Annotated in this window: 59 protein-coding genes and 1 pseudogene (2 of these 60 running past the window's edge); 6 read left to right on the plus strand and 54 right to left on the minus strand. The window is 61.8% G+C overall.

Annotated features, from left to right (window positions below):
- From LF599_RS13355 to LF599_RS13560, 42 genes and pseudogenes are all read right to left on the minus strand, one after another.
- On the minus strand, positions 1–1,069 hold the 5' portion of the coding sequence (locus LF599_RS13355) for an efflux RND transporter periplasmic adaptor subunit (RefSeq protein WP_011367008.1). The gene continues 149 nt to the left of window position 1, outside the view; the window shows 1,069 of its 1,218 coding nt (coding positions 1–1,069); its start codon is at positions 1,067–1,069; its stop codon lies beyond the left edge, outside the window.
- Entirely contained in the window at positions 1,066–2,541 is a 1,476-nt protein-coding gene (locus LF599_RS13360; RefSeq protein WP_011367007.1) for a TolC family protein, read from the minus strand. Before LF599_RS13360 ends, LF599_RS13355 begins: the two co-directional genes overlap by 4 nt.
- Positions 2,538–3,158 (minus strand): TetR/AcrR family transcriptional regulator, encoded by a 621-nt coding sequence (locus LF599_RS13365; RefSeq protein WP_269941981.1) that lies wholly within the window; start codon positions 3,156–3,158, stop codon positions 2,538–2,540. The genes LF599_RS13360 and LF599_RS13365 overlap by 4 nt, the downstream gene beginning before the upstream one ends.
- Positions 3,159–3,306: 148 nt before the next feature.
- On the minus strand, positions 3,307–3,831 hold the full coding sequence (locus LF599_RS13370; RefSeq protein WP_011367005.1) for a gamma-glutamylcyclotransferase family protein: 525 nt from the start codon (positions 3,829–3,831) through the stop codon (positions 3,307–3,309).
- Positions 3,828–4,625 carry a glucosamine 6-phosphate synthetase gene (locus tag LF599_RS13375; protein WP_011367004.1) on the minus strand — a complete coding sequence of 266 codons (798 nt, stop codon included), beginning with the start codon at positions 4,623–4,625 and terminating at the stop codon, positions 3,828–3,830. The genes LF599_RS13370 and LF599_RS13375 overlap by 4 nt, the downstream gene beginning before the upstream one ends.
- Entirely contained in the window at positions 4,610–5,131 is a 522-nt protein-coding gene (locus LF599_RS13380; RefSeq protein ID WP_011367003.1) for a DUF5049 domain-containing protein, read from the minus strand. The genes LF599_RS13375 and LF599_RS13380 overlap by 16 nt, the downstream gene beginning before the upstream one ends.
- A gap of 11 nt (positions 5,132–5,142) precedes the next feature.
- Complete coding sequence (locus tag LF599_RS13385) at positions 5,143–6,099, minus strand: amidoligase family protein (RefSeq protein ID WP_028588142.1); 957 nt, start codon at positions 6,097–6,099, stop codon at positions 5,143–5,145.
- Positions 6,100–6,344: 245 nt separating this feature from the next.
- Positions 6,345–6,602: a hypothetical protein gene (locus tag LF599_RS13390; RefSeq protein ID WP_028588143.1), complete on the minus strand. Its 258-nt coding sequence runs from the start codon at positions 6,600–6,602 to the stop codon at positions 6,345–6,347.
- 12 nt (positions 6,603–6,614) lie between these two features.
- Positions 6,615–10,163, minus strand: coding sequence for a DUF4815 domain-containing protein (locus tag LF599_RS13395; protein ID WP_144234510.1), 3,549 nt, complete (start codon positions 10,161–10,163; stop codon positions 6,615–6,617).
- A 15-nt stretch (positions 10,164–10,178) separates the two neighbouring features.
- On the minus strand, positions 10,179–10,712 hold the full coding sequence (locus LF599_RS13400) for a hypothetical protein (protein WP_054033040.1): 534 nt from the start codon (positions 10,710–10,712) through the stop codon (positions 10,179–10,181).
- 12 nt (positions 10,713–10,724) lie between these two features.
- Positions 10,725–11,186: a hypothetical protein gene (locus LF599_RS13405; protein ID WP_269943754.1), complete on the minus strand. Its 462-nt coding sequence runs from the start codon at positions 11,184–11,186 to the stop codon at positions 10,725–10,727.
- Entirely contained in the window at positions 11,173–11,304 is a 132-nt protein-coding gene (locus LF599_RS13410; protein ID WP_268750702.1) for a hypothetical protein, read from the minus strand. The genes LF599_RS13405 and LF599_RS13410 overlap by 14 nt, the downstream gene beginning before the upstream one ends.
- A gap of 4 nt (positions 11,305–11,308) precedes the next feature.
- Positions 11,309–12,298, minus strand: coding sequence for a hypothetical protein (locus LF599_RS13415; RefSeq protein ID WP_279521136.1), 990 nt, complete (start codon positions 12,296–12,298; stop codon positions 11,309–11,311).
- Between the two features lie 10 nt (positions 12,299–12,308).
- On the minus strand, positions 12,309–12,902 hold the full coding sequence (locus LF599_RS13420; RefSeq protein ID WP_279521137.1) for a hypothetical protein: 594 nt from the start codon (positions 12,900–12,902) through the stop codon (positions 12,309–12,311).
- 10 nt (positions 12,903–12,912) lie between these two features.
- The gene (locus LF599_RS13425; RefSeq protein ID WP_279521138.1) at positions 12,913–14,487 is read right to left on the minus strand and encodes a phage tail protein; all 1,575 of its coding nucleotides are present in this window, start codon (positions 14,485–14,487) and stop codon (positions 12,913–12,915) included.
- Positions 14,487–15,896 (minus strand): baseplate J/gp47 family protein, encoded by a 1,410-nt coding sequence (locus tag LF599_RS13430; RefSeq protein ID WP_279521139.1) that lies wholly within the window; start codon positions 15,894–15,896, stop codon positions 14,487–14,489. The genes LF599_RS13425 and LF599_RS13430 overlap by 1 nt, the downstream gene beginning before the upstream one ends.
- A gap of 99 nt (positions 15,897–15,995) precedes the next feature.
- A complete protein-coding gene (locus tag LF599_RS13435; protein ID WP_269943761.1) occupies positions 15,996–16,913 on the minus strand; it encodes a GPW/gp25 family protein in 918 nt (305 codons plus the stop codon).
- Positions 16,913–17,803, minus strand: coding sequence for a hypothetical protein (locus tag LF599_RS13440; RefSeq protein WP_279521140.1), 891 nt, complete (start codon positions 17,801–17,803; stop codon positions 16,913–16,915). The genes LF599_RS13435 and LF599_RS13440 overlap by 1 nt, the downstream gene beginning before the upstream one ends.
- A gap of 12 nt (positions 17,804–17,815) precedes the next feature.
- Positions 17,816–18,826 (minus strand): hypothetical protein, encoded by a 1,011-nt coding sequence (locus LF599_RS13445; RefSeq protein WP_279521141.1) that lies wholly within the window; start codon positions 18,824–18,826, stop codon positions 17,816–17,818.
- A complete protein-coding gene (locus LF599_RS13450) occupies positions 18,823–19,131 on the minus strand; it encodes a hypothetical protein (protein ID WP_269943764.1) in 309 nt (102 codons plus the stop codon). The genes LF599_RS13445 and LF599_RS13450 overlap by 4 nt, the downstream gene beginning before the upstream one ends.
- Positions 19,132–19,141: 10 nt before the next feature.
- Positions 19,142–19,405: a PAAR domain-containing protein gene (locus LF599_RS13455; RefSeq protein ID WP_011366988.1), complete on the minus strand. Its 264-nt coding sequence runs from the start codon at positions 19,403–19,405 to the stop codon at positions 19,142–19,144.
- Entirely contained in the window at positions 19,402–19,776 is a 375-nt protein-coding gene (locus LF599_RS13460; RefSeq protein ID WP_279521142.1) for a hypothetical protein, read from the minus strand. The genes LF599_RS13455 and LF599_RS13460 overlap by 4 nt, the downstream gene beginning before the upstream one ends.
- A 12-nt stretch (positions 19,777–19,788) precedes the next feature.
- Positions 19,789–20,838 (minus strand): phage baseplate assembly protein V, encoded by a 1,050-nt coding sequence (locus tag LF599_RS13465; RefSeq protein ID WP_279521143.1) that lies wholly within the window; start codon positions 20,836–20,838, stop codon positions 19,789–19,791.
- Entirely contained in the window at positions 20,831–21,250 is a 420-nt protein-coding gene (locus LF599_RS13470) for a DUF1353 domain-containing protein (protein WP_279521144.1), read from the minus strand. Before LF599_RS13470 ends, LF599_RS13465 begins: the two co-directional genes overlap by 8 nt.
- Complete coding sequence (locus tag LF599_RS13475) at positions 21,247–21,621, minus strand: YcbK family protein (protein ID WP_020886736.1); 375 nt, start codon at positions 21,619–21,621, stop codon at positions 21,247–21,249. Before LF599_RS13475 ends, LF599_RS13470 begins: the two co-directional genes overlap by 4 nt.
- Positions 21,614–22,897, minus strand: a complete 1,284-nt coding sequence (locus tag LF599_RS13480) for a phage late control D family protein (protein WP_279521145.1) — start codon at positions 22,895–22,897, stop codon at positions 21,614–21,616. Before LF599_RS13480 ends, LF599_RS13475 begins: the two co-directional genes overlap by 8 nt.
- 66 nt (positions 22,898–22,963) lie before the next feature.
- A complete protein-coding gene (locus LF599_RS13485) occupies positions 22,964–23,254 on the minus strand; it encodes a LysM peptidoglycan-binding domain-containing protein (protein ID WP_279521146.1) in 291 nt (96 codons plus the stop codon).
- The gene (locus tag LF599_RS13490; RefSeq protein WP_011366981.1) at positions 23,251–23,721 is read right to left on the minus strand and encodes a CIS tube protein; all 471 of its coding nucleotides are present in this window, start codon (positions 23,719–23,721) and stop codon (positions 23,251–23,253) included. Before LF599_RS13490 ends, LF599_RS13485 begins: the two co-directional genes overlap by 4 nt.
- 3 nt (positions 23,722–23,724) lie before the next feature.
- A complete protein-coding gene (locus LF599_RS13495; protein ID WP_269943770.1) occupies positions 23,725–24,036 on the minus strand; it encodes a DUF7768 domain-containing protein in 312 nt (103 codons plus the stop codon).
- A 2,444-nt stretch (positions 24,037–26,480) separates the two neighbouring features.
- Positions 26,481–27,680: pseudogene (locus LF599_RS18335) on the minus strand (phage tail tape measure protein); the annotation flags it as partial.
- A gap of 143 nt (positions 27,681–27,823) precedes the next feature.
- Positions 27,824–28,501, minus strand: coding sequence for a T4 family baseplate hub assembly chaperone (locus LF599_RS13505; RefSeq protein ID WP_279521148.1), 678 nt, complete (start codon positions 28,499–28,501; stop codon positions 27,824–27,826).
- Positions 28,502–28,516: 15 nt separating this feature from the next.
- Complete coding sequence (locus LF599_RS13510; RefSeq protein ID WP_227501130.1) at positions 28,517–28,963, minus strand: phage tail protein; 447 nt, start codon at positions 28,961–28,963, stop codon at positions 28,517–28,519.
- 30 nt (positions 28,964–28,993) lie between these two features.
- Positions 28,994–30,523, minus strand: a complete 1,530-nt coding sequence (locus LF599_RS13515) for a phage tail sheath C-terminal domain-containing protein (RefSeq protein ID WP_279521149.1) — start codon at positions 30,521–30,523, stop codon at positions 28,994–28,996.
- A gap of 2 nt (positions 30,524–30,525) precedes the next feature.
- Positions 30,526–30,783, minus strand: coding sequence for a hypothetical protein (locus LF599_RS13520; RefSeq protein WP_269943783.1), 258 nt, complete (start codon positions 30,781–30,783; stop codon positions 30,526–30,528).
- Positions 30,784–30,795: 12 nt separating this feature from the next.
- Positions 30,796–31,344, minus strand: coding sequence for a hypothetical protein (locus LF599_RS13525; protein WP_279521150.1), 549 nt, complete (start codon positions 31,342–31,344; stop codon positions 30,796–30,798).
- Positions 31,345–31,403: 59 nt separating this feature from the next.
- Positions 31,404–31,889 (minus strand): phage virion morphogenesis protein, encoded by a 486-nt coding sequence (locus tag LF599_RS13530; protein ID WP_028588327.1) that lies wholly within the window; start codon positions 31,887–31,889, stop codon positions 31,404–31,406.
- Complete coding sequence (locus LF599_RS13535) at positions 31,879–32,238, minus strand: hypothetical protein (RefSeq protein ID WP_028588332.1); 360 nt, start codon at positions 32,236–32,238, stop codon at positions 31,879–31,881. Before LF599_RS13535 ends, LF599_RS13530 begins: the two co-directional genes overlap by 11 nt.
- Positions 32,225–32,689, minus strand: a complete 465-nt coding sequence (locus tag LF599_RS13540; protein ID WP_054033023.1) for a hypothetical protein — start codon at positions 32,687–32,689, stop codon at positions 32,225–32,227. Before LF599_RS13540 ends, LF599_RS13535 begins: the two co-directional genes overlap by 14 nt.
- Positions 32,676–33,035 carry a hypothetical protein gene (locus LF599_RS13545; RefSeq protein WP_054033022.1) on the minus strand — a complete coding sequence of 120 codons (360 nt, stop codon included), beginning with the start codon at positions 33,033–33,035 and terminating at the stop codon, positions 32,676–32,678. Before LF599_RS13545 ends, LF599_RS13540 begins: the two co-directional genes overlap by 14 nt.
- A gap of 18 nt (positions 33,036–33,053) precedes the next feature.
- Positions 33,054–33,917: an HK97-fold major capsid protein gene (locus LF599_RS13550; protein WP_022992997.1), complete on the minus strand. Its 864-nt coding sequence runs from the start codon at positions 33,915–33,917 to the stop codon at positions 33,054–33,056.
- Between the two features lie 18 nt (positions 33,918–33,935).
- On the minus strand, positions 33,936–34,298 hold the full coding sequence (locus tag LF599_RS13555; protein WP_027182227.1) for a hypothetical protein: 363 nt from the start codon (positions 34,296–34,298) through the stop codon (positions 33,936–33,938).
- A gap of 12 nt (positions 34,299–34,310) precedes the next feature.
- Entirely contained in the window at positions 34,311–36,719 is a 2,409-nt protein-coding gene (locus tag LF599_RS13560) for a DNA adenine methylase (RefSeq protein WP_144234519.1), read from the minus strand.
- A gap of 131 nt (positions 36,720–36,850) precedes the next feature.
- On the opposite strand from LF599_RS13560, the gene LF599_RS13565 reads away from it, so the two are divergent.
- From LF599_RS13565 to LF599_RS13575, 3 genes are read left to right on the plus strand one after another with little or no spacing between them, the layout of a single operon-like run.
- Positions 36,851–37,159, plus strand: coding sequence for a helix-turn-helix domain-containing protein (locus LF599_RS13565; RefSeq protein ID WP_235896538.1), 309 nt, complete (start codon positions 36,851–36,853; stop codon positions 37,157–37,159).
- Positions 37,152–38,690 carry an Eco57I restriction-modification methylase domain-containing protein gene (locus tag LF599_RS13570; RefSeq protein WP_084458312.1) on the plus strand — a complete coding sequence of 513 codons (1,539 nt, stop codon included), beginning with the start codon at positions 37,152–37,154 and terminating at the stop codon, positions 38,688–38,690. Before LF599_RS13565 ends, LF599_RS13570 begins: the two co-directional genes overlap by 8 nt.
- Positions 38,687–39,643 carry a BsuBI/PstI family type II restriction endonuclease gene (locus LF599_RS13575; protein ID WP_084458314.1) on the plus strand — a complete coding sequence of 319 codons (957 nt, stop codon included), beginning with the start codon at positions 38,687–38,689 and terminating at the stop codon, positions 39,641–39,643. The genes LF599_RS13570 and LF599_RS13575 overlap by 4 nt, the downstream gene beginning before the upstream one ends.
- 57 nt (positions 39,644–39,700) lie before the next feature.
- On the opposite strand, the gene LF599_RS13580 is transcribed toward LF599_RS13575, so the two are convergent.
- The 5 genes from LF599_RS13580 to LF599_RS13600 form a co-directional block, all read right to left on the minus strand.
- A complete protein-coding gene (locus LF599_RS13580; RefSeq protein WP_235896539.1) occupies positions 39,701–41,260 on the minus strand; it encodes a minor capsid protein in 1,560 nt (519 codons plus the stop codon).
- Positions 41,260–42,768, minus strand: coding sequence for a phage portal protein family protein (locus LF599_RS13585; RefSeq protein WP_027189108.1), 1,509 nt, complete (start codon positions 42,766–42,768; stop codon positions 41,260–41,262). Before LF599_RS13585 ends, LF599_RS13580 begins: the two co-directional genes overlap by 1 nt.
- A gap of 114 nt (positions 42,769–42,882) precedes the next feature.
- Positions 42,883–44,406 carry a terminase large subunit domain-containing protein gene (locus LF599_RS13590; RefSeq protein ID WP_022661700.1) on the minus strand — a complete coding sequence of 508 codons (1,524 nt, stop codon included), beginning with the start codon at positions 44,404–44,406 and terminating at the stop codon, positions 42,883–42,885.
- Positions 44,406–44,684 (minus strand): hypothetical protein, encoded by a 279-nt coding sequence (locus tag LF599_RS13595; protein WP_011366961.1) that lies wholly within the window; start codon positions 44,682–44,684, stop codon positions 44,406–44,408. Before LF599_RS13595 ends, LF599_RS13590 begins: the two co-directional genes overlap by 1 nt.
- Positions 44,681–44,953, minus strand: a complete 273-nt coding sequence (locus LF599_RS13600; RefSeq protein WP_011366960.1) for a hypothetical protein — start codon at positions 44,951–44,953, stop codon at positions 44,681–44,683. The genes LF599_RS13595 and LF599_RS13600 overlap by 4 nt, the downstream gene beginning before the upstream one ends.
- A 139-nt stretch (positions 44,954–45,092) precedes the next feature.
- On the opposite strand from LF599_RS13600, the gene LF599_RS13605 reads away from it, so the two are divergent.
- From LF599_RS13605 to LF599_RS13615, 3 genes are read left to right on the plus strand one after another with little or no spacing between them, the layout of a single operon-like run.
- On the plus strand, positions 45,093–45,287 hold the full coding sequence (locus LF599_RS13605) for a hypothetical protein (RefSeq protein WP_011366959.1): 195 nt from the start codon (positions 45,093–45,095) through the stop codon (positions 45,285–45,287).
- A gap of 33 nt (positions 45,288–45,320) precedes the next feature.
- Positions 45,321–45,695: a hypothetical protein gene (locus LF599_RS13610; protein ID WP_011366958.1), complete on the plus strand. Its 375-nt coding sequence runs from the start codon at positions 45,321–45,323 to the stop codon at positions 45,693–45,695.
- A complete protein-coding gene (locus LF599_RS13615; RefSeq protein ID WP_011366957.1) occupies positions 45,676–46,590 on the plus strand; it encodes a tyrosine-type recombinase/integrase in 915 nt (304 codons plus the stop codon). Before LF599_RS13610 ends, LF599_RS13615 begins: the two co-directional genes overlap by 20 nt.
- A 600-nt stretch (positions 46,591–47,190) precedes the next feature.
- On the opposite strand, the gene LF599_RS13620 is transcribed toward LF599_RS13615, so the two are convergent.
- From LF599_RS13620 to recD2, 7 genes are all read right to left on the minus strand, one after another.
- Entirely contained in the window at positions 47,191–47,691 is a 501-nt protein-coding gene (locus LF599_RS13620; RefSeq protein WP_015721258.1) for a hypothetical protein, read from the minus strand.
- A 91-nt stretch (positions 47,692–47,782) separates the two neighbouring features.
- Complete coding sequence (locus LF599_RS13625; RefSeq protein ID WP_027182217.1) at positions 47,783–48,061, minus strand: hypothetical protein; 279 nt, start codon at positions 48,059–48,061, stop codon at positions 47,783–47,785.
- A 3-nt stretch (positions 48,062–48,064) separates the two neighbouring features.
- The gene (locus tag LF599_RS13630) at positions 48,065–48,835 is read right to left on the minus strand and encodes a hypothetical protein (RefSeq protein WP_144234520.1); all 771 of its coding nucleotides are present in this window, start codon (positions 48,833–48,835) and stop codon (positions 48,065–48,067) included.
- Between the two features lie 575 nt (positions 48,836–49,410).
- Positions 49,411–50,007: an RloB family protein gene (locus LF599_RS13635; protein WP_144234521.1), complete on the minus strand. Its 597-nt coding sequence runs from the start codon at positions 50,005–50,007 to the stop codon at positions 49,411–49,413.
- Positions 50,007–51,353 (minus strand): AAA family ATPase, encoded by a 1,347-nt coding sequence (locus tag LF599_RS13640; RefSeq protein WP_144234522.1) that lies wholly within the window; start codon positions 51,351–51,353, stop codon positions 50,007–50,009. Before LF599_RS13640 ends, LF599_RS13635 begins: the two co-directional genes overlap by 1 nt.
- A 93-nt stretch (positions 51,354–51,446) precedes the next feature.
- Entirely contained in the window at positions 51,447–54,758 is a 3,312-nt protein-coding gene (locus tag LF599_RS13645) for a CHC2 zinc finger domain-containing protein (protein WP_279521151.1), read from the minus strand.
- Positions 54,755–54,763: the 3' portion of an SF1B family DNA helicase RecD2 gene (recD2, locus tag LF599_RS13650; protein WP_279521152.1), read on the minus strand. The gene runs 2,220 nt beyond the window's last position; the window shows 9 of its 2,229 coding nt (coding positions 2,221–2,229); its start codon lies off the right edge, out of view; its stop codon occupies positions 54,755–54,757. The genes LF599_RS13645 and recD2 overlap by 4 nt, the downstream gene beginning before the upstream one ends.

The following is a 54,763-nucleotide window of genomic DNA, read 5'->3' on the forward strand; positions in this document are numbered from 1 at the left end:
CCAAGCCGCCCATCACTTCGGCAAATTGGTCATCCATGGCCCTAATTTCGACCGTTCGCTTATGGGCCTTATTTCCTTCCACCACAAAAACGTAATAGGTGCCGCTGCCGGGGAGGCGTTGCAAGGTTTCACGGGGAACGGCAAGGGACCTTCTTTTCTCTGCCGAAAGCTTCACCCTGGCATACATTCCGTCCACCAACTTCCCGGACGGATTCGGCACCTCGATTCTCATGCGGAAAGTACGCGTCTTTCGGTCCACCAATGGATTGATAACGGTTACTTTCCCTGAATACTCATGTCCCGGGAAGGCGTCTGTCGTGATCAGCGCAACAGTTCCAACGACAATCCGGCCAATGTCTGCTTCCGGCAAATCGACATCCAGGTTCAGAGATGTTTGGTCCACGATTAGCAGAAGTCGGCCGCCGGGAGCGACCGCCTGACCGATTTCCACATTTCTCTCCACGACAGCGCCGCCGATAGGCGATCGGATATCTGCATCCTTGAGATGTTCCAGCGCTGTCTCCAAGGCGGCCTTTGCCTGGTCCCTCTGTGCTCGGGCGTAGAACACCGCTTCCTTGGCGCTTTTAAAGGCCGCTTCTGATGCATCAAAGCGACTTTGCGGAATCACTTTTTCCTTCAGCAGTTCGATTGCGCGTCGGTATTCTTTCTCGGCCTGTTCAAAATGGGCTTCAGCCTGCGGAACTGCTGCTTCCGCAGCTGCTAGCGCCGCCCGGGCCTGCTTGACGCCGAGATCATAGTTTGTTCTGTCCAGTTTTATAACGACCTCACCGGCATTGACGCGCTCACCGATATCAACCAGAACCCGGCTCACCGTTCCTGCCACCTTGGGGCTTAGCGGACTCGTGTCTCGGGCTTTCAAGGTGCCGACGGCGCTGATTTCATCAGCGAATTCGTGCGGGACAACAGATGCGATTGTGACAGGCAACGCCTTGCCCGCCGCGTTCGGATCTTCATCTTTTTGCCATTGCTTCCTGGAAACTTGGACAGCCAAGAACGCAATAACAGCAGCCGCAATAGCAATGGATATATAGACTCCTCTTCGTCTCATTCGGCAGACTCCTTTTCCTTGATATCAGGCGGCTCTATCACCATTACGCCCACCGCTCGATGAAGGGCGGCAAGGGCAACGTTGTAATCAAAAAGAGCCTGTGTGTGATTCGCTTCAGCTCGACTTAAGGCCGTACGAACGTCCAGCACGTCGGTATTTGTGCCTTCTCCTGCCCGGTAGCTGGCTCTTGCCAGGCGGTAAGCCTCCCTGGCTGTCTTCAGTGCACTCTCAGCCGCATCGATATTCTTTTCTGCTTTTCCGAGGTCCAGGAAGGCTTGGCGCACTTCAAGACGAATGCGATCTGTCGTTTTATCTCGCTGGATTTTTACCTGAGCCCGTTGCGATCCCGCCTCTCTGACCTTGGCAGCGGTTTTCCCCCAATTCCAGAGGGGAAACTGCGCCCCTATTCCAACCGTCCAATGCTCTCCGCCTTCCAGATCCCGAAAATCGCCTTCCATATATTCGTAACGCCCTTCCAGGGCAATGGTAGGCAGGTATTCTCCCCTGGCCGCTTTAAGCGCCTGCTCCGCAGCTGCCATTTTGGAATCCATTGCAGACAGTTCGGGACGTTGCGAAAGGGCCAACTCGGTGAGAGACGAAAGATCCGCCCCCGGCCCGGGCGACCGCACCAAGGCTTCCGTCAAACGGACTGATTCTTCAAGGGGCATGCTCAGCAAGTTCTTAAGTGCAGAATATGCCAGGTCGACGGCGTTGTCAGCGCCATTCAGATCTTTGCGGGCATTGGCAAGTTCCGTTCGGGTGCGAAGCAGGTCAATTTCCGGATTCGCCCCTTTCTCCACCAGAATCGCCACGTCATGTTCATGCACATTGAGAAGATCGACGGCCTCCACGGCAACACCTTGAAACGCTTCGGCCAACTGTGCGGTCCGATAAGCGCGTGTAACCTGGAAAACGACTTCCTCTTCAACGGCCCTGTTCTCTTGAGCTTGAGCGTCTCGTGAATACTGGGATGCCTTGCGCGCCGCATTCAATCGCCCTCCCGTGAAAATGGGCTGCCGGATGACGAGCCCCGCCTTGTATTGATCACGATCCATGAAGGTCAATGATTGCGGTCCCATTGCAAAACTCAACTCCTCGTCCAGTCGTGTATAGGAAGCCTCCGCCCCCAAAAATGGGAGCATAGCCGATCTGGCCTGAGTTATCTTTGTATTGGCTTGAGTCAGGGCTTCCCGTGTAAGGCGGATATCGTAATTCTGTTGCAACGCTATTTTCAGGCAATCGCTTAACGAAAGGTGTATATTGCCATCCTTTTCGAGCTTGCGAAGCTCCTCAACGGGAGCAGAGGGACGATTGCCTTCTATTTCCGGCGATTTTTCGGCGATTGCATCGGAATGGCCGTGCAACGGCTCGGCGGCAGCGCTAATAGAAATACAACCCGCTGTCAGCAGCAATCCACCTCCCACCAGAAGCATAACCATGGTGCGAGCTGTTATCCTTAAGGCTTTTTTCATTCGGCCATCACCCCTTTGAGAAACATGTCACTGATCACCGGGGCATTCGCCTTGTATGAATGCCGTTCCGGATCTTCCAGCCAACAGAAGAGAAAAGCGTTGGTGATTCCCTCCAGGGCCACGGCCATATAGTAGGGGTTCAGATCGCGAAGCACGTTTTTGCGAATACCTTTTTCCAGTGTCGAAGCCAGTTGCTCTACCAGTTCGTCATAAAGCTTGCGAATGTCCTGATCGAGACCGGCCTTGATGTTGAAACTCGCACCCCGCGTTTCAGCAAAATAGAGCCGCAACGTGGCAACGTCATCGGCAAAGATCCCCGCTTTAGCGGAAATGTAGTCTTTGAGAATAGTCAGGACGTCACCTTCCCTCGAAAGGACTCCGCTCAGGGTATGATGATATTCCGCTGCCTTTTCCATCATGAGGGTCTTGTAGAGGTGCTCCTTGTTCTTGAAGAATTTGTAAAGCGTTCCGATGGCAAACTCTGCTCTTTCTGCAATCTCGTGCATGGATACGTTGTGGTATCCTTTCTTCGAGAAAAGCTCGAGTGCAGCGGCAAGCATCTGCCGACGATGTCTGCGTTTTTCTCTTTCCCGACGTGGGAGCTTCTCATCTTGCATTGCCTGACCTCCGTTTCCTTGGCAGCATAGAACATTTAAAAACGTGACGGCATGTTCATTTTATGACGTTATATTCTAACCAATACGCGCGTTGGCTCCTTGTGTCAAGCGGAAAACCAATAATCCGGATAAGGCCGCAAAGATCGGTTCACGGGCGTAACCACTGGCCACTGGCGACTCTTTCCGCGTAAGGCGGGCATGGAATCCAATAGGTCCAGGCTGGAATCGAGGTGCGACCGCATAGCACCGCCACCATCACCCGCTGGTACATGCTGTGCCCGCCGGGCCGGAAGCCTTCCAGCCGGTCGATGGGCGGCAGGTCGCGTTGCGGGTCGGTGAAGGTCACCAGCTCTCCGTGGATCAGATTCCAGTCGCCGGTCGGGCGTCCGAAGCACGGCGTGCCGATCTCCTGCTGTCTGCGGGCGTCGGCCAATGGATCAACACTGCCCCGGGCCAGGATCAGGCCTTCCGGCACCTCGATGGCCGGGAACCCGGCGTGGAGATGGTAGAGCCTGCCCCAGACCACGGCCTGTTCGATGCTGCGGGCCTGGGCGCAGAAGCGCTGATGGTTCCAATAGCCCCGTTTCAGGGTGCCGTAGACGAAGAGCCGGAGGATGGTCTCGGGACTGTCTTCCGGATTTGTGTTCAGCTTTGATGGTTCTCCAATGTTCATGCATTCACTCCTTCGGGCAGTGTCCCTTTGCGCTCCTGGGGTATGAAGCGGAATTCGCTGTTTTCGATGGCCCGCACATCCTTGTGGCGGATGGTGAGCATGGTCATGGGCGGCACCTCCAGCTCGCGCCAGCCCGGATCAAAGTCCACGGCAAAGTCGATGAAGGCTGGCTCCGAGGCGTAGAGCACCACCCGGTGCTGGCGGTGGATGCGCAGGCAGAGCGGTTTGTTGCCCTTGAGCACGGTGATGGTGCCGGGGTCGAGCCGCGAGGCCAGCACGGCGCTCATCTGGCCGCGACAGAGGGCGAGCGCCTTCTTCAGGCCCTCCTGGTCGATGGGGCCTTCGGGCGCGAAGCGGTCGGCCAGGCGGAAGATCAGCTCGCTGTCCACTTCGGCGAAGCGCGGCAGCCCGAGACGGCGGAACAGATAATCGGCGTTGTAGATGGTGCCGTTGTGGGTACCGATGACGATCCCGGCCCGGATGGGATGGTTGTTGCGGTTGTTGAACTCGTTGCCCCGGGTGCGCCAGCGGGTGTGGCCCATGAGGATGGTGGTCTCGTTGTCGACCTGCCCGAGCAGCTCCTGGAACGGCTTCTCGTAGACCAGTTCGTGCGCCCGCATCGGCCGCTTGAAGATCCGGTGGCTGCCGTCGATCTTGAGCCAGGCCAGACCGGAGGCGTGCGGGCCGCGCTCCTCGCTGTGCAGCAGCATGCGGATGAAGACCTCGCGCAGGTAATCCTGCTCGTCCGGCCGTCTGCGCTTGCGGCCGAAGATGATGCCTACTTGTCCGCACATGGAGCCGGGTCCTCCTTGCCGCCGAAGTTCTTGCCGAGCGGTCTTGTCCCATCGAGGACGAAGGCCGCGTACTCGCGCCGGTGGCCCGTCAGCCACTCGGCCACCTCTGGGTAGCCCATCTCGGCGGTCAGCCGGGTCACCTCCAGGTGGTCGAGCATGTTGGTGCGCCCGGAGAGCCGCACCGTTTCCAGGGCTTCGAGGAATCGTTCCGGCCAGGGATCGCTGGCCTTGTCGTCGGGCAGGAACTCGATCAGGCCGTGCCGCGCCAGGCGGGTGAGAAACTCGGCGGCCGCAGCGGCGGCGTCCTCCGGCAACGGCTGGGTCGGACCGCCTTCGATGCCGGAGAGCACCTCGGTCATGTAGTCCCGGGGCGCTCGGCTGGCGGTAAACGGCGTCTGGCCGCGCATCAACTCGACAACTTCGAGGCAGTCGGCGGCCTGCAGGGTTTCCCCGCTGCCGGGGATCGGTTCGCCGGAAAGCCGGGTGGAGCGGATCAGAATTTTCATGGAGCCCCTCCTTAAACAGTGAGGCCGGGAACTTGCCCGGCCTCGTTGGTGTGAGTGGTGGTTTCGTCCGGAAGGACCTCCTCCGGTTTAGGCCGTCCGTTCTTGAAGGCGGCGTCGCCGGGCATGTTGGCCATCAGATGCTTGCGGGCGGTCTTAAACTCGTCGCCGATCAGGCCGAGGTGGAGCAGGAAGACTCGAAAGTCGTACTTGGCGCTCTGGGGATCGAAGTCCCGCTTGCGGCTGGAGGCGGCCCGACCGTTGAGCGCCTTGGCGGCGACGGCGAGGCAGAACTGCAGGTAGGCCTTGATCCGTCCCGCGTGGAGGGTCGCCTCGAACCAGCGGAACTCCACCGTGCCCCGGTACCAGATGTTGTGCAGGTTGACCCCGTGGTAGCGGCTGTTGTCGTAGTGCTGGGGCTGGCGGTTGTGATAGCCGTACCAGATGCGGTTGAGCTGGTCCTTGGTGCGGGGGCGATGCTGTTCGATGCGCTGGATCAGCTCGTCGCTCACCGGCCGCGTGTAGCGGTTGAGCCGGTCGCGGCTGATGCCGAGGGCGTGGAGGATCAGCGGCTCCTGCTTGTAGATGATCTTGGCCAGGTTACCCAGGTGCCTGCCGTCGAAGGGCGCGGCGTCGATATGGATGTGGATGCCGCACTGGCTGTTGATCTTGCCTCCGGCGCGGCGGATGGCCCGGACCGCCTCCTGCAGTTGCGGGATGTCGTCGTAGCCGAGCACCGGGCTGACCACCTCGGCCCGCAGATGGGCCGGGACGCTGGTCAGGGAGGCGTCCCCCACCACCTTCCAGACGCGGCCGCGCAGGTCCTCGACCTCCCAGGGGTCATAGCTGCTGGGGATGCCGACATGGCGGACCGTGCCGCCCACCACCGAGTGGATGGCCCAGGCGATCTGTTCCCGGGTGCGTTTTACGGTCTCGATCTCGATCCCGTAGTGGATCTCTTTCAGGTTCATGCGTGCCTCCGTCGTTCGTGGCGCTTCTAAGTCGTTGTCAGGCAAGGCTTTTTAGCCTCCGCTTACACCATGAATGCTTCTTTCCGGACACAAATCAAGTAGAAGAACAGCCGAAGCCGACATTTAACACGTTTATTTTCAATGACTTGCGAACTAGGCCGGATTGGGCGGCGCACAGGCGGCAGAAACCCCGGAACGGGCTGGCCGTATCCGGGGTTTCTGGGTTGGCGGTGGCAGTGAGCCGGTCAGCCGGAGGCGGTATCAGCGGTGATCAGGCTGGCGTGCAGCTCGAGGTTGCGCGACTCGTCGGCCCGCATCCGCGCCAGCAGCGCCGTGAAGGCCTCCGCTTCGTCGGCCGGGAGCTTTGATGCCCGTTCCAGCCGCGCCAGGCGCTGGTGCAGGTTTTCGAGCAGGCCCAGGGCATGGTCGCGGATCAGCCCGTCGCGCTTCTCCTGCGGCGAGGGAATGAACTCGGTCAGGCCGCCTTTGCGTCGAACGATCATGGCCGTGCCTCCTTAGCTCAGGGTCGCGCCCAGCGAATGGATGCGCGGGTAGATCAGCGGCGTGCCGGTCATCTCGGCTTTGTAGCGCACCTTGTTGCCGGTGTTGTCGGTGAAGGTGCGCACCAGGGTGTACTCGGTCCAGTTCTCGTCGATGGGCCGGGTGTCCTGGATGGTCATCGCCTCCCAGGTCAGGCCGCCGTCGTTGCTGGCGAACCATTGCAGGGTGGTGCCACTGGGGATCTGCATCTGCACATAGGCTTTGGTCGATTCCACACCCTGGGTCAGCTCGTTCTCGCGGGTCAGGTAGGCCCCGGTGGTCTTGTTGAGGTAGCCCACCAGGTTGACGTCGCGAAAGTTGATGGCCGGAGTGTCGTTGGAAAGCGAGCTGCTCAGGCGCACGCGGATCTGGACCCGGGTGGCGAGGTTGGGCAGCCGTTCCTCCTCGGCGGGAACCATGGCGTCCCAGGTCACGCCGCCGTCGGTGGAGTATTCCCAGTCGAGACCGGTACCCTGGGGGATGGCCGAGTATTCGTCGAGGTTGATGTCGGAGAACTGCACGCCGGTGATCGGCTGAAAGCGAATCATCCCCTCGGACTGGAAGTTGTAGCCGTAGATCTTCATCGCCAGGTCGGAGCCGTTGAGCGGCGTCCAGGTCTCGGCGTTGGAGCTCTCCAGCAGCACGCCTTCCATATAGGTCTGCCGGGTGATGATGCCCCAGCGGCCCATCTTGCCCAGGGTGGCGGTGCGCACCTTGTAATTGGTGCTGTTGGTCAGCAGCACCACGGAATAGCTGGTGTTGGCCTCGGCGTAGAACGGGTCGTCGAAGCGAATGCGGGTCTCGCCGCTCAGGCTGATCTCGTTCGGGGCCAGCACTTTCTCGGCGAACACCACGCCGTTGGGCAGACCGGTGGTGACGCCGCGAATCTGCACCGTGACCGGAATGCTCGGGTCCCTGGCGGTGAACTGCAGTCCGATGCTGGAAATCACCTGGTTTTGGGTGAAGCTGAAAGTCTGGGCCAGCGGATCGCGGGGCACGAAGATGGTCTGGGTGCGCCAGACCACCTGCACCACGGGCACGCGGATGATGCGGTTCTCGATGATGCGCTCGATGCGGGTGATGACCAGCGGATCGTTGATCTGCAGGCTGGCCCGGGCCGAGTAGACGCCGTCGGCCATCTCCACGATGCGGTTGCCGTTGCGGGCGTTGGTCGGGATGGTGAAGGAGGCGCTGACCCGACCGGCCTCGTCGCTGATCAGGTTGCTGGCCATCACCTGGCCGTCGCAGCGCAGTACGATGCCGGATTTGCTCGGGGTGAAGTTGATGCCGGTGACGGCGATGCCGGTCTGGCCGCGCCGCCCGAGGTTGGGCGTGATCTGCAGCATGGCCGGGGGCTTGTCGAACACGGCGTAGGGGTTGATGTTCCGCTCCTCGGACCAGTCGTTCTGTTCCACCAGCACGGTCTCGTTGCCCGGCAGCAGTGCCAGGCTGCCGAAGAAGCTCGCGTTGCTGCCCGCCTGATCGACCGAGAGCACCGTGGAGTGAGGAATGCGGTCCGGCGCGACGAAACGGGCGATCTCGTTGACTCGGGCGTCCCATTCGGCGTGGTAGATGTCTGACTGGGCGGTGTTCGAGAAGTCGTCCGAGTAGATGCCTTTCTTGGTCTGGGCGTCCCGGTTCTGCAGCTCGTTGTTCATCTGGTACTGGGCGTCGTTGTACTTCAGGTCCTCGACGTCTTGGATGATGTCGTGGATCTGGTCCATGGTGATGCGGGTCAGGCCGAAGTTGCGGATCTCCATGTCGGTGGAGTTGGGCGGGCAGTCGATGCTGCACAGCCCCAGGGCGTTTTCCGGCACGATGGGCAGCTTCGGAAAATCCGCCGGAGCCCCTTCCAGCCGTTTGATCTCGGTGGTGGTGGCGTAAACGATGTCGCGGCGGCCGAGGTAATAGTCGTAGTCCAGGCTGCAGTTGGAGCCGTTCACCGGCTGATCGCCGAGGCTGCCGCGCCCGAAATTGATCACGTTGAGGTTACCCAGCTCGAGCTGCACTGGCGACATGGTGAGCCCGGCGGTGTTGGTGGCCGGAGGCGAAACGGTGCCGATCTCCTCGACGCCGTCGTCGACGTAGGATAGCGCCTCGCTGCCCAGTTCCATCAGGCGCTTGTAGTCGGTGCGTGCGCCGTTGGTGGCGGCCCGGTAGACGCGATAGCCAGTCGCGCCGCTGACCGGCAGCCAGGAGAGCTTGTTCATCTCCCCGGCGGCGGTTGCCCGGGCGATGACCGCAGCGGCGTTGAAGGCCGTCTCGCCGGTGGCGTTGTAGGCAGTCACCAGATAGAAGTAGTTTCCGGCCGCCGGATGGTTGGCCTGCCCGAACCAGCCGCTGTCCACGTAGTCGGTGCCCTTGACCATCTGCTTGGTGTAGGTCCAGCGCACCGTGTAGGTGGTGCCGATGGCCGGTTCGTTGCCGGAGCCGAGCCAGTCGACATGGTTGCCCGACTGTTGCCAGTCCACGCCCTCCTGGAAGATGGTCGCCCCTTGGCTGACCTCGAGGATGTCCACCACGGGATTGGGGTCGAGCAGGTCTTCGCCGCCGCCCACCGAGCCGCGAGTGACGTTGCGGGTAATCTCGACGATGGCCTCCACCTGGGTCGTCTCCTTGAGCGGCGTGGAGTTGACCGGATAGCGGTGCTTGTTGATGTCGAAGGTCTTCTGCTCCCCGCGCACCGACTTGGTGGCGATGGATTTGGGCACCAGGGTCGAAGTGGGCAGATCGCGCTGATGCCGGAAGCCCTGGATGTAGGCGCGTCCGGCGTTGGTGATCGCCTCCACGCTGTCGTCGTCGACGCCGCCGATGAAGGTGTCGAAGCCCCGCACCAGATAGCTTCCGGCCTGGTCGAAGGTGCGCTCGGCCAGATTCTGAATCAGGGAATTGAGCCCTTCGGCGGCGGCGAAGGAGAGCTGGTCCTCGGTGATCGAGGAGACGGTGATCCGGCTGCCCGGCAGCGTGCCCAGCAGATCCCGCAGGTAGAGGTTGGACTTCTCCTGCACCGTGGGCGTGACATCGCCGCTCTCCCGGTCGAACTTGTAGATCGGGATCACCCGGCGCTCGGCCACGTTGTTGGGCAGCGTCTGGCCGCTGGTATCCGTCGCCTTGAGAGAAAGAACCCATTTTTCCCGTTCGGCGGTGGGCTCGCCGGTGGCCGGATTGATCAGGGCCGGGTCCTGGGTGTAGCCGTAGTTGTACTTCAGCAGCTCCACATAGACGTAATCGGCCCCGCTGGTGGTGGCCGGATCATAGGTCAGGGTCGCGCCGCTCACCTGTTCCAGATGGCCGTCGATGTAGACCACGCCCGGGGCCATGGTCAGGACGTTGGCGGCCGCGCTGACCTCGAGGCCCATGATGATGGAGCCTTCCTTGAACAGGATGTCGGCGATCTTGCGCCGCTCCAGGTTGATGATGTCCTGCTGCTCGTTGAGTTCGGAATCCAGCAGGTCGCGATCCTGATGGTAGCGGATGCGCTTGTAGTTCTTGGTCGGGTCGAATGTCTCGCGTGAGATGCTCATGTTTGAATCCTCCAGTTAGATCTTGATGATCCCGACCAGCTCCACGCGGGTGTCGGAAATCTTGTTGAAGTCGGGAATGTTCTTCACCTCGTACAGGTAGCCCGGACGCAGCAACTCGCCGGTCGGGTTGGTGTCCTGATGGAACACGCCTCCCATGGCGAGATCCCCGGTGACGCTTTGCACGTACTGCACGTCGCCGCCGAAGAAGCCGTATTCGCGGATGGTGATGCCGTTGGCCTCTGCCTCGTCGAAGCGGAAGAAAATGCCGATGGTGTTGGTCTCCTCGCCGGTTTCGAGGTAGCGCACGCCGTTGACCAGCAGCGCCCCTTCGGCGTCCTCCTTGAGGAAAGTCCGCTTGTAGTAGCGCTTGCGGGCGCGTTCGTTTCTGAGCCCGGTCTGACCGATGTCCGGCGCGGGCGGATTCTGCGGGTCGCTGAAGCTGGCATCCCCGTCGCCGATGGCGCAGTGGGTGATGCCGTCCACGGCCTGGCCGAGGAGGAGTTTGGCCGTCAGTATCCGGCCGGTTTTGACGATGAGTCCCAGTGCCATTGCTGTTCTCCTTTAGGTCTGAATTTCGTGGTCTTGATCGATGAGCACCGCGAACAGGATCTGGCGCGTGTCGGCCAGCAGCCCGGCCGGGATCGCGATGCGCTGAACGGTGTTGGATAGGCTGATGTGTGCGCCGGACGTCCGGACGCTGGTGTCGATGCTCCGCAGCCAGGGGCGCGTCACCCGCACCGCCGCGTCGGCATCGACGCCCAGACGGCCATGGACGACGAGCCACAGGTCGGCGCTCCGGTTCAGGCGGTTGTTCACGCGAAGTGCGAGGTCGGATTGACGTTCAAGCCGATGGGCGACCCGCATTGCGCTGTCGGCCCGGACCATCACCGTGCGCCTGGCCGGTGCCCCGGAAAACAGTTCGAAAAGCGCTCCAGGTTGCGCCGCTCCAATGGCGAGCAGTTCCGGCCGCCGCGTGCCTCTGCGGGTGGTGATGAATGCCAGTTGTCCCTTATGCACGGCCACGGCGAATCCTCCCGCTGAGCTTGAGCGCCTGGCCCCGGTTCATGGACATAAGCGTTTCCGGACGACGCTGGCCGGTGATCGTGCTGATGGGTTTGAGCTTTCCGCTATGCGTTGCCATGGCTTTACTCCTTCACCGCGCACCAGCCGCCGGTGGTCAGGTTGAACACGCGGTAGCTGTCAGCTCCGATTTGAATGGTGTCTTCCGAGGCGACGTTGCCGCCGCCCACGGAGAAGATCTCGATGAGTTCGCCGCGCAGTTCCTGGTAGGCAGCGGAACCGGACATCGAGGCGAGCCAGGGAAAGAGGATGGTGGTGCCGTAGCGCATCTCTGGATCGGTCTCGCCCTGGAGACCGCCGTTGGCCGCGCCGCAGCGCCCCTGCTGGCCGGAGGCGGAGGTCCAGCCGTCGAACTTGTTCACGGCGTAGAAGGTGCCCGGCGCGTTGTAGTAACTGTTGATGACCGGCTGCGGGTCCTCGCCGATCTTTGCCCCCGAGGCGTAATCCCGAACGAGGACCTCCACAGTAATGGTGTTCGGCGTGGCTGCGGTGTCGATGGCGCTCACCCGCACGCGTTCGATGCCCGCGTCGTCCTTGATCACATAGTCTTGTCCGGGTGTGACTACGGTGGCGTCGTTGACCTGAAGCACCACGCCGCTTCCGGAGGTGACCGCCGCCTGCGTGAGCGCGATGGCCCCGGACCAGAAGCGTTTCAGCAAGCCGCTGTAATGGCCGTAGTAGGTAGAGACGAGCTTGGTCACCACGAAGACGTGGTCCAGATCGGCGAACAGCCAGAAGATGAAGTCGGCGCTGTCCTCCACCCGCAGGTAGGTGTAACTGGTGTGCGAAGCCTCGTTGATGCCTGTGTGGGCGGTCGCGTTCCAATACTGGAATGCGGCGACGTGAATCCGCCCGGAGGTGGTGCTGATACGGAACTGTAGATAAACGTCCTCGGCTCCGGATTCCCCATGCGACTTGAAGACGAAAAACGGCTGCGGGTCGGCCGACTGGTCGTCGTGCAGGGTCCAGCCGGTGGTGGACACCAGGAAGGTCCGCAGTTGATTGAGCAGGTCGAGCCGACCGTGGGCGAGTCCTTGAATGCTGTGGTATGCCATGGCGGCCTCCTTAGAGAATTGGGTTTTCCGTGCCGGTCAGGCGCAGCTTGATGTCGAGTTTGTTCTGCACCGGCGTCCCCGGGAGCACGGTGCAGCGCCGCCAGAAAGACAGCGTCTGCTGGAAGGCCTTGTCGCCGAGATTCAGCGGTGCGCCCTGGGTGGCGGTGTCGAGTTCGGCCTGGGTCAGGGCCAGGCGGTACCAGACCGCTTCGTCGGTGCCGTTTTCATCGATGGGATCGAGCACCAGCCCGGTGTAGTCGTAGCCTGAATAGACGGTCGTTCCGGCGTCGTGCGCGGCCGGAGCGGTGTTGGCCACGCCCCGCTGCACGGTGAGATTGGCGGTGCCGCCGCCGCTTTCGACGAGCATCTGCTCCCCGTCGATGATGATCAGTTCGCCGTCGGCAAAGCGCGGTTCGGCAAGGGCGATGGATGTCTGCGCCGCGTCGATGGCCGAGGCAAGGCTCGTCTGCTCGTTGGCGACGTAGAGTTTCCGATCCTTGATGTCGCCGTCGGTGCCGTTGTAGCTCTCGGCCTCGGGGCGGCTGAAATCCCCCTCGGAAATCTGCTGGGTCAGCGCTTCGTCAAGATAGAGATGAATCGCCATGGGTTCTCCTTCAGGTGGGCCACTGGGTGGCGCGATAGTTGTTGGTGGCGGCATCGAACCCGGCCTGCGTCGGCGCGTGCAGATCCTGCTGACGGAACAGCCAACGATAGGAAGGCCGCGACCAGCGGAATCCGGCCTGGTTGAGGCGCATGCGGCTGACGCGCATGGGGCGGGTCCGATCCACGGAAAGGCGCAGGCCGGTGGTATTGAGCGGGCTTGCGCCCAGCTTCATGGTCTCGACCCGATGGCGCTGGAGAGAGCCTGTGTCCACGTAGACTTCAAGCGAAGCCCGTTCGCCGGTCAGATTCGCATTGCTCAGATACCGGGTGTTCAGGGTGTTCGCGTTGAGCCGGAACACAGGCCCTCTCCGCCGCCATCGGTCGATCCGGTCGACGGCCAAGGTGACGTCCGCGTCGCAGCCAGCGGTGGAGGCGAGCAACAGATTGCTGATGCCGCCCTGGTTGGCGGTGAGGTCAAGACCGGCGTTGAGCCTGGCGCGGCCGAGCTGGAAGCAGCGGCGGTGTCGGGATTCCAAGGGCAGGCGCAGGTCGTACTTGGCCTCCGCCCGCTCGACCGGTTCCGCCTGCGTGTCGAAAAAGAAGTCCTTCTGCCGAAAGCAGTAGCGCAGCGCGGTCTCGCCATGGGTCAGCGGCTTGCGGTTGAGATGGCTCTCGCCCAGCCCGAAGCCGCTTTCCAGCATATCCCCTTCGAAGTCGCGGCCGGTGTAGATGGGCGTGCAGAAGGAAACCCGATCCTCGCCGACACGGGTGTACGGCAGCCGCCAGTCGTTGAGGGCCTTGTGGTTCAGGCGCATCCGGTTCTGGCGGCCGTGAAAACGGGAGACCTTCACGGCGGCCCGGTCGATCTCCGGGATCATCTCCGTGGTGCTGGTGAGCTGCAGCAGCTCCCAGGCCCTCTGCTTATTGGTCAGGTGACGACAGGAACCGAGCGAGGAACGTCCGAGGACGAAGGTCTCGTCGAGAAACGCCAATACGATCCGGCGCACGGCGTTGGCATGCCCGAAGTCGAGCATCGCGCCGCCTTCGATCCATTCCAGGAGGAACTGGAGCCAGAAACAGCGCGTGCCCGCCGGGTGGTGAAACACCAGGGCATCGCGCAGCCCCTCGGTCTGGTTGAGACACAGCACGCGAAACACGCCGAGGCTGAACACCAGCCCGGCCAGCTTGGCTTTGCTGAGTCTGGAACGAGCATTGAGACGAAGAGCCGAGCGGAAGGTCTCCTGCAGTTCCCCCTGCCATCCGAGCGAGTCGAAGTCGCGTTCGATGGCCGGGATAGTGCCCTTGCGGCGATAGATCTCGACCGCCTCCCGCACACGGCGGCGCTGGCAGTCCGGCGAACAGGTGCCGTCCACTTCGAGGCCGACGATTCTCGCCAGCAGCGGCAGGAAGCGTTCGTCGCAGTGGTCGACGTCGAAGATGGTCGGGAAGTCGTCGATGGCCTGCTTGAGCTCGTCGAACGTTCCGGCGGGAAGGCTCAGAAAGGTGCGCAGGTCACCGGCCTCGTCGTTGTGCTCGTAAAGCGGCGGCAGCAGTCCGAGCAGATTGTCCTTGAACCAATCCGACATCAACCGGCCCTCCGCAGATCGAGGTTGACGCTGCCGAGAACCGGGATTTCGCCGTGGCGCAGCTCGATGTCCTGCTGGGGCGCGTACAGATGCATGTGGCTGACGCCGCGCACGCCGTCGATCAGGGCCACCAGGTCGGAGAAGTGAATGGTCTGACCGAAAGAGACCTGGTCGAAGGAAAAGAAATCAGTGAGGGCGGCTTCGATGCGGCTTCGCACGTTTTCCAGCGGTTCACCGAGCCAGACGTAGACCTCGGCGTCGATGGAAACGGGGCGGTAGATCGGATCGAACAGATTGATCTCGACCGTGATGACCTTGCGGCGCTCGAGAAACTCCGCGAGGTCCCGCTTGAGCAGCGCCGAGGGTATTCCGCCGCCGTTGGGGGCGATGGCCAGTTGGACGTTGTAATAGCGGATGTTCTGGCAGGCATTGGTGTCGAGCACCTTGGCCTTGGAGACGCCGGGGTAACCTTCGGCGAGGGCCTGGTAATCCTCCAGGGTGACGGCTTTCCAGAGACTGCGCAGCTCCGCCGGTGCCTGTCGGCGGGCGTGTTCGAGGGCTTCCCGCGAAGCGCCGCCAGTGGCGGGAACAGGATTGGTGACGGTCAGGGAGACCTGGCCGCCGTCGAGGTAGACCGGGCTCAGCAGTTGGGTGATCCGGTTCGGACCGAGATTGCCCTGGTCTCCGATGGTCTGCAGATAGCTGACGGTGATGGCGCTTCCCTGAGCAGGTACAGCGCCACTTTGCCCGTCGCCGAAAATCAGGGTAGAGATGTCGAGCTCATCCAGGTCGGCCATGAAATGGCGGCTGTCGGCCAGGCTGTCCTGAAAATGATCGACCTCGCTCCATGCGTCGTCCCCCACCGTAACGGTGATGGTGCCCTGGGCGATGACGTCGCCGGTCAGGCGGATGCGCTGGAATGGCAGCCCCGTCGATGTGAAGATCTCGGTGCGGCGCACGCCTTGACGGGCCGGGATGTCTACCGAGAGCACACCTCGCGGGATCAGGCCGTCCTCAACCGTCTCGAAATCCGCCTCGCCGTCATTCAGCAAGGCGCGGCAGGCCGTTCCCGCCGGAATGGTCAGGTCCTTGCCGAGGGGGGCGGAGAGCCGAAAACGCAGCGTGGTGGTGGAGGCCACCGGCGAATCCAGCCGGTAGCCGATGAGCTTGCAGAGGTTGATGACGTTCTGGCGCTGGCGGGCCGTGGGCAGAAAGGCCTCCGCCGCCTGGGCGTCCAGGTAGTAGGCCAGCATGTCGCCCACGCCGCAGAACAGATCGAGCAGGACGACGCCGAGATCGGAGTGGTTGAAATCGGTCCAGCGGTCGGTGAGCTGCGGAATCTTCGCCAACAGCTCCTGGCGGATCGATTCGTAATCCTTGTTGATATATCCGATGCTTGCGCGGCCCATGGTCTCTCCGGTTTTCGGCGGTTATGCGAGAGCGCCTGATGCTCTCGCCACGCCGGTTACTTACCGGAAGGGGCCTGGATGTGTCGGAGGCGGGATGCCTCAGAGCGGGCCGCGCAGTTGCCAGACGGGATTGGGCTGTCCGGAGGTGTTGTTGAGGTAGTGGGATTCCTTCTTGCCCTCGAAATAGAACAGGCCGATGCGACCAGACTCCGACGTGGTGATCCGGTGAACGGTGCCAGCGGCGTTGTCTTCCGCCTGGCTCTGGGTGTTGAAGCCCAGACCGCTCGCAGCCAGATAGAGGGCATGCTCGGCCTGGGGCGCTTCCGTTTCAGGCGCTCCCTCGAAAACCAGGTAATGGCCGTGATTGTCACCCGGATCGCTAACGATCCATTTGCCGTTGCGGTCCTGAAAGGCTCCCGCGATGTAGGCGACTTCGTATTCCCCGGCTGGCCAGATGAAGGAATCGTCCGGATCGGGGCTCATCTCGGCTGCGTCGAACCAGAGCAGATTGAACAGCGAGCGCACGTCCGGTGACAGGCGCACGCTGCGCACCGGCGGCGGTTCCGGCTCGGGTTCCGGCTGGGGATAGCTGGGCGCGGGATTGTTCGGGTCTTCTCTGTAGAAGGGATAGACCAGGTTGCCGTCCACCTGGCTCTGGATCACCCGGTAGGCGATATGCACCAGCAGCAGGTTGCCGTCGATGTTCAGCGGTCGGTCGTCGAAGCGCACCTCCGTGATGATCACCCGCTTTTCCCAGCGCTTGATGGCGTCGATCACGTAATGACGCAGCAGGCCCTTGAGCACCTCGTCGTTCTGTTCGAACACCAGATCCTTCAGCCTGGAGCCGAACTCCGGATTCATGAACCGTTCGCCGATCCGGGTGCCGAGGATCTGCAGGATGCTTTCGCGGATATGTTCGTGCTCCCGCGAGGTGGCGGCCGAGATCTGGGTGCCGCCGGATACCGACTGAAACCGGAACGGGTAACGCAGCCCCTTGCCGAGAAAGTCGTAGCTCATCAGGCACGCTCCTCGCAGTCGAGGCCGCATTGACCGGCGCAGCCATTTTCCGGTGCGCTGTCATCGACGGCTTCTCCCTGGAACCGGATCACCAGATCCAGACCGCGCTTGAGCCCAAGGTGGATGGTTCCGTCCGCCTCGATCAGCCCGCCGTGGCCGGACTGGCCGCACTGGAATCCCTTGGCTCCGCCGGAGAGCAGACGGACGGCGATGGTTTCGCCGATGCCCTCGATGCGGCCGATGCCGATGATGTCGATTGGTCCGGCCGGGTTGATCAGGGTGATGAACCGCTCCCGGTGATCGACGTCGAGACGGATGCCATCGGGCAGAACCACCGCGAAGCGTTCCGCGCCCATGGCGGTCGGCTCGGTCCCGGCAGGCAGTCCGCTGATACCGGCTGCCTCCTGGGTCGCGCTCAGATAGGACTCGACCAGGGTGTAAAGGCGTCCCGGGGCGACCTCGACGGCCGTGCCGGGTCCGGGGGTGACGACCTGCTGCTCCCCGGCGTCGATGACGCAGATTCGCTGATCGTCAGTGGTCCGCAGAATCATGCCGTCGGGCAAGGTGAAGAGCCGGTTGCCGTCCGGCAGATCCCGGGGCTCGGTGCCCGCTGGTAGTTCGACGAAGGGATAGAAATCGGGCTCCGGCTCGATCTGAACCTGGTCCAGGTACTCCTGGGTCCTGGCCTGCTGGGCCTCCAGATAGGCCTGGGCCTGGCCGCGCATCGCCTCCGAAGCGGCGTGACCGGCTTCCAGCAGCGTGCGGATGCCGGAAAGCTCTTCACGGATGCCGGACAGGTGATCGCAGAGCGCCCGTAAAACATACTGCTGTTCGCCGGAATCGGTCTGCTCGATAGTGGCCTGCAATTCGGAGGGTTCTTCGGAAATCATGGATAACCTCCATTACATGCCGACATTGGCGGGTTGGGATTGATAGCTCATGGCGTTGACCGCCGTCACTGTTCCGGCCGCGCCGTCGATTTCGAACACGGTCCAGACCGTGCCGGGGGCGTTGGGAACGTTGAAGGTCTGCTCACGGCCATCGCTCAAGAACACCTTCACCGATGCTCCGGACTGCGCCAGGCCGGTGCTCGGATTGGCGTTGCGGTTGGTGTAGTCGTGGACTGCGTAGCGGTAGACACCGGGGATGAGCCGATGGATGGTGATGGTCTCCGGCCCGTAGGAACTGGTGTCGTCCACGTCCAATTCCGCAGCCTCGTTTTCGATGGTGTGGGAATAGAACACATGGAAGCGGCCGCCCGATGGCGTCGGTCCGGTGAGATGGGAATCGAGATCCCTGGGGTTCAGGCCCCACTGCAACACGATGCGGGCGACCTGGCCGTCGAGCTCGGGCGAGAGAACGATCTGGATGTCGCCGGAGGTGTTGGGGTCGGCGTTCACCCAGCCGTGCCAGGCGATGTATCCCGGCGCGGTGACCTCCACGTAATAGAACCCCTCGGGTACGGACAGCTCGAACCCGCCATAGGCGTTGGCGAAGGTCTGGTACGCAGCCGGGCCGGTTTCCGAGCGGCGGAATTCGATCAGCGCGTTGCCGACACCGCTGGTATTGAGGGCGTTGACCACCATGCCGCTGAGGAAGACCGTGGCTCCGCTGGCAAAGTCCGGATGGTCGGCGAACCAGGACGGATCGCGGACCTCCAGCAGAACATGGCGAAGGCTGTCCCGGGCCGAGGATCGCCAGACCATGAGCACGGCGTTGCCGATGGTCCAGCCACAGCGAATGACGCCATCCTGACCGATCTCCGCGACCTCCGGGTTGCTGGAGGCAAAGACCGGGGCGTCAACGTCGCCGCGCAGGGAGAGCGGAACCCGTTGCTCGAATTCGCCAGCGGAGAGGCGGATGGAGCGAGGCTGTACCTCCCAGTGGCTGAAGGGCGGCGGGGTATCCGTCATGAAGGTACCTCCAGCGGTGCGGAGACGCCGCCGCCATAGACCTCGACCTGAACGTGCCGCAGGCTGAGCCGCTCGGGCGAATCCCAGACCAGGATCATGGCCGCTCCGGGAACGAAGCCGCATTCGACATTGCCGTCTTCATCGACACTGGCCACGTCGGGATTGGACGATTCGAACACCGGCGCTTCTGGCAGACCACGGATCGAGAGCGGAATGCGCTGGACGAATGGGGTTCGCGAGACCCGGATCAGCTTCGGGAAGACATCCCAGTAGTGCGGTTCCTGCGGTTGTTCGAGATTGTTCATGTCGTCCCCCTCAGTTGTCGATGGTGTCGGGACTGCCGGTGACGATGATGGCTCCGCAGGCGGTGATGTCGCCGATGCGGGCGTTGGGCAATCCTTCGGTGATGGTGTCGAAGCTGCCGGTCACGATGGGCGTCACGCCATGCCCCGGTATGGGACAGACGTGAAGGTCCCCCATGCGGGCCACCGGCATGCCGTTGTCCAGCGTCCGACTGGCCCCGGTGATGATGACGCCGCCGTGACTGCTGATGTCGCCAAGTCGCGCCTGGGAGCTCATGGGTTCACCTTCAGCAGCAGATGGATCAGAAAGCCGACGAGTCCGCCGATGGTGCTGCCGATGGTCAACACCAGACCGACGATCTTCCACATGGTCTCGGTCCCCATCTTGGAGCCGACCCGGGCATGCAGCCGGTCGATCTCCTCGGCGTGCCGGTGCAGATCGGAATAGATCGAGCGAACCAGCACCTCGACGTTTTCCTTGTCCGATTTCTTCTCGATTTCACGCTCGATCTTCTCGAGGCGGTCCTGGATTTCCCGGCGATGGTTTTCGAGGATGCTGCGGAATTCCTCCCGCCAATGATCGAAGGTCCGGGCCAGCAATTCCTCGCTGGCCGAGAGTCCGGGGGGCGTTGTTGTTCTTTCTCCCATGCGATGCTTCCTTCAGGTGTTGATCAAGACAGTGTTCGTCGAGCGAATGATGATGTTTCCGGCCACCCCATCCATAAACACGAGGCTGCCGGACTTGTCGGTGGCGCTGATGCTTTCCTGGCCTGGCGCGGCGTTCATGCGCACCACCTGACCGGCCTTGTCGGTGAGGCGGATCTGTTCGGCGGCGGCGGTGGAATCGACGAGGATTTCCTGGGTACCGTTGAGTCCCCAGATGTGAACCTTCTCCCGGCCCTTGGTGGTGTCGATGAGGATCTTCTGCCAGCGGGAGCGGCCCTTGTCGCACGAAAGGATGTGGACCTTCTCCTTGTCTTGCCAGGCTTCGAGGATCACCTGCTGGCGGCAGAGGTCGGTGAGCTGGATGCGGGCGCGGGAGCCGACGATCTGCGAGGCGATGTCGAGCTGGTCGCCTTTCTCGGCGTCCTTCGTGCCTCGGCGCAGGGTGTTGCCGCTCTGCATTTCCGGCTTCACCTTCCCTTCCATGGTGAGGATCTGCCCGGCGCGGTCGATGATCCGCAGCAGCTCGTCGCCGTCGCGGTCATCGGCCAGAATGGTGTGGCCGGTCTCGGTCTTGAGCAGGACCTTCAGGCGCGGGCAGTAATACGGCGGATGGCCGTGGTACTTCTTGTGTTCGAGATCGTCGTGCCGGTTGGCCTGATGCTCGACCTTGTCCTCGCAGTCATGGCAGAAGGCATTCGCGCAGGTGCGCTTGGATTCCTCGGGTTGCTCGCCGGGATTGCTCCTGGCCAGCCAGACCCCGGTCCAGATCGGATACTGGACGACGCCGCCCTCGAACTCGGCCCAGACCGAGGCCCCTTCCTCGGGGACCAGGAACATGCCGGTGTCGTCGTTGCCGCCGTAGGGGAAACAGGGCGCGGCCCATTCGGACCAGTTCTCCCGCCCGCTGCCGAGCACGGCGGGGATTTCCAGGCGGACCCGGCCAAGGCGTTCGGGGTCGTTGTTGTCGCGCACGAAGGCCCGGTACTTGCCGTACCAGCGGTTGCGGTAGCGCTCCTCGGATTGACGGTCGCGGGTTTCAAGCATGCTCCGCCTCCCGTTTTCGACTGGCGTTCCAGGCCAGCCAGCCGCCGAGGCGAACCGCCCAATACATGACCTGGCGTTTCCACAGAGGCACGCCCAGGGCCGCCATCAGTTCGAGAAAGACGCGGTCGGCCGCAAGCCGCGAAACCTTGCCGGTGTGGTAGAGATAGTCGTGAACGACGGCCGCCGGGGAATATCGTCCCCAGGGCGGCACCACGCGCCAGAACAGGCGCGGCACCGAGGCGAAGTCGGTCTCGAACCCGGCGGGCACTTCGATGATGCGGCCAGCGCCGGTGCGGACACGGAACGGCTGGGTCAGCCTCGCGGTCATTCCATTGGGCAGGATCTCCACCCGAAGCGGCCCGGAGAGCCCCAGTGCAGTGCCGGAAAACAGGGTCTTGGTTTGGGCGCTCATGACCGCCACCTCGCCTTGCCCGACTGGCGCACGTCGAGATGGACCCAGGAGGCATAGACGCCGATGCCGCCTTCGCGGAAGAGTGGAATCTCCTCGGCGATGACCGCCAATTCCTCGGGCGAAACGCCTGCGGGACAGCTCACGTCGGCCGCCATGCCCAGCGTGTGGAAACTCTGCTCTGCGCCGCCCACCGCCTTGTTGTGCCGGTTACAGCGGAAGCCGCTGGTGATGGACAGCGGTTTGCCGATGCGGTCGCGCAAGGCCTGCAGGGCGTCGACCAGGTCGGGATGGACCGCAGCCGAATGGCCGCAGCAGTTTTTGCCCTTGCAGGCGAATTCCGAACGGTTGAAATTCTTGCTGAGATCACCCATTGCCGCCTCCTTGTGTGACCGCGCCGGAATCCGCGTCGATGGTCACCATGGCTGGCGGCTCGTTTTGCGGCGTGGGCGGGGCCTCCTTGTCGTTGGGTTTGCCCTGGGACTCGGCGGACTTGTCGCCCGCTCCCTTGCCGAGGGCGTTCTTCTTGAGTTTGAGTTCGCAGAGATAGCCAGCGCCGCTGATGCTGTGGCGCACCGAGTGGCAGTAATAGATGCCGGAAAACTTCTGGCCCACGCCCTTGATCTCGACGTTTTTCTTGGCGCGTAGCTGGGGAATGCCAATGGTGGCGGCGTCCGCCTCGACCTGGCGCAGCTCGGCCTCGCGGAACTTGCCTTCGGCGCTGTCCTGGGCGGGCTCCTGGCGCGGCTCTTCGTGAAAGCCTTCGGAACGGTCGAAGCAGGGCACGATCTGCCCCGTCTCCTGTTCCTTGAAGCTGCCTTCGCCGGTGTTGCCGTCGACCAGATAGGTCTGCTTGCCCAGGGCCGTCCGCTCGGGCGTGGTGGCGTTGTTGGCCTTGTGCTCGACTACGTCCTTCTTGCGCGGGTCGACGCCGACCGTCTTGGTCTCGACACCCGCGCCCTTGGCTCCCTGGGATTGGGTGCTGGGGCGGAACGAGCGCAGCAGGCCCTTGGTGTCGGTGAAATATTCGAGGGTCAGCAGCGGCGTTTGGTCGAGTTCGCGGGGATGGAAATGGAGTTCGTCGTCCTGGATGTAGAAGACATAGCCGCTGACGCCGTCGCCATCGCGGTCGCGGGCCTTTTCCGCCAGCTCCTTGAGGAACTGGGCGTCCGAGATGTTGCTCTGGGTGACGCGGAGATGGGTCCCCTTGGTGGCCGTGACCACCGGCGTGAGGCCGTTGGCGGCGGCGACTTGTTCGGCGATTTCCGAATAGAGGATGCCGGGAGCAGGTTTTTGCCAGACCTTCTGGTTTTCCTTGCCCGCGAGTTTGAAGCCCTTGTCGTAGGCCTTGATGCGGATGGTCGGATCGCCGTTTTCCGGGAAGTCGTAATCGATGTCCTTGATGACCGCTTTCTTGCGCGGAGAGAGGTTCCCCACGTAGCCGAAGCGGGCCACGATCTCGTTGCCTTCCTGGAACAGCGGATCGTCGACGAACTGCAGGTTGCGGTCGGTCACCGACAGTTCGAGGACATCCAACTCCTCCTCGTTGTCGGTGAAAACGAACGAGGTGATCTCCTGGGTGATGTCCTTCGAGAGGTCTTGCCCCTCGATCTGAATCAGAAATGTCGGCTTGAAGGTATCCAGATCCATGCGTCTCTCCGGTAGTTCGCAGTTCCCTGCTTACTTACCGGAAGGCATGGCGAGGTGTCGGACGCTTCAGTCGAGCAGGCGCATCTGGACGTGTTCGCGGGAGGGAATGCGCAGCGCCAGACCCGGCTCGAGCGCCAACGGGAAAAAGAGGTCGTTGTAGTCGCAGATGATCCACCAGAGCCTGGCGTCACCCAGATAGCGGTGCGCCAGCAGATCCAGGCGGTCGCCCTCGACCACGGTGTGTAGGCGGTCGTCGTGTCTGGGAGTAGCGTCGATGCGCTGGCGCATGCCGAGGGAAATGCCGTCGCTGTCCCGGTAGAGAAGGCAGCGGGCGTATCGGGAATCACGGCTGATCATGAGCGCACCTCCGACCAGTTGATGGAGCGGTCCACATATTCCTCGAGGACGATGTCCACCTCGGCGCGTTGCGGCAGCAGGTTGTCCCGGTCGAACAGGCCGAAGAAACGCGCCTTCACCTGCCGGACGATGCAGGTCACGCCAGGGTAGAGATCGCCGAAAATGAGCAGCACACGGTGCGGCGCGTTCTTGAGCATGGTTCCGGCGTGTTCCGGATATTGCAGCGAGCGGAGCCAGTCGACCTTCTGTTTGACCGGCCCCTTGAACAGCTCGACTTTGAAGGCGATCCGGCGCGGTTCCCCGGCGACGTACTGGTAGCGCGGGTGGCTCATGCCGGGGATCTTGATCGTCGCGTAGTCGGTCGACTTCTCGTCGCTGATGGAGTTGGGGTTGTACTGGAATTCGAGCCGCTCCCCCGTGTCGGCGTCCACCAGATATCCCTTGATGGGCTGTTGATCCCAGGCCATTCCTTACACCTCGGCGATCTCGAGGATCGGCTTGCCCAGTTGTCCGGCCCGGTCGAGTTCCCGCCGCATGCCGCTGGAAATGCCGTTGCCGGTGAACGCCCACACCTCGTCGCAACATTCCATGTAGGCCAGGCCGCAGGAGATGCCAGTCTCCCGCTGCTCGGGAACGCTGTCATCGGTAAAGGTTGGATACAACAGGTGCGGCGCGAACGGCGCGTGACCGTTTCTCATGACCCGTCGGCAAAGCGCCTCGGCGACCTTCACGTTTCGGGCTATGTCACCCGCGAACGGGCTGCAGACAAAGATGCGTTTCATCGGTCCTCTCAAAGTGTTTCGTAGTTTCTGATCTTCCGCTCCCGAAGATCCTTGTAGACGGCCTCGGCCACCTTCCGGCCATCGATGTTGGTGGTCACGCTCAGTTCCACCGGTCGGTCGGCCAGGCCATCGAGGCGCGAGAGCAGCGATTCCAGCAGTTCGCGCAGCCCCGGACCGGCTTCCTCTCCGCGCTGGGGTGTCGCTGGAGCGGTGCGGGGCGGAGTAATCAACCGTTCGGAAGGCACCGTCTCGGCGAGTCCGGATTGCAGGGGCTTCGCTATCAGAGTCGGCGCGGCCGTCTTGGGCCGTTCAATCCCGGCCGGAGCCAGAGAAGCACTTCCGATTTCCGGTGCCGGTTCCACCGCAAACGGCTGGATGTAGCTCTTACTTACCGGCTCGACGGCCGCCGCGACGGTCTGCACGGTGCCGTTCATCGATTGTGGGGGTGGTGCGGCCGTGGCCATGACTGGCTGGAGCATCAGCATGGCGCTCAGGGCCTTGGGCACCAGGCGTTCGTCCAGACGCGGAACGAGACTGAGCACTCTTTCGATGATGCGTTGCCCAATCGATTCGGCGGGCTGCGCGGTCTTGAGCGGTTGCTTCTGCTCGGCCACCTGCGGGACCGGTACTTGGACTCCCAGCATGGCGCGAGCGGAGGAGAGCAAACCGTTGGCGATCCCGGCGCTGCGATCCTTGATCGCCTGAATGCCCGCGCTCGCGCCGCTGGAAAGCCTTTGCCAGAGGGATTGCCCCTCGGTACCGGCACTGGCAAAGATTCGGCCCACAGCCCCGGGGACGGCAGACAGAGTGGCAACGATCCGGTCGCGGAGATTGACGGCTCCCGTGGCCAGCGCATCCCAGGCATTGACCTGGGGCGGTTTGAGCGCCAGTACGGGCGTGTCGCCAAACAGGGATTGCTTGAGACCGCCGAATATGGCACCGGCCTTGGCCGCGACGGTTTGAGCCCCGGAGGTCAACCCATCCCAGAGTTTTCCAGCCATCCGGAAAGGAGCCGAGGCGGCGTCCATGAGGTTTCCGCCCGCCGTCTTGATCTGCTGCCAGGCTCCCGCAGCGGCCGAGAGAATCCCGCGAGCGGCGAAGCCGAACACTTTTGCGGGCAGCGACTGGGTAAGGCTCATGCCGTCGGCGAGAGTCTTGAGCAGCGCGGAACCGGAGGCGGTCAGGCTGGCGAGTGGTCCCTCGCGGGCATCGGAGAACGGCAGCAGATTGCGCAGCTTGCCCAGGGCGTTCTTGAGCATGGTGAAGGGATAGGTCACCGCCGACCAGATCCCTTCGCCCAGGGCGATCAGCAGCTTTTTGCCCGCCTCGAAGAAGGTGGTGTCCCCGGCGAAGAAGGAGCGCACGGTGGCAAACAGCTCACGCAGTGTGCTGATGATCGGCAGATTCAGAATCGCCTGGCGGATCTGTCCGGCGGCGTCGGCCACCAGGCGTCCGAAGGAGGTGAAGATGCCGGAAATGAAATCCCAGACACCGACCACCACATCCCGCGCCCAGCGGAACGGGGTGGCAAGAAAATCGTAGACCGCGCCGCCAATGGCCTTGAGACCATCCAGCAGGGAGATGTCACCGGTCAGCACCTGCCAGACGGAATAGACGATCTTCCCGGCGGCCATGAAGGCCTCGCCGATCATGCGCACGGGCAACAGGAACTTGTAGATGAACTTGGCCGCTCCGACCAGGGACCCGACGATGGCCTTGCCGACCCAGACCACGCTGCGCACCACCACCGCCAGGGCTCGGACGATGAGCGACAGGTTCCAGGCCACGATCTTCAGCGCGAATGCCAGCCCCTGCAGAAGCACACCGGCGACGGTGCCGATAACCGTGCCGAAGGTGCGCCAGGACGAGCCGTCGGTGGCGCTGGCGGCCACGCCGAAGATCTCCACCACCGAAAAGACTGCGCTGGCCAGCGCCGCATAGGCACTCATCAGGGTGCGGACGGTGGGTTCGAGGATGGCGCGGATGCGGCCAAAGGCATGGGAGAACGCGCCCCACAATCCGGCCATGGCCTCACGAACGCGGTAATAGGCCTTGAAGACGGTGACCACGAAGCCCAACAGCCCGGCGGATTCTAGCTTCTGGGCCAGTTCGGCCGACATCTGCCCGACGCCGCCGCTGAGAGAACCCACCAGCTCTCTGATCCCCTGGAAGACCACCGAGACCTTGTTCCAGGACCCGGTGATGATCTCCTGAATGCCGCCGAAGTTGGTTTCCCAGGCGCGTTTGAGCAGATACACCGACAAGATCACGCCCGCGATGATCGCGGTGACGGGCAAGAAATAGGTCGCAACCGCCGAACCCACCCCGGCGAGCGCGGCGCTGATAGCCACGAACCCGGCCTTGATGGCTGGAAGCATGAGTCCCACCATGCCCACGGCGGCGGTGACGGCTCCGACCACGACCAGAATGGTGCCGAGGGCCATGGATAATCCAAGGACAACCCGGGTCACGCCCGGCATCGATTTGGCCATGCGTTGCAGGAACAGAATGAGGCGGGAGACGCCGTTGATCATCGGGGTGACCACCGGTAGCAGAGTGCGACCCAGGATTTCGCTGAGGTTGGCCACCTGCTGGCGCAGGAGCAGGAATCGGGCTCCGATGTCCTGGTTCATGGCGTCGGCCATCTGTTCGGTGACCGCCGTGCCGGTCTTCATGGCTCGGCCCACCGACTGGATATTGCCTTCGAGGCTCTCCATGCCCGCCGACATCTGCAGCAGGAACTTGACCGCCTCGTCGGAGCCGAAGGCCTTCTTCAGCTTCACCTGGGCGGCGGCGTTGGAGAGATCGGGAAACTGGCGCTTGATCTCCTGCAGGATGGGAACCACGCCCTTGAGACGGCCGCTGGTGTCGGTGAAGGACAGGCCAAGCTCGTCACCGGCCTCGGCCGCCTTCATGATGAACGCCTTGTACAGCGTGCCAGCCTCTGAGCCGGGCATGGTGGTCTGGAGCTGGCCGAGCACGGCGAGCTGCTCGTTCAGCGGAATATTGCTCGCCGCCGCCACCGCGCCGATGTTCTTGATGGCGTCGGCCATCTGGGTGCCGTTGGTCTTGAACGAGGCCACGGTCTGCGCCATGGCTCCGGAAAAGGCGGTCGCCCATTCCATGTCGTTCATGTCGGCCATGATGGGCTTGAAGATCCCGTAGGCCGTGGTGAAGGTGCCGACCATCTCCTGGGTGGTGGCCTTGGTCGCCTTGGCGGTCATGGCGGCCATGGATGTGAAGATGCCCACCGCCTCGTCGCTGAGGTTGGACAGGGCCGATTTCACATCGTAGGTGGCGGTGATGAAGGCGGCCTTGTCGGCACCGGACCATTGGTTAGTGAAGGATTCGGCGGCGTCCTCGATGGCCCGGAGGTCCTGCACGCCGAGGGACGCCAGCTCGCCCAGGGCTTTCTGGGTCGCGGCGGTGGAGGCGACCAGGGCGGCGGGTACCGCTATCAGGGCCAGTCCAGCCCCCAGCATCATGGTCCCTTGCTGGATGCGGTCCAGGTTGCGGGTCATCCGCTCGCTGGCATCCGCCACGGTGGAATCGAGGTCCATCATGGAACCACGGATGCGCTGCGCGTTCTGCGAGAACGCATCCTTCATCGATACCACTATGCCCAGTCCGAGATCGCCGTTCATCTATCGCCGTTCCGTTTGCTCACGTTCAAAATCAAGTTGCCGCTCGAGGGCCTCGACGAACTGACGCCGGACCCTGAGCGGCAGCGAGCGGGTTTCCGACCAGCCCCAGTGCAGTCCACCGTAAGCGAGAAAAAAAACGTCGCTTACAAGCGAACTCCGGGGAACAAAAAAGCTGGTTCCGCCTCCAGGCGGGTACGGATCTTGGTGCCGCAGCCATCGCATTCGGTCTCGACCGAGGTGTTGATTCCCGCGTCGACCCGCGACATCTCCTGCCGCAGCGCGTTGCGGTCGCGCATCGACATTTCCGCCAGGCTCTTTTTGGAGGGAGCCTTGCCGTCGATGTCGAGGACGCGGATGAGCATGGCCGAGGTGATGTTGGGCTCGCGCAGGCTGGCCAGACGCTTTTCCTTGTGGCCGTCGAGATATCCGAAGCGCACGGTTTTCTTCGAGCCGGGCAGCTTGAACGCGAACTCTCGCTCCTCGCCGTAGGGGGTGACCTTGAGATCCTCGAGATTGATGGTCACGAAGTTGGTCATGCGGCAGGCGCTGTTCGGGCAGCTCAGCTCCAGCTCCACCTCGTCGCCGAGGGAGATCTGGCGCAGGCGGACCAGGGCGAACAACCGGTCACCCGAGAGCAGGTTCATCACCTCGGAAAGATCGGGGTCGGTCTTCTCGCCCAGCCGGACGAAACAGTTGCGAAGCACCTGGTTGATCGCCTCTCCGGAGCGGATCAGGCGCTGGTTGGTGAGCAGTTCTTCCTCGGCCCCGGTCATTTCCCGGAGCTCGAGTTCAGTGCCGCTTGGCAGTTCAAAGCTGTACATGGTCGATCCTCCGGTTTAGGTCCAGTATTGGAAGCAGATGGTGAGCTTCTCGATGGTGTTCTCGGTGTTGCCGCCCTCGAGCTCGTCGTATTCGAGCGCCTTCACCCAGGCCCCGTGCAGGGTCCAGCGGCGGGTCTCGTTGCCGGTGCGGTCGTAGCGGACAACGTCGATGTCGCGCATGTAGTCGGCCGGAAGGCCGCCGGTGACGGCGTTCACGTCCACCTGTTTCTTGATCCATTCGCGGGCCGCCTCGTCGGAGCCGTCCTGCAGGGTGCCTTTCTCGAGGGTGATGTCCTCGAACTTGACCCGGCCCGCCACCTTCTGGTCGAACATCGAACCAGCCGGGGCAAAGGCCACTTCCTCGAATTCTGTTTTGGGCTCCTGTCCCTTGTGGAACAGGGCCACGTCGAAGCCGTTTACCTCGATGGCGAACTGCCAGTTCTGGTAAAGGCTCTTGGGCATGTTTCCGCTTCTCATAGCCGTGTTCTCCCGTTAGATGATTTCTTTGAAGTCCGCGCCGGTGCTGGTCAGGATGAAGTTCAGCTCGATGAACTCCGCCGTCTTGGTCGGCTTGACGAACACGCGGGCCACCATTTCGTTGCGGTCGATGACCGCCGGGGTATTGGTCTCCTCGTCGCACTGGAAGGCGAAGTCGTACAGGCCACCCTTGTCCTTGATGTCCTGCAGGAAGGGATTGATCAGGCGGCCGAGGGCACGCCAGGTCTGGGGATGGTTCGGCTCGAACACCACGAAGCGGGAGGATTCCGAGATGGCTTCCTCCATGAACATCATCAGGCGGCGGACGTTGATGCGGTCCACGGCCGAGGGCTGGCTTTGCAGCGTCTTCTGGCCCCAGATGTTGATGCCGGTGTCGGGGAACACGGCGATGACGTTGACCCCTTCGGGATAGAGCACATCGCGTTCGCCACGGCTGGTCTTGTAGGCCAGGGAGAGCGTGTTGAAGATGCGGCCACGGTCGATACCGGCGGGCGCGTTCCAGACGTTGGTCTTCTGGTCGCTGCGGGCGATGCAGCCCGCCACCGCGCCGCAGGGCGGCACCAGCTTCTTGCGCGAGTTGACCGGATCGCTGATCTCCAGCCAGGGGTAGTAGAGCGCCGCGTAGGAGGAGTTGAATGCCGCGTGGCTGTACATCCCTTGTCCCTTGCGGAAGTCGACCGCTTCGAGCGGCTCCAGGTGCATGGGCGTGTCGGCGATGAACAGCAGATCCTTGCGCCCCTCGGCATAGGCGATTCCGGCGTTGATGACCGGCACCGTGGTGACGCCGGGGACCATCAGCAGGTTCAGGGCGTCGATCTCGTCAAAGCCATAGAGGCCGGTATGCTGCGAGGGATCGCCGATGAAATCGGCATCGGCCAGATCGGTCAGCCCGTTGTCGCCGCCGCTGAGGGCGAACACGCCCAATGCCGGACGGTCGCCGGGCGTTCCCGTTGCTGCGGCCAGATCCTGGATCAGGATGAAATCCGAGCGGTCGTTGATCGCCAGTTCCACATGGTTCGGCAGCGTCTCGTCCATGCTCAGATCCTTGAACACCTCGACCACATCGCCTTTATGCCGGACCACCAGGTTGAAATGGTTGGCCGGGTCAAGGGAGCCATCCTCGATGGAGACGGAGAGCCGGTCGCCCCAGACGCCTTCGTTCACGGCCTCGATCCGCAGGGCGTCGGCGGGCGTCGCCTCCCGGTTCTGCAGGACGACGGATGACTTGAGCGCCGACAGGGTGTCCCGGTCGGTGGGATCGGTGAGATGGGCGATGCGGGTGACGTAGAGGACCGAGCCGCCGTTGTCGAAAAACGCCCGGGCGGCGTAGGCCAGATAACTTTCATTGATGTAGGAGCCGAAACGGTTGATGAACTGTTCCCAGCTCGTCACCAGCACGGGCTTGTTGATCGGACCTTTCTCGGCCACCCCGACCATGGCGGCCGACGAGGTCGAGATCTGCTTCACATAGAAACTGAAGTCCGTTTCCCGGGTGTAAATCCCGGGCGATAGATAGGTCGGCATGGTTATTTCCTCCGCTTGCTGGTGGTCTTGGCCTCATCGGTTCCGGCGTCCTCGGTCGCCATGGGCTTTTCCGGCTCCGGTTCCGCGCCGCCGGTCAGGTCGGTGATGCGCACCAGGCCGCGTTTTCCGGCGGTCTGGATTTCGGCGGAGAGGTCCTTGCGGGCGATGCTCTTGCGTTCTCGCGGTCCGAGGTGGAGGGTTCCCTGGCCGGAGAGGTTGAACGTCAGGGGTTGGAACTGCAGATTTCTGATCTCGATCACGGTTGTTCTCCTTTACGGTTGAATGGTTCGTTGCTCTGTCACGTCGCCGTGAAACTGGAAGGTCCGGTCCCGAATCAGCCGACCGTCGCGCAGGTCGCCGTCGTACACCGGGCAGGATTCGATGCGGATGCGTCCGGAGCTCTGCCGGAGATTGGAGAGGTTCACCCGGGCCAGACCGCCCAGAGGAACCAGTTCGGTGAGGTTCAGGCTGCCCTGGTCGGTGATGGCGATCTCCGGGTGAAGCTGAAGGAACCGCGACACAGATTCTTGAAAACCGAGCAGTTCGGCCTCCCGATCCACGGTCACCACCAGATCGAAATCGAGGTGATAGAGCCGGGGAAACCGGCACTCCTCGAAACTCAGCTCCGCGACATTCTTCTCGAACAGGCGGCTCTGGCTGCGACGGAAGCGGTCTTCCGCCAGCTTCGGCCCCTGGAGGATGACGCTGGGTGTGCGCTGGACCTCGAACAGGTCATCCGGGAACACCAGCACGGTGTCCGGGTGGATGGCCTGCTTGGCCAGGCGGATCAGGGTTTCTGTGACGGTCTGTATCGTGCTCAAGGGACGCCTCCGTTTTCTGCCTGGTTACTTACCGGAAGCGCTGGGGATGTGTCGGAGGCTCAAAGCGCGGAGCGGATCGCCTCGCGATAGTTCTGGAGGATTTGCTCGCGGTACTTCTCCATCACCGGATGCAGAAAGGGTCTGGCGGGGATGACGATGGTCGCGCCGTTGGGATGTTTGATGGTGGCCCCGTACTCCATGACGGCACCGATGTTCACCATGTCTTCACCGTCCTTGTTGACGGTGCCGCGCAGCAGTCCGACGAACGCCTTGTCGGCCATGATCTTCTGGGTGATAGCGTTGACGAGAAAGCCGGTGTCGATGAGCGCCTTGCTGGAACCTTTGCGCTCGATGGTGCTCTCGGCGAGCTTCACGAAGGCCTGTCCGCCCGGGGCCTGGGAGCGAATCCCCCGCTGGATCTCGCGCACGAGAAAAAGGGCGTTGCGGATCGTGGCCTGACGCAGGGCCGTGGCCAGGCGCGGCCCCATGCCGGCGGTCAGCTTGGCGCGGGCCTTGTCCCAGTCACCGGTTCGCCTAACGCCCATTGAGCTTCACCAGTTGCAGGTTCTTGTGGGTGACGGTGCCGAAGAAGTGTTCTTCCTCCACACTCTGTATGCGATAGGTTTCCCTGTCGGTGGCCAGGCGGTCTTCACCCCGGACATCGGCATCTGGAAGGACGCAGGCGAGCGCGTCGATCTTGCCGCTCAGCTCCTCCGGCGGGGTTTCGTTCAGTTCGAGGGGGATGACAGAGATCTCCGCGTATTCGGCATCGTCGGTGCCGTAGAGCCGCTCGCCGGGAACCACGCGCAGGACGCGTGCTGTCTGGCCGGAGGAGAGGATCAGCCGGGCGACGTCGGCCACGGCTTCGGCGCGTTCCCGGTCATTCAACAACATCGAGATCGATCCCTTGTTCGTAGATGACCGGCGTAAGGCCGCTCGGGGTCAGGATGTAGGCTTCCTGATCGAGCTGGGTGTCCGGACGCAGCTCGGTGAGCCGCTGGCGGTAGTCGGCGAGCAGATCGGCCTCGAGCTTGGCCCAGTGGCCGGGCTGGCCGGTTTTGTCCACCCGCTTGTCGCCGCTGGAAAAGGAGAAGGCGTTGGCGGTGGCCGAACGCATGACCTGGCAGGCGTGGATCTGCGCCATGATCACCAAAAGCTCGCGGACCTCGCCGGTGGGATCGGGGGTAATCTCTCCGGCCGTGATCGTCAGCGATTGGTCGAGGTCACGGCCGACACGGAAAACGGCCTTCCGGACGCACCTCTCCAGAGTCTGATCCTCGAAGAGAGATGCGCCCGGATCGGACAGGTCGAGCCGCAGGTCGGCGATCAGGTCACTCAGCAGCACCTTGCAGACCCTCCAGACGGCTCTTGAGTGCGTCGATCACCGTGCGGCGTTTCTCGGTGTCCATGTAGCCTTTGAGGGTTTCCGGATTGGCTTCCTCGTTGACCCGGGAGATGGCGTCGGTGGCGGAGAGTTTGCTCAGGTCCACCGGTTCCGCGTCCTGATCTGGCTCTGGAGAGGCGAGCGGTTCCTGCTTCGGTTTGTCGGTCATGGCCAGGCGGCCGTTCTTGAGCGCCGCCTGGATCTGCTTGGTGAGACGTTCCACCTCGACCACCTGACCGGGTTTGAGCTTCAACCCGGCGTCGGGGATCACCAGAACGCCGGGACGGATGTTCTTGATTCGATTCATGTCACGTCACCTCCCGGATTACGGAACCAGTTTGACCTTGGCCATGATGTCGGGGCGGGTAATGCCCTGACCGATCTCGGACCACACCAACCAGCCGGTCTTGAAGCGGGTCTTCTGATCGATGGACTCCGTCTTCAGGTTTTCGCGCACCGGCATCTTTCCGACCTCTTCATCCGGGACGATGATGATCTCGTCCAGCGGCATGGAGGCCGTCAACAGAATGCCGCCGGTGCCGTAGTTCTTGATGACGCCCTTCTGACGCAGCTCGAGCTTGGTCTGGGGATCGAGGTTCCAGCCGCGCATGTCGTTGAAACGGCGGCCGCGCATGACGATGTACTTCACCGACAGCTCCAGATCCTCGATGATCGAGATGGCCTCGTTCAGTGCATCCTCGGTGAGCAGGTCGCCGGTGACCTCGATGGTGTTGGCCGCCGGGATGGCCGAGGACAGCACCGAAATGGTGCGGCGGTCCATCTCCTTGCGGATGGCGTCGGCGGCGCTGGTCTGAATGTCCATCAGCGTGCCGATGTTGCCGTTTTTGAGGACGGAAACGTCCACCATCGGGTTGGAGTGGATGCGGTTGGTGGGGAACTCGACCTCGTCCTTGCCCACCTCCTGCTCCTGGGCGTCGCCGTCCTTGCTGATCCAGTGGGCCTTGACGGTCGGTTTCTTCTGGTAGACCGGACGTTCGCCCTTGGGCAACGTGTGCTTGGTGAGCAGCAGCGAGGAGATCTCCTTGCGCTTGATCTCCTGTTCGATGGGCGCGGCGATGGCGGCGGCAAGCGCCCGCATGCCTTCGGGCGACTCGAGAGCCTCGCTCATGAGCCGCGCCATGGTTTCCATGTATTCCTGGGAATGGATCTTCAACTGATTGGTTTTCATGTGCGTTGGCTCCTTGGGTTAGACGAGCAGGCGGAATTTGAGGACGCCGCTCTGTACGGAAATGGCGTGGGCGACGACGTGCTCTCCGGCCGCGACGCCGTTGGTCAGCCGACCGCTCGCCGAAACTTTCAGGTCGTCTCCGGCGACGACGGTCCCTTCGAAGGCGTCGGTCTCGTAAACGCCGCCGTCACAATAGATGCCGGGCATTTCGCCACCGGCGTAATCCTTGATCAGGATGCCGAAGGAGCGTTTGGTGGGATCGGTGTTGACGGCGAACAGGTCGTCGCCGACCACGCGGACCACCTGGCCGAGCTGGCCATCGCCCTGGATGTGACCGTCGCCATAGGCGAGGCTGCGGTGACACGGATTGATGAATGACATGGTGTTTCCTCCTTATGCGTTGATTTGCGAGTGTTCGGGAGAGTCCTCGCCGACACGGTTGCGGTAAGCGGCCATGAACCCGTCGCGCAGACGGTCCTCGAGCGACACCTTGCGGTCGTCCACATCGTGGGGCCTGACACCGGCGTCGCTGCGCAGCGGGGTTTCCGTCGATGCCTTGGCGGCGGGCTTGCCGCCCTGGTCGCTGTCAGCGGGTTTCTCTTCCTTGTCCTTGTCCGCCTTGGCCGACTTGGGCAGGCGCTCATAAGCGGCTTCGGTGGCGGCGAAGGCTTCGTCGGACAGTTCGGCCAGGCGTTTCAGCTCGGCTTCCCGGTCCTCATCGGACGCAAAGGAGAGCCCCTGCTTCTCCAGCCGGGTGAGCAGTTTTTTGGCCCGGGAGCGGCAAGCGGCCGCCTTTTGTTCGGCTTCCAATTCCTGGACGCGCTTCTGCAGCTCGGCGACCTGGGCCTTGAGCTGCCGGTTTTCCTTTTCCAGGTCGGAAACGCGGGCAGGATCGCCTTCCTGCTGGGCCGGTTTCTTCTTGGCCGCGTCAGATTCAGTCTTGGCGGCCGGGTCTTCGGTAGGTTTGGTTTTGTCTTCCATCGTGGAATCTCCTTCGGGTTGGGATTGGTCGGGCTGGCTCTGAAGGGACGCCACCTGCAGAATCCTGGCGTTCTCGTCCGCGCCTTTGCGGTCGAGCAGTCCCAGTCCGGTGAAAGTGACGCCGTGCAGAATCTCGAAAACGGGTTGGCCGTTGAAATCACGGCCCTTGAATTTGCGCAGGTGGGTGCAGTAGTCGGCCTTGTTCTGGAAGCGCTTGTGGCAGACCGAACATTCGCCTTCCTGGTAGTCGCATTCCATGGAGACCTGGGAGATGATCCCGCGCTTCATCAGCTTGTAGGCCAGCCGGGCGGCCGGGGTGTCGTGGACGTACAGCTCACCGACGCATTCCACGCGGCCGCCGTTGTCGTCCTCCAGGTAGTCGGCGGCGACGATGCCGCCCACGATGTCGTTGAACTCCTGCGAATGTTGCAGATCGACCTTCTTGTTCACGGCCGTCATATGCCGACCGGACAACTCCTCGGCGGTGAAGTGGTCGCCGTTCTTGTTGGTGCCGGTGCGACAGAGCACGAAGCTGAATTGGGGGTCGCCCGCCGAGCCGACATCCATGGCCTCGGTCGTGAGGCGTTCGCCTTCGCCCAGCTGGATGTCCACGGGGATGCTGGTGTGGAAGTTCGCTGCGGCGGCCATCGGAACGGGTTTTTCCTCCCGCTCGGCGCTGGCCTTGGCCCCGGGAGCGCAGACGAACAGACGCTCCTTGGCGTTGGAAGCCTCACCGTGCTTGGAGGTGATGGCGTAGTGGTGATCCTTGGACCTCATCCGGCTCTGCTTGCCGAAGGAGCCGATGATCCGCTTCATCTCCTGCTCGTTGGGATAGGCGTGATCGCGGTAGGAGATCAGCCAGTGCGGGATGTGCTTTGCATTACCGAGAAAGGTCTGGAAGAACTCGTTGGCGTTGGCCTTGGTGACGGTCTTGTGGTCGGTCTCGTAATACTTGACCTTGGTGTCGGCCTTGATTTCGAGCCCTTCCCAATAGGTCATGAGCCCCTCCACGAAGTGGTAGGCCCGCTCGTAGTTGGTGGTCGAAAACTCGGTGGCGTAGGGCGGATCGAAGTAGGCCAGATCCGCCTTGGCTTTCGGCAGCAGGTCGTTGATGTCCTGCCGGTATGCCTTGTTCTCCTTGTCGTTGTCGAAAACCAGGGCGTTGATACGCTGCAGGTTCTTGCGCAAGCGATCCTTGAACTCGTCGGGGGTGTCCTGGCGGCGGCCATAATCGGTGGACGACGAGAAGTGGCCGAAGCCACCCTTGCCGCTCATGCAGGTCTTGCCGAGGCCGAACAGGGCGATGTCTTTCTTGAAGCCGGAGAGCTTGTCGCAGTTGGCGCGGATGGTGTCGATCAGCGCATGGACGCCCTTGGCGAAGAAAATGCCCTTGAAGTTGTCCTGAACGAAGCTGCCCGCCTTGGCGTTGTCGGCCAGGAGTGCCTCGATCTCGTCCTCGCTCAGGCGAACCGAGTTGTTCTCGATGATCGCCTTGGCCGCATGGTGGCAGTAGCGGAGCCGGTCGTTGGCGATGACCTGGAGGCCCTTGGTCTTGTACATGTAGGCCACGACCGCAGACCCCGAAAAGGCATCCAGCACCGTGCCAGTGCCCTCCGGGGTATGCTTCCAGATCCAGTCGACGAGCTTCTGCTTACTGCCGATGTAGTTGGTGATGTACTTGGGGCGCTTCTCGGGAGGGAGCTCTTCAGGAGCGGACTGTTCGGCGGCCTCGGACCCGAGCGTGTCGGGATCGAGAGTCAGCGCCGCATCGGCCTCCAGTAGAAACGCCAGCCTTTCCAGGTCTGTGGCGAACAGTTCCATCAACGTCTCCGGTCAGTTTGCTGTGCTCTCCGCGACCTGCGGGGAGCGTTCAGCGGTTACTTACCGGAAGCGTCGGCGATGTGTCGGAGGGTGACGGCGAATTTCAGCGGACGGGACTTGGGGGGAAATTTATGGAAGTTGCCGAGATTTGGCTTGAAAATCGGCCTGGTATTCGTTATTTTCTATTATCATGTTTTATTACAGAATTCAGAAAAGCGGTGACTGACATGGAACCACAAGACAAATGGCTGACCATCGAGGAGCTTTCCGGTTATCTGAAGATGAGCCGCAGCAAGCTCTACCAGATGGCCCAGAAAGGCGAGCTGCCCGGTTCCAAGATCGGAACCCAGTGGCGGTTCGACCGGGACCGGATCGATGCGTGGATGAACGAAAAAATGAGCGCACCAAGCAAACGAAAAACGGGGGCTCAACATGCCTGAAGCTTTATTGAAAGAACCTCTAAATCTTCTGTCTCGGGCGGATGCTTCGAGGAAAATTGCAAACGGCAAGCTCAAGGTGGAAACCAAAAGTGCTTTTGGCCAGTATATGACCCCGGCCACGGTTGCCTCGTTTATGGCTTCGTTGTTTCCCGCCCCATCAAGTCAGAATATCCGGCTGTTGGACCCCGGAGCAGGTGTCGGCAGTCTGACATCCGCTTTTGTCGAACATCTCTGCAAAGGTAAAAACGGCTATCGTATTGATTTGGACGCCTACGAAATAGACTCGGTAATGCGTTCCTATCTGGAGAAGAATCTTGATCTGTGCGAAATAACCGCAGCGAAAAGCGGTGGTTCGGTGGCGTGGCGCATTATTGCTGAGGACTTCATAACCGAAGCATCAAAGAAGGCGGCTTCGCTTAATAGCCTGTGGCCTGAAAAGGTGGATAAGTACACGCACTGCATTATGAATCCTCCCTATAAAAAGATTTCCAGCGCATCACGCCACCGGGCATGTCTTCGCACCGCCGGAATTGAAACGGTTAACCTGTATTCAGCTTTCGTTGCCTTGTCCTTGCTGTTACTGGAAAAAGGCGGATATCTGGTTGCAATCATTCCCAGGAGTTTTTGCAATGGACCGTACTATCGTCCATTCCGGGAGTTCATGCTGAAACATGCCGCTGTGCGGCGCATTCATCTGTTTGGCTCCAGAAACAAGGCGTTTAGGGAAGATAAGGTTCTTCAGGAAAATATCATCGTGGCGCTTGAAAAAGGTGGTCTGCAAAAAGGTGTCACTGTCTCGACTTCCACCGACGATACATTCTCCGACACATTCATTTCCGATTATCAATTCAGAGAAATTGTCCGCGAGGATGACAAAGAACTTTTTATTCATATCCCGGCGACACCGGAAGCTGATTTTCTGGACGATGCGAAAGCATTTAACTACTCGCTTTCGCAACTTGGCATACAGGTTTCAACCGGTCCGGTTGTGGATTTTCGCATGAAGGATCACTTGAAAGCCATGCCTGAAGCCGGAACAGTGCCGTTGTTGTACCCATGTCATTTCAAGGGACAGTCCATGCAATGGCCGATAGTAGGAGGGAAAAAGCCCAATGCGATTCTGTGCAATAAGGAAACGCAAAAATGGCTTTATCCGAATGGCTTTTATACTGTGGTGCGCCGTTTTTCATCAAAAGAAGAAAGGCGGAGAATTGTGGCGAGCGTTGTTGCCCCTGCGGTGTTTGGTGGAGTGGAGAAGCTTGGCTTGGAAAATCACCTCAATGTTTTCCATAGCAATAAAGGGCCGCTAACAGAGGCCCTTGCAAGAGGGCTTTCCGTCTTTCTGAATTCAACGGCTGTTGATGACAACTTCCGGCGGTTCAGCGGCCACACACAAGTCAATGCAACCGATCTTAAACTTATGAAGTACCCGAGCCGCAAGGCCCTCATTGAACTCGGACAATGGGCAATCAAGCAAGGGGAGTTGACTCAGGATATGATCGACGAAGAAATGGAGAGAATTGCGGAATGAACCAGACCAACAACCATAAGCAAATCAGTGACGCGATCAATATCCTGGTAGCTCTTGGAATGCCGAGGGCGCAGCAGAACGAACGTTCCGCGCTCTGTCTTCTTGCCTTGTTGAATCTCACACCCGGCAAGAAGTGGAAGGAGTCTGAAAAACCGTTGATGGGGATAACGCCCATCATGGATTGGGCGCGTGAGCACTATCAAAAAGAGTACGCCCCAAATACTCGGGAAACCGTCAGGCGGCAAACCATGCATCAGTTCGTGGATGCAGGAATCGCACTCTACAATCCAGACAAACCCAACCGGCCTGTAAACAGCCCCAAGGCCGTTTACCAGATCGAAGATACCGTTCTGGAGTTGCTACGTTCCTTCGGTACTTCGATGTGGCATGACAACCTGACGTCCTACCTTGCCGACCGCGAAACCCTTGCGGCGCGTTACGCAATGGAACGGGAGCAAAATCGGGTTCCCGTGAAAATCGCCAAGGGCAAGGAGATCACCCTGAGTCCCGGCGAGCACAGCGAATTGATACGAGACATTATTGAGGAGTTCGGGCCTCGATTCGTTCCCGGCGGCGTGCTGATCTATGCTGGCGATACCGGTGACAAATGGGGATATTTCGATGCGCCTTTGCTCTCCGATCTTGGCATCAGTGTCGATTCTCACGGGAAAATGCCCGATGTCGTTCTGTTCTGTCCGAAAAGAAACTGGCTGTTACTCGTTGAATCCGTTACCAGTCACGGCCCTGTGGACGGCAAAAGACATGCGGAACTGTCACAGCTTTTCGCCAATTCCAAAGCGGGGCTTGTCTATGTCACCGCCTTTCCAAACCGTTCTCTCATGGGGCGGTATCTTGGAGAAATCGCCTGGGAAACGGAAGTATGGGTGGCTGACGCCCCTTCCCATCTGATTCATTTCAACGGAGAGCGATTCCTCGGACCTTACAAGGACTGAACAACTACTGCCTTCCCCGTCCATTCATGGTCCAAAGCCTCTTTCGGCAAGGTTTCATTATCGGTCCCGGATCTGCCGGAGAATCCACTTTCTCAGCGTTTCCTCGGTCGCCAGCCGGATCAGCGCCTCGACAAGCTGCTGCTTGTTCTTGAGGATGCCGATGCCGTGCTTCTGTTTGGCCGCCGCGAGTTCCTTGCCCATCAGGCCGCTGTGATCCACGCCGGGCTCCAGCTTGTCCAGCAGCTCGATGGTCTCCTGCTTGGTCATGTTGAGGGAGATGCCGTTCTCCTTCGCCATCTCCTTGAGCTGCTGGGCGGTCATGCCCTCCAGCCCCTCGGCGGGCGGGATCTTCGCCATCTGGGCTGCGAGCAGCTTGGCCTGTTTGAGTTCCGCCTGTTTCAGTCCGAGCAGCTCGACCAGTTCTTCCTTGGTCCGCAGCAGGCCGATCTTGTGTTCCTTGAGCTTGGCGCTGAGCGCCGCTCCGGCCAGGTCACCGTGATCGATCCCCGGTTCGGCCAGGTCGAGCAGCTTGATGAAATCGGCCTTGGTCCGGGCAATGGCCACGCCGTTCTGTTTCGCCAGGGTCTGGAGCTGTTTAACCGTCAGCGAGCCGAGGTCGGCAATGTCGCCGTTTTCAAAGGCGCTCTTGAGCTTGGCGTTCTCCTTGGCCTGGGCGTCGGCCATGCCTTCCAGCACGTGGGGCGGGAGAATGCAGGCGTCCCCCTGCGATGCCTGTGCGGCGGCCTTCGCGGCCATCTCGCTGCCGCAGACGGTCATCGGCCACGCCACGATGTTGGTGCAGCGGCAGTGCGGATGCGCGGGTTGCTGGGGGAACTTGTCGATGGGAAAGGTCTTGCCGTCCAGGCCACCGCAGACCGGGCACATCCGTTCATCCTCCATGGCCAGCCATTCCAGCTTCTGGATGCCGACCCGCTCGTGGAACTTGAGCCTTCCCATGTTGTGGGCGCGGAGGACCTCGGTGCGGGCGATCATCTCCATGCGGTACTGCGCCTTGCTGAACACCCGGCTTCCGGCCTGACGAAAGGAGTCCTTGTCGATGATCACCTTGCCCATGTCCCGGACGATGTCGTCGGCTCCCTTGCCCGTGGCGACGCCGTTCAGGATGGTGCGCTTGATGCCGTCTGCGAGTTCGCGGTGAACGTCACCGGCGAGTGTGAGGTTGTACTGCGCCATGAAGTCGAGGGCATTGGTGTCGACGATGGTGAACACCTTGGTGGCCAGCTTGTCGATGCCTTCGGCTTTGAGGTCGGCGTAGAACGGCAGCGCCGCGTCGGCGAGTTCGCCGATTCCCTGCTGGATGCCGAGCTTGAAGGAGTCCTTGGTTGTCTTGCGAAAGACCAGGGTCTGCTCCCGCTTGAGCCGTTTCATGGTGTCGTCGAGTTCGAGCTGGAGCTTTTCCAGCCCTTTGAGGGCGGCGAGCTTGTTATCCGGCAGGGAGCCGAGGGAGCGGTACTGGAGGATGGCGCGGGCGACCTCGTCTTCGGCCTGTTTCAGCGCCTGGGTGAGCTGGGCCGTGACCTGGTCGTTGTAGCGGTTGCGGGCCGTCAGGCTTTTCAGGGTGGCCGCTTGGATGCGCTGCTTGAGGTCCGATGGCATCAGCGAGGCTCCCGGCGGTCGATGAAACGACAGGCCGGGGCGTCGAAGGTGCGCTCGCTGTTGTGGACCCGGCAGTGGTTGGTGTCAGCAATGAAGTGGCTGCACTCGTCGCATACGGCAGCAATGCCGGTGGACTCCAGGTCGCCCGACCAGACCAATGCCGCCTCCGCCGTGGGTTCATTATCCTCGGCCGGAATCCCGAGCATCTTCCGGGCGCGAGGCACGCTGAGAATGCCGGAGACGACCATATCCACCACCGGCTTCACCTGTTTCTCGTCCATCAGGTCGATCTGTTTGCGTTCGGTCTCGCGGTTGGCGGCCTCGATGTCCGGGTCCAGGTCCATCTTGAGCTGGAGGCTGGAGCGGCTGATGAGTTTGCGGTCGTAGAGTTCGATGAGGAGCTTCTTGAAATCGACCGCGTCGCTGGGGTCGAGGTCGTTGAAGATAAACTGGATGCTCTTGTCGCCGTGGCCGTTCAGTTCCATCCAGTCGTCGAACACCCAGTCGAGGAGCTTTCGAGCGGCCTGTTTGATCTCGCGGATCATGACCATCATCTTCTGCATGCTCACCGAGGCGGTGGCGAAGTTCGGACCGTCGCCGGTCACCAGCGAGCGTGACAGCCCCAAGGCCACCACGATGTCTTCCTTCACCTCCTTGACCTTGTCCTCGACGTTGAGGACCTGGCCGTCGGTGCCGTGGGTTTCGACGTTGACGTAGAACGGGACCACCAGGCCGCTTTTCATGTCCATCTTGTTGACCATGTCGCGGACCTGTTCGAGCATCCGCTGGTCCGGCATCACCATCTTCTGGCCGAACGCGCCACCCACCTTGAGCAGGCGGAACGGCGTGGCCCAGCGCTTGGCGATGGCCTGTTCGGCCCGGCGGTAGTCGCGCAGCAGTTCGATGGCTTGAAAGGCGGGAAGCACGAGGGAGTTGCCTCGGGGCGAGAAGGCCGGTGCGTCCCATTTGAGGTGGACCACCTGCTCGACGGGCAGCGGAATGGATTCGCCGCCGCCGGGTGTGTCCTCGGGAAATTGCCGGGCCTCGATCAGCTCGCCCTGGGCGTATTTGACCTTGACCGAAACCGGGTTGACGCAGACCAGCTCCTCGATGTCCTGGCCGGACTTGGTGAAGCGTTTGAAGCCGATGGCGTCGCCTTTCACCAGGAGCTGAAGAACCATGTCTTTGATGAACTGCGAGACGTTCAGCCGCCAGGCGGCCTCCAGGGCCTGCTCCTTGAGGGTCTCGTCATCGCTGGTGATTTTGATCTCGTCGCCCACGGCGAAGGTGCGCCAGGAGTTGACGCAGTTCTTCACCAGCGGCTCCTCGACGTAGTATTCCCAGGCCTTACGGGCGCGTTCTTCCCAGGTGGCCGGAATCGCTTCGGCGGCGTTCACCTTGGCGAAGGCGGCCGAGTCGAGCGCGGCCGCTGCTGCCATCGGCGCGATGACAAAGCCGGTGGTGTCCAGGCTTTCGGGTTGTTCGTCCTGATGGGCGGTGCTTTCCACGTGATCCTCTCGGTAGTTTCGGCCATGACAGCCGCACATCCGGCCCGTGTGGGCCGAATCCGGCTCGATGCCGGTTACTTACCGGAGCGGGGTGGAAAGCGTCGGAGGATGCGATCAGATGAAGACCGGATTGGTGAGCACCGGCTTGAGCGAGACCACCTCTTCACCGACCGGGTCGAGGTTGCCTTCCTCCCGGATCAGCATGGCGCAGCGCACCGCGTCGATGATGTGGTCGTTGCCCTTGGAATAGATGATCTTGCCGTCCCGCAGGGTGTAGGTGTGGGTGGTGAACTGGTCTTCCACCTCCAGGTCGTCCGAGGGGAAAATGACCTGCTTACGCTGCAGGGCTCCGTTGATGAGGCTGGTCATCAGCTCCTTGGTCCGTTTCTTGATTTCCTTGCCGTCTCGCACCGCCAGCCGGGTCATGCCGCCGAAGTCGTATCCCTTGAGCCTGCCTTCCAGCTCCAGCCCTTTGTACTTGTCCAGCGTGAGCAATTCCTGAACCACCGCCAGACCGTTCCCGCCGTTGTCCACGCCGATGCCAGCCGGGGTGTAGTAACGCTCCAGCAGCGCGATGATCTGGGCGATGTGCGGATAGGAAACGTGTTCAAGATGCACGCGCAGGATCATCTTCAGCAGCGTCCGCTCGCCGATCTCCATCTCCTGAAATACGACGATCTCGGTGGGGTCGTTGGTGTAGCCCAGGTCGCCGCCGACCCAGAACTGCCCGCTGCGGGGAGTGAGGTTGAGCAGCATCTCCAGCCGGTCGTGGGCCGCTTCCTCGGTGTCGCAATCGCGTAGCTCGGAATCGGTGATGACGATCTTCTGATACTCCAGCAGATCCTGCCGACAGAGGTTGAACTGCTCGACATTGAAGGCCCCGTAGGAGGGCTTGCCGTGTTCACCGGCCACCTCGTGCTGCCAGCCGGAGCTGTCGCGGCCGCCGTAGAACTCCAGCAGTTCGGCTTCGCGGTCTTCGGTCCACAGGGGATTGAGCCAGGACGGCCAGCGGAACACATGGAACTGATCCGACGAGGTGAGCCGGTAATAGGTGGTGTCGCGCAGGCCGTTGGGCGTGGAGTAGATGCGCAGGGTTCCCCCGGCCTTGAGGCACTGGCGCAGCGCCTTCCAGGCCCGTTCGGTCAGCCAGGCTCCTTCATCGACCCAGACGCGGCCGACATGCAAGGACCGGAAGGCGTCGCCATAGGCCCCGGCCGGGCGGAAATAGAGAACCGAACCGTTGGTGAACTCCAGCCTGAAGTAGGGTTTGCGGTGGATCTTGGGCTTGCCGTACTTGGTCAGGGCAATGCTGTTCATCAGATCCGGGTTGGTGTCGAGCTGGAACTCGATCTCCTCGATGATGGTATCGAGGTGCCCCTGGTGCGGAGCCGCGACGAGGCCCTGGCCGCCTCGGGTGGTGAAGGCGTAATGGAGCGCGTCGGTCGAGAGAACGATGGACTTGCCCACGTCCCGGCCGTCGAGGTGGATGATGTTCTTGGCCGGGCAGCGCAGGTCCTCCACCTGATGCGGCCAATAGTCGCGGCCTGAGCCATCCCGGTTGTAGAGGTAGGCTTGCCCCCACAACACGGGATCGCTCAGGGTCGCCGCAAGTTTGCGCTCCTTGTCGGTTACCGCCATCAGTGCATTCCCGTCCTCAAGGCGCTGCCGAGGATGGTGCCCACCAGTTCCGTCAGGATCTGCTGCACAGCCAGAGTGTTCTTCCTGTCGTGGACAGCCTCCTGAATGTCGATGATGGCCTGGTCCAACTCCGCCCAGGCCCGGTACTGCTGCTGGGCCGCTTCCAGACGGCCGAGGGCGTTCTCGATCCGTCCCGCCGCCAGTTCGGTGCCGATTTCGACCAGGGCCTCACCGGCCTGGCGAACGGCATCGCTGTTTTCCTGAAGGATCTCTTTCATTGGCCTGCCTCCCGGTTCGAGCCGTTGGCCCACTGGTCAAGGGCGTCCACGGCGGTCTGCAGGCGCAGACCGACTCCGGTCAGGCGCTCGGCGTCCGGGTGGCCGACCTCGCGCAGCGCCTTGTTGGCCTCGGTCACGTACTCGGGCGTGTGGCGGTTGACGGTGGCCACCGCCGACTGGATCTGGGCCGGAGGCCGGTAGGTGGCGCAGCCGGTCATGATCCCGGCCAGCGCCAGTGGGATGGTCCATTCGAGGGTCTTCTTCAACATGTTGATCTCCTTTGGGTTATGGGTTTGGGGCACATGCAGAAAGATCTCTGCAAACACTTGATTTCCAACGAAATAGAAGCGTCATTGGATGTGACGCGGGATGGTCCCGCATCCACGAAAACGGAACCGGAGGCAGGCCATGACCTACGACAGAAACCGCCAGCAGGCACTCAAGGCGTACCGAGAAAAGCAGGAGAATATCGCCCGGCTGATCGAGGGCATTCGCGGCAAGCTCGAAGCAGACGCGAAGCAGCCGGACATCACCTGGGCGAGCGTCGGCTCCCTCGGTCACGTCGAGGAACTGCTGCGGGAGCTGGACGAGTTCCTGTCCTGAACACACCGGGCCACCGACAAAGGAGACATCGACATGACCGAATGCACCGTGCATCAAGCCGCCGAGGCTTTCATCGGCCACCTGCGGGAATCCGGAAAGAAAGAGCGGACCCTTTACACCTACCGGAAGGACCTCGATGTAGTGGAGGTCTTCTTTGGGGCGGATCGCCAGCTCACCGAGATCCGGCTTCCCCAGGTCGGCAAGTTCTACAAGTCGGATCTGCTGCTCAAACTCCCCGACGGCAAGGAGCGGGCTGAACGCACCGTCGCCAAGACCGTCCGGGTGTTCCGCATGATGATGGTATGGGCCAGGGAATCGGGGCGCATCGAGGAGCTGCCGCTGCCCAAGAGCACACCCATGGGTCACAGCAGGGTGAAGGAGTCCAGCGATGAGCAACCGAACGGCTGACCTCGACCTGACGGGCGCGACAGAGGCGTTCTGTGCCCGCCTGTCGGCCGAAGGACGCTCCCCGGCGACCATAGCCGCATACCGCCGGGACCTTGCCCTGGTGGCCCGCGTTGCCGATGAGCTGGCCCCGGGCATCATCTGCCGGGCGATCACGGCCGGGCTCCTCGACCGGGCGTTCTCCGCCGGGGCGGTCACCGAGAGCGGGCGCGGCCCACGCTCGGCGGCCTCGCTCCATCGGATGAAGGCGGCGGTGCGGGCCTTTTTCGCCTGGGCCTCCGAGGCTGGCGTGGTCGATGACAATCCGGCCCGGTCCATCCGCATGCATCGGCTGCCGAGAAAGCTGCCGGTGTTCCTGACCACCGCCGAAAAGAAACGACTGCTCAAGGAACTCAAGGGACGGACCGACTTCTCCGCTCTGCGCGACCGCGCCATGATCGAGGTGCTGCTGGGCACCGGGATCAGGCTTGGCGAGCTGGCCGCGCTCGACATGGATGACATCGACCTCGACGCCAAACATCTGCGGGTGCGGGCCAAGGGGAATGTACCGCAGGTCAAGTTCATCAAGACCGACCTCCGCACATTGCTGCGCCGTTACCTGGCCGAGCGCCGCCGACATGGCCGTCCGGAAATGGAAGCCCTGTTCCTGTCGAACCGGGACGGCAGACTCTGCCAGCGGCAGATTGCCAACCGGCTCGCCCACTGGCTGCGGAAGGCCGGGATCGAAAAGGAACTGACGCCGCACGGGCTGCGGCATACCTTCGCCACCCACCTCTACGGCGCGACCAATGACCTGCTCGTGGTGCAGCGGGCCTTGGGGCATCGGGACGTGTCCACCACCCAGATCTACACCCACCTCGTGGACGGCCAGCTCGAGGAAGCCCTCGAACGCCTCTGATCCTTCCGGACCCGACGATGGGAGCGGCCTCGGCTGCTCCTGTTTTCGTTGGGGAAGACAGTATCGAAGACAGTGAATGACAGTGCCCGCAGAAGAACACATCCGCCGATGATGAATGATCATGACGATGGTTCTCGGCCTCCCGGGCGGAGCGGGAAATATCGATTGACCGGAATTTCTCCTTTTCTGTCTGTCGGCCGCACATCGCTATAACTGCTTGGCTTGTGCGCTCCGGGCGCGGAACACACATGGCAATATCTGCTTGGCTTATGTGGGGGCCGCTGCCGAAAAAATGGCTGTTTGCGGGGCCTGGCCGGTTCTGCCTGGGGCTCGACATGCCCATATTTACTTGGGTTGTGTGAGAGAGCCCCGGCGTGAACATGCCAATATCTGCTTGGCTTATGCGGCTCGGCTTATGCGCACACATGCCAATCGGGTATCGAGAGCTGCAGGAAGAAATAGAGGAGTGGAAATGATGATCGGCGGCCGAAGAATGCCGATTCCGAAAGTGCAAGGAACACGTCTTATCCGCAATTCCTGGTGAAGCTGTCTGCCGCAAGTCGCCGTGTGCCGGGGTCATCGGAAAAGCCCTCCATGGTGTTATCCGCAATTCTTTCCGCGTTTCTTGCGGCCGGAGGGTTTCGCGCCCGGGGCGTTGGCGGCCTCGGCCACCTTCTCGAGCAGCGCCGCCGCCCATTCCGCCGGAGAGGTCTGCGGGCCTTTCGGCTCCTCACCCTCGCGGGCGATCTTGGTGGTCTTGAGGTCCTTCATGTGGCAGCGGATCATCCGGTCGAGCTTTTCGGCGGCGTCCGTGTTCCCCTCGATCTGGGCGCGGACCAGCTTCACCGAGTAGACGCCCACCAGCTCCACCTGCAGGAAGTCGCTGGACTTGTTGAACTCGAAGTCCTGGTTGAGGCGGTCGATGATGGCGTCGAACATGACCTTCTCTTCCGGCGTCAGGCAGCGGTCGGCGAAGATGCCGTGACGCAGCCGGTTCTGGTTGCCCTCGGGCGCACCAGGCCCGCGCCGGGGCGGTTCGGTCTTGCCCTCGTTGCGGTGCCAGCGGTCCAGCGTCTCTTTGTCCGGTTTGTTCAGTGCCACGTGGAAATCCTGCCGAATATTGTTTTCCCAAGCCGGGATGCGGGGCGGGAGGCCGATTTAGCCTCCAAACGCGCTCCCGCCGGTTCAGGGGTTACTTACCGGAAGCGGCGCTCAACTGTCGGTCCCGGTCCTGTTTTCGTTCGGCGGCGATGATCTGGTTGACCCGGCGGGTGGTCACACCGGCGAGGTTGGAAATCTCCTGGCTGCTGATCCCCTGCAGATGAAGGGCAAGCACCAGGTCGCGGCGCTCCTGGTAAAACCGGCTCGGTGCCGGGACCCAGAGAATTCCGGTGTAGTGCTTCTGGATCTGCTCGAAGAGTTCCTCGGGCAGGACATCCTTGGCGTTGGCGTAGCGTTTCTTTTTCTTCACGGCTCAATCCTCCACTTTCTTCATCCACGGCTGCGGCACGTCCGGGTTGTAGAACCGCAGCGTGCTGGGACGCCCGGACTTCGGCCCGTGGATAATTTCAATAAAACGCTCGGTGACCTCGCCAATCTCCTGATCGCCATCGACGAAGCAGACCAGGCCGTAGTCCTCGCCGCAGGGAAACCGGAAGCGGCCCTGGTTCTGATAGAGGCGTGCCTCGGACCAGCCCTTGGCCATGGCCTCCTCACGGATGGCGTCGACCTTGGCGACTGCCTGGGAAGTCACCGGCTGCTTACATTTCCAAGCTTGGTTCCCGGGATAAATCCAGTCCTTTCTGGGAACTTCGACGGGTTTCTCCTGGGGCTCGGAACGAAGCGCGGGTGGCCGATAGTTCTTTGGGGAAAAGGACTGCAGGACCTCCTGCAGGCTTTCCTTGCCGAACTCTCGGAGGGCCAGCTCCTGCAGGGCGTTGAATCGCTGCCGCAGCGTGTTCCAGGCATCCTCGGGGAGTTTTCCGGCCTTGTGCGCGGCTTGGGCGGTGACCATGCGGGAACGTAGCCAGGCAAAGTATTCAGGCGACAGACGGCGACACAGCGTGCCGTTGACCTCCCTGTCTTCAGGCCAATCGCGGGCGTCCTCGATCTCGTGAACGATGAGCCCGGTGGAGACATAGATGGCGGGCTGCGGTGGTTGCGGTGGTAATGATGAGATTTCACATCCGGCCGAGGCGTCCTGCCCTCCGGCGGTGTGCTTGATCATGGTTTTCAGAAGGCTCATGGCTTCAGGCTCCAGAAATACGGGTTAATCGCTTTTCCCGTTACTTACCGGAGCCCATGGCCAGGTGACGGAGGACCGACGCTTTCGTTTGTAATCGTTTTTTTAGCGAGAGGCCGTTTTGTAACTGTTTTTTGAGGTCTCTAAACGTTTTTCCAGAAACCGGCTGATCTGCGGTGGATATGTGCGGTGGCTGCGGTGGTCGTGCGGTGGAAGGTTTTCTCGTCCCACCGCAGGGGGGTGCGCGTTGTTTGTTTATTGTTTTTCGATAGTTATGAAGATAGAGAAGATAGAGTGCGGTGGTTGCGGTGGTATTTGGGGAATGTCTCTCACGCTGGGCCGGAATTTATCTTGTGGGAGCCGACGAATCGGTGAGTCGAAAAATATTTCAGCCCATAGGGGGTGACACCTCTGGATTTACCACCGCATCCACCGCAAAGGGCATGAAAGCCTTGTCTGGCAAGGGTTTGGCGTGCGGTGGTCATCCACCGCAAGGGACAGCGGTGTTCACCGCACCACCGCAAAAGAAAAGGACGCCCGAGAGCGTCCTGGATGGTTGGGGATCGAACTGGTGGGGTTCAGACCTGGAGAATGTTTTCGACCAGCTTGTAAACCGTGGTGCCGCCAAGGGCGCGTGGCCAGTCGGCGCAGGGCGGATTGTCGCGCAGTCTGGCGCGGCGGATGGCTTCATCGATCCGGTCGCGGGTGATCTTGCGTGCGTCGATCCCCTTGTCGTAACCGGGAAGGTGCCGCTTCAGCCGGTCGCCGCAATCCCGTGACGATGCGATGCCGGTGCCATCCTCGAAGTGGAGCAGCAGCCAGTATTCGAACTTGGGATTGCTCAGGGCGAAGCCGTAATTGTCGCGTGCCTGAGCCCAGGCATGAAGCTGGTCCAACTGTTCGTCGGTCCACTGATCCTTGTCCACCACGATCCAGGCCTCGTCGGAGGATCTCAGCTCCTCCTGGCGGAGATGATCTTCCATCCGCTTCAGTACCTGCGGCGGGGAGCTATCGTGGCTGCCTTTGAGACAGTTCACCCGGATCACCGATTGCTGGTCATTGAAGATGGCGAAATACTGCGGCTCGGTCTTAACGCCTTCCACCGCGATCACGAACAGCTTGCGGTAGCGACGCTCGCCGAGGGGTCTCTGGAATCTGCGTCTCTTCGGCGGCATCAGTCATCCCCCTCACTTTCTTCGGTGAGGCAGGGATTGGTCAAAGCGCCTCCCAAGAGAATCCGGGGAATTCCACCCAGTCGTCCCTGCAGGTAGCTCTTACGGATATCCTTGTCGTATCGGACATCCTTGTACTCGCTGAAGGAGAGCAGGTTCGAAGCTCCGGTGGCATCTCTTTCGGCGACCCACATCTCGTCACGGCGCAGGAGTTGCTGATCCATGAGCAGCACGTCATGGGTGGTCAGCAGCAACTGCGTTCTGGTTTCCGTGGAGCAGTTGGCCAGGTACGCTTCGAGCAATCTGCGTGTCAGCAGCGTGTGCAGGCTGCGGTCGACCTCGTCGATCACGTAGACCTTCTTCGAGACCTGGGCCGAGAGCTCAAGAAACGCGGGCAGCAGATCGATCACCCGCTGCGAGCCGTCCGACTCCTGACGGATCTCGAACTTGGCTTCCGTGCCATCCGCTTTCGGATGATAGGTCACCAGCTTCTTGGCGATCAGCTCGCCACCTTTGCGGGTCACCACGAACCGTTCGTTGATCGGCTCGGTCAGCAGACGAACGGTCATGCCTTCCTTCACGTCTTCCTGCAGCTTGGTCTTCAGCGGCTCGGGCAATGGAATATTCTCGAACGGAATCTCCTCGCCACCGAGGTGCGCGATGCCGGTGTCGAGCTGCGGCAGCATCTCGTTCATGGTGGAGTAAAGCGGATGCCCCTCGTCGAGGAATTGCTCGAAAGGTTCGAAGCGGGAATCGGGCGCGACCAGCTCGAGCGTGTCCTTGAACCAGTCGTAGACCGGCCGGAAATTGTCGACCTTCTGGGAGACCGAGTTGGTCAGGAAGAGTTGGTTGTCCCGGGTGCCCTTGAAAGCGAACTGGAGGAACTGGTCCTTGGCCAGGGACTCATCGAAGTTGGGCTCTCCGTCCCGACGGTGGTAGAGCACCTTTTCGCTGGTACTGGTGATGGCCACCAGCTTCTCTTCCAAAATCGCCTTGCGGGTCACCGCGAAGCTGAACTCGTAAATGATCTCGTCGATCAGTAGCTCGAAGCCAAACCGTGACGGCTGGTCGGCCACCTTGGCGTCCAGCCGGAACGGCTCGACAGGAATCAGGCTGTCGGGCTGGGTGCCTTTGACGACCAGCGCCTTGGCGAAACTCAGGGCCTTGAAAAAGTTGGTCTTGCCCGACGCGTTGCCACCATAAATTGCCGCAACCGGAAGAACTCTCGTCTGGTACTTGCCGAGCTTGGGAACCCTGTCTCCATGCTGGCGCTCCCTGCTGGCGACCATCGAAAATGTGACCTGGTTGCGGAAGGACATCCAGTTTTCGAGTGAGAAACTGACTATCATCTTACCGCCTCCTAAAGTGAAAAATTCGCTTTATCATGCCTTTAATATAGGCATAGGCGGCCGGAAAGTCAATCTAAAAGAGAAAATATCTCGTTAAACACCTTTGCTACTGATCCGGTACTCGAAGTTCTTGGTGTGGGCGTTGCGCTGCCGGACGATGTCAAACCCGGCATCCCGGATGACGTCCAGGTCGTTGCTGATACGCCGACCGAGCTGGGCGGGCTTCTTGTATTCGAACTCGAGGTTGAATTCCCGGCCGACCCTGCGCAGCGCCGCGAGCAGCCGTCCCGCCGACACCGGTTCCATGGTGTTCTCGTTCTCGAACCGCACCTGGTAACGCTCGATGAACCCCACCACGTGGTTTGCCCGGTCGTCCTCGCCGTAGCGAGCCTTCTCGTCCAGCTCCACCGCGTTCCGATAAGCGTGGAAGAGCGACGCCAGCGCCGTGGCGATGGGGTTCGACTCTCGCGCCATCTCCTGGCTGGTATCGTTGATGGAATGGATCTGCTCGATGAACAGCGGGCTCAGATCCTCAAGTCCGGTAGTCACCTCGTGTTCCTCGGACCCGGCCAGCATCATCAGGTACATCAGGCTCAGATAGTCGTTGCACCGGCGCTTGCCATGGGTCGGCATGGTTCGGTGCAGCAGGCGCATGACCTGTTTCTGGGCTCCGTCCCGGATCATCGCCAGCACATGGCTGGTCCGCTTCATGATGGCCGAGATGATCAGGTCCCGGTTTTGCTGGATGGCGGAGATGACCTCCGATTCCAGAAAGCAGTCGCTGGCCTGGTTGGCGAGGTCGAAGTTGATGACGAAGGACCTCGAAAGGATCTCCGAAAGCTCCCCGCACAGCGGCTCAATGCCGGTGGTGTTCAGCAGGCATTTGGTCCGCTCGGTGATGGTCTCGCTGTCGGTGCCGCTCTTCCGTTTCTCCTTGGCGATGCCTGTGATGCTGGTCAGCATGAAAGTGGTCAGATCCTCGGTCATCTGCTTGACCTCGATGTTGTCGAGGACGATGAGCGGGTTCTGCGAGCCATCGGTGTAGTTCGCCGCGTCGGTTGCCTTCTTGTGCTGGGGCTCGCCGAAAAGCAGCGTCGACGTGATCTTGCTGGCGGTGGTCTTGCCCGATCCGGCCGAGCCCTCGAAGCGGGTCATGGGCCGCGTTCCGGCAAAGTCGATCAGCAGGAAGCAGGAGAGCCAGGAAAGGATGAGAAAGCGATCCCCCTGCGGACAGGTCATGTTGCCCACCAGCAGATCGACCAGGAGCCGGTCCGCCTCTTCGAGGTCGGCGTCGGGCAGGAATTTCAGCGGCTTCATCTTCCGCGAGCCGTCCAGGATGATGCCGTCCTCGTTGCCGCCGTTCTTCATGATCTGAATCTCGTCCGGGGTGATCTTGGCGATTTCGTGCTCCGGATTGTTCAGATTGAAATAGACGGTGTAGGAAGCCACATCGGTGTGCAGCCAGGAAAAATGGTCGCGCACCTGGCCACGGATCATGGCCAGACTGGGCAGTACCTCGAAAAATGTCCGTCCGCCGCCCGTGGTCGGCACCATGCCCGTGTGCTTGTAAAGCATGGCCGCGTAATGGCGCTTGCGGCCTCGGTCCGGCGAATCCATCCAGTAGATGGCGTTGTCGAAATACATGAAAGGCTCGCCCTGCAGGGTGTGAAAGAACTGGGCACCGTTGGCGGTGAACCAGTCGTAAGCGGCCTCGGCGGCCAGGGTGTAGTCGGGAGCGCCGTTCTCCAGTTCCGTGTCGATCAGCACCTCGTCGACCCTGGCGCGGCACGATCCGGGCATCGCGCCGGACATCCGCTTGGCCTTCTTCTTTTCGTTGCGGAACTCGACCTTGCGGTCCTTCTGGATGGCGCGGATCTGCTCTTTGAGGGTGGCCATCGAAACGCCACCACCGATGCGCTCCTGCACCAGCTTCAGCAGACGGGCCTGTTCCAGGGGAGACTGCTCGGAGATCTCCCCCAGGATCGGTTCGAGCAAGCGGTTGCGTTCCTCTTCCTCAGCGCCCTCGGGAAGCGAGCGCACGCCGAACTCGATGGGCGTGCTGGCTTCGGCGAGCAGACGTTCGAAATCCTCCCGGGTATGCCCGGCGGCAATGTAATCGTTGACGTCGATCTTGGCGGTGGCGAGAAGCGCCTCGGCCGCCTGAATCTCTTCGGCGGGCCGTCCCGCCAGCAGCTTGGCCAGCTCCTTCGGCCCCACGCTCGCCGTCAGGCCGAAACGTTCGGTCAGCTCCTGCCGGGCTGAGATCTGTGTCTCCGACAAGGGCAGCGTCACCAGGCGGGTGTCGATCTTGTGTTCGGCCAGGGTGCGGGCGGTTTGCAGCGCCCCTTTGAGACCGGCCTGGGAGAGTTCGTTGTCCTGGCAGATGTAGACGGTTTCGACGCCGCGCAGCTTGGGGATCAGACGCTCCCAATCGGCGGCCCGGATGCGGACGGTGACCGGCGATACGGTGGGCAGGCCCAGTTGCATCAGCGCCAGGCAATCGGTCACCCCCTCGGTGATGATCACCTTGCCGGGCCTGGCCAGCAGGCAGTCCTCGTTGAACAGCAGCGCGTTGTTGATGAAGTCGGCGACGTAGGGCCGCTGGTGTTCGTCGTGAACCGGCAGCTTTTTGTATTTCCCTTGCTCCCAGCCCACGTCCGGGGTCCACGGCGTCTTGCGGCCGATCATGAACACCACCCTGCCACGGCTCCAGTACGGAAAGACGATCCGGCGCTCGAAGAATGGCGTCAGGCCATCCTGACTGGTGGGCCGGAAAGCGCCGGTGGCGGCGAGCTCCCGCTTGGAGAAACCGTCTTCGCCCCCGGTCAGTTGGGCGACCGCGCCGGACGCGTTGTCCGCGTAGCCGATCAGGAGATCGTCGATGGTCTCCTCGCTCAGGGCGTATTTGGATTTCAGCCAGTCGAGGACCTCCGGCGACTCCTTGAGTCTGGCGTGGTAAAGCCTGGCCAGGGCGGTCAACGCGTCCTTGACCCGCAATTCGAAGGCGCGGTCGGACTCTGTCTGGGCCAGACGCTCCTGGCTCAGGCCATAGCGCGACAGCGGCGGCAAGCCCGCCTTCTTGGCGAGATAGTCCCGGGCCTGGCGGTGGCTGTCCGGCATCGGACCGGATTGCCCGGCGGTGACCGAGCCCGTCTGAATGAACTCCACGAACTGCAGCACATCGCCGCCGACTCCGCAGCCGAAGCAGTACCAGCCCTGTTTGTCGAGCATCACGTGCAGCGACAGGCGCGACTGGCTCTGATGGTTGGGGCAGTCGCACATCAAGCGCTGGCCGGTCTCCTGGGTGATCCGTCCCGGCAGGAGTTCCCGGGCCACGTCACCGATGTCCATCTCGGTGACGAGCCGGTAATACTCCCTGACGTTATCCGTTCCGCCCATGCTCATTCGGC

Source organism: Pseudodesulfovibrio thermohalotolerans (assembly GCF_021353295.2).
GTDB classification, from domain to species: domain Bacteria; phylum Desulfobacterota; class Desulfovibrionia; order Desulfovibrionales; family Desulfovibrionaceae; genus Pseudodesulfovibrio; species Pseudodesulfovibrio thermohalotolerans.

What these genes read in the sequence shown, in the direction of transcription:
- LF599_RS13445 (WP_279521141.1), bottom strand. Translation starts at nt 18,826, where the DNA reads ATGACGGATACCCCGCCGCCCTTCAGCCACTGGGAGGTACAGCCTCGC.
- LF599_RS13575 (WP_084458314.1), top strand. Translation starts at nt 38,687, where the DNA reads ATGAACCAGACCAACAACCATAAGCAAATCAGTGACGCGATCAATATC.
- LF599_RS13515 (WP_279521149.1), bottom strand. Translation starts at nt 30,523, where the DNA reads ATGCCGACCTATCTATCGCCCGGGATTTACACCCGGGAAACGGACTTC.
- LF599_RS13510 (WP_227501130.1), bottom strand. Translation starts at nt 28,963, where the DNA reads ATGCCCAAGAGCCTTTACCAGAACTGGCAGTTCGCCATCGAGGTAAAC.
- LF599_RS13450 (WP_269943764.1), bottom strand. Translation starts at nt 19,131, where the DNA reads ATGAACAATCTCGAACAACCGCAGGAACCGCACTACTGGGATGTCTTC.
- LF599_RS13375 (WP_011367004.1), bottom strand. Translation starts at nt 4,625, where the DNA reads ATGTGCGGACAAGTAGGCATCATCTTCGGCCGCAAGCGCAGACGGCCG.
- LF599_RS13390 (WP_028588143.1), bottom strand. Translation starts at nt 6,602, where the DNA reads ATGATCGTTCGACGCAAAGGCGGCCTGACCGAGTTCATTCCCTCGCCG.
- LF599_RS13385 (WP_028588142.1), bottom strand. Translation starts at nt 6,099, where the DNA reads ATGAACCTGAAAGAGATCCACTACGGGATCGAGATCGAGACCGTAAAA.
- LF599_RS13590 (WP_022661700.1), bottom strand. Translation starts at nt 44,406, where the DNA reads ATGGCGGTAACCGACAAGGAGCGCAAACTTGCGGCGACCCTGAGCGAT.
- LF599_RS13410 (WP_268750702.1), bottom strand. Translation starts at nt 11,304, where the DNA reads ATGGCAACGCATAGCGGAAAGCTCAAACCCATCAGCACGATCACCGGC.
- LF599_RS13480 (WP_279521145.1), bottom strand. Translation starts at nt 22,897, where the DNA reads ATGGATCTGGATACCTTCAAGCCGACATTTCTGATTCAGATCGAGGGG.
- LF599_RS13645 (WP_279521151.1), bottom strand. Translation starts at nt 54,758, where the DNA reads ATGAGCATGGGCGGAACGGATAACGTCAGGGAGTATTACCGGCTCGTC.
- LF599_RS13360 (WP_011367007.1), bottom strand. Translation starts at nt 2,541, where the DNA reads ATGAAAAAAGCCTTAAGGATAACAGCTCGCACCATGGTTATGCTTCTG.
- LF599_RS13435 (WP_269943761.1), bottom strand. Translation starts at nt 16,913, where the DNA reads ATGAGCTACGACTTTCTCGGCAAGGGGCTGCGTTACCCGTTCCGGTTT.
- LF599_RS13555 (WP_027182227.1), bottom strand. Translation starts at nt 34,298, where the DNA reads ATGTCATTCATCAATCCGTGTCACCGCAGCCTCGCCTATGGCGACGGT.
- LF599_RS13545 (WP_054033022.1), bottom strand. Translation starts at nt 33,035, where the DNA reads ATGAATCGAATCAAGAACATCCGTCCCGGCGTTCTGGTGATCCCCGAC.
- LF599_RS13490 (WP_011366981.1), bottom strand. Translation starts at nt 23,721, where the DNA reads ATGGCCTGGGATCAACAGCCCATCAAGGGATATCTGGTGGACGCCGAC.
- LF599_RS13565 (WP_235896538.1), top strand. Translation starts at nt 36,851, where the DNA reads ATGGAAGTTGCCGAGATTTGGCTTGAAAATCGGCCTGGTATTCGTTAT.
- LF599_RS13425 (WP_279521138.1), bottom strand. Translation starts at nt 14,487, where the DNA reads ATGTCGGATTGGTTCAAGGACAATCTGCTCGGACTGCTGCCGCCGCTT.
- LF599_RS13475 (WP_020886736.1), bottom strand. Translation starts at nt 21,621, where the DNA reads ATGGGTGATCTCAGCAAGAATTTCAACCGTTCGGAATTCGCCTGCAAG.
- LF599_RS13370 (WP_011367005.1), bottom strand. Translation starts at nt 3,831, where the DNA reads ATGAACATTGGAGAACCATCAAAGCTGAACACAAATCCGGAAGACAGT.
- LF599_RS13455 (WP_011366988.1), bottom strand. Translation starts at nt 19,405, where the DNA reads ATGAGCTCCCAGGCGCGACTTGGCGACATCAGCAGTCACGGCGGCGTC.
- LF599_RS13580 (WP_235896539.1), bottom strand. Translation starts at nt 41,260, where the DNA reads ATGCCATCGGACCTCAAGCAGCGCATCCAAGCGGCCACCCTGAAAAGC.
- LF599_RS13535 (WP_028588332.1), bottom strand. Translation starts at nt 32,238, where the DNA reads ATGTTGTTGAATGACCGGGAACGCGCCGAAGCCGTGGCCGACGTCGCC.
- LF599_RS13605 (WP_011366959.1), top strand. Translation starts at nt 45,093, where the DNA reads ATGACCTACGACAGAAACCGCCAGCAGGCACTCAAGGCGTACCGAGAA.
- LF599_RS13365 (WP_269941981.1), bottom strand. Translation starts at nt 3,158, where the DNA reads ATGCAAGATGAGAAGCTCCCACGTCGGGAAAGAGAAAAACGCAGACAT.
- LF599_RS13400 (WP_054033040.1), bottom strand. Translation starts at nt 10,712, where the DNA reads ATGGCACTGGGACTCATCGTCAAAACCGGCCGGATACTGACGGCCAAA.
- LF599_RS13395 (WP_144234510.1), bottom strand. Translation starts at nt 10,163, where the DNA reads ATGAGCATCTCACGCGAGACATTCGACCCGACCAAGAACTACAAGCGC.
- LF599_RS13420 (WP_279521137.1), bottom strand. Translation starts at nt 12,902, where the DNA reads ATGGCGATTCATCTCTATCTTGACGAAGCGCTGACCCAGCAGATTTCC.
- LF599_RS13485 (WP_279521146.1), bottom strand. Translation starts at nt 23,254, where the DNA reads ATGATCAGCCGTGATTCCCGATACGCCCGCTGCCTTCTCTACCGGGAC.
- LF599_RS13560 (WP_144234519.1), bottom strand. Translation starts at nt 36,719, where the DNA reads ATGGAACTGTTCGCCACAGACCTGGAAAGGCTGGCGTTTCTACTGGAG.
- LF599_RS13460 (WP_279521142.1), bottom strand. Translation starts at nt 19,776, where the DNA reads ATGGGAGAAAGAACAACAACGCCCCCCGGACTCTCGGCCAGCGAGGAA.
- LF599_RS13550 (WP_022992997.1), bottom strand. Translation starts at nt 33,917, where the DNA reads ATGAAAACCAATCAGTTGAAGATCCATTCCCAGGAATACATGGAAACC.
- LF599_RS13380 (WP_011367003.1), bottom strand. Translation starts at nt 5,131, where the DNA reads ATGAAAATTCTGATCCGCTCCACCCGGCTTTCCGGCGAACCGATCCCC.
- LF599_RS13505 (WP_279521148.1), bottom strand. Translation starts at nt 28,501, where the DNA reads ATGTACAGCTTTGAACTGCCAAGCGGCACTGAACTCGAGCTCCGGGAA.
- LF599_RS13615 (WP_011366957.1), top strand. Translation starts at nt 45,676, where the DNA reads ATGAGCAACCGAACGGCTGACCTCGACCTGACGGGCGCGACAGAGGCG.
- LF599_RS13635 (WP_144234521.1), bottom strand. Translation starts at nt 50,007, where the DNA reads ATGCCGCCGAAGAGACGCAGATTCCAGAGACCCCTCGGCGAGCGTCGC.
- LF599_RS13415 (WP_279521136.1), bottom strand. Translation starts at nt 12,298, where the DNA reads ATGGCATACCACAGCATTCAAGGACTCGCCCACGGTCGGCTCGACCTG.
- LF599_RS13640 (WP_144234522.1), bottom strand. Translation starts at nt 51,353, where the DNA reads ATGATAGTCAGTTTCTCACTCGAAAACTGGATGTCCTTCCGCAACCAG.
- LF599_RS13570 (WP_084458312.1), top strand. Translation starts at nt 37,152, where the DNA reads ATGCCTGAAGCTTTATTGAAAGAACCTCTAAATCTTCTGTCTCGGGCG.
- LF599_RS13465 (WP_279521143.1), bottom strand. Translation starts at nt 20,838, where the DNA reads ATGCTTGAAACCCGCGACCGTCAATCCGAGGAGCGCTACCGCAACCGC.
- LF599_RS13470 (WP_279521144.1), bottom strand. Translation starts at nt 21,250, where the DNA reads ATGAGCGCCCAAACCAAGACCCTGTTTTCCGGCACTGCACTGGGGCTC.
- LF599_RS13495 (WP_269943770.1), bottom strand. Translation starts at nt 24,036, where the DNA reads ATGAAACGCATCTTTGTCTGCAGCCCGTTCGCGGGTGACATAGCCCGA.
- LF599_RS13430 (WP_279521139.1), bottom strand. Translation starts at nt 15,896, where the DNA reads ATGGGCCGCGCAAGCATCGGATATATCAACAAGGATTACGAATCGATC.
- LF599_RS13610 (WP_011366958.1), top strand. Translation starts at nt 45,321, where the DNA reads ATGACCGAATGCACCGTGCATCAAGCCGCCGAGGCTTTCATCGGCCAC.
- LF599_RS13530 (WP_028588327.1), bottom strand. Translation starts at nt 31,889, where the DNA reads ATGGGCGTTAGGCGAACCGGTGACTGGGACAAGGCCCGCGCCAAGCTG.
- LF599_RS13630 (WP_144234520.1), bottom strand. Translation starts at nt 48,835, where the DNA reads ATGAGCCTTCTGAAAACCATGATCAAGCACACCGCCGGAGGGCAGGAC.
- LF599_RS13595 (WP_011366961.1), bottom strand. Translation starts at nt 44,684, where the DNA reads ATGAAAGAGATCCTTCAGGAAAACAGCGATGCCGTTCGCCAGGCCGGT.
- LF599_RS13600 (WP_011366960.1), bottom strand. Translation starts at nt 44,953, where the DNA reads ATGTTGAAGAAGACCCTCGAATGGACCATCCCACTGGCGCTGGCCGGG.
- LF599_RS13440 (WP_279521140.1), bottom strand. Translation starts at nt 17,803, where the DNA reads ATGATTTCCGAAGAACCCTCCGAATTGCAGGCCACTATCGAGCAGACC.